The 57,223-nt window shown below is 63.6% G+C and carries 49 protein-coding genes, 1 pseudogene and 1 riboswitch (1 of these 51 cut by a window edge); of the genes and pseudogenes, 28 read left to right on the top strand and 22 right to left on the bottom strand.

Going from position 1 to position 57,223, the window contains the following annotated elements; all coding sequences use genetic code 11:
* Positions 1 to 259, bottom strand: the 5' end (the start) of a protein-coding gene (locus ACMV18_RS14390) for a cadherin domain-containing protein (RefSeq protein WP_420818405.1). The gene continues 6,512 nt to the left of window position 1, outside the view; only the first 259 of its 6,771 coding nucleotides appear in the window; the start codon lies at positions 257 to 259; its stop codon lies off the left edge, out of view.
* Positions 260 to 578: 319 nt separating this feature from the next.
* On the opposite strand from ACMV18_RS14390, the gene ACMV18_RS14385 reads away from it, so the two are divergent.
* The 5 genes and pseudogenes from ACMV18_RS14385 to ACMV18_RS14365 all read left to right on the top strand — a co-directional run.
* Positions 579 to 1,241 carry a response regulator gene (locus ACMV18_RS14385; protein WP_420818404.1) on the top strand — a complete coding sequence of 221 codons (663 nt, stop codon included), beginning with the start codon at positions 579 to 581 and terminating at the stop codon, positions 1,239 to 1,241.
* Positions 1,242 to 1,246: 5 nt separating this feature from the next.
* Entirely contained in the window at positions 1,247 to 3,037 is a 1,791-nt protein-coding gene (locus ACMV18_RS14380) for a hybrid sensor histidine kinase/response regulator (RefSeq protein WP_420818403.1), read from the top strand.
* 91 nt (positions 3,038 to 3,128) lie between these two features.
* On the top strand, positions 3,129 to 5,423 hold the full coding sequence (locus ACMV18_RS14375; protein WP_420818402.1) for an NADP-dependent malic enzyme: 2,295 nt from the start codon (positions 3,129 to 3,131) through the stop codon (positions 5,421 to 5,423).
* A gap of 246 nt (positions 5,424 to 5,669) precedes the next feature.
* A complete protein-coding gene (locus ACMV18_RS14370) occupies positions 5,670 to 6,047 on the top strand; it encodes a ribonuclease domain-containing protein (RefSeq protein ID WP_374257991.1) in 378 nt (125 codons plus the stop codon).
* Positions 6,048 to 6,145: 98 nt separating this feature from the next.
* A pseudogene (locus ACMV18_RS14365) lies at positions 6,146 to 6,532 on the top strand (barstar family protein); the annotation flags it as partial.
* A 254-nt stretch (positions 6,533 to 6,786) separates the two neighbouring features.
* Here ACMV18_RS14365 and ACMV18_RS14360 read toward each other — a convergent pair.
* Positions 6,787 to 9,030, bottom strand: coding sequence for a transglycosylase SLT domain-containing protein (locus ACMV18_RS14360; RefSeq protein ID WP_420818401.1), 2,244 nt, complete (start codon positions 9,028 to 9,030; stop codon positions 6,787 to 6,789).
* Between the two features lie 16 nt (positions 9,031 to 9,046).
* Between ACMV18_RS14360 and ACMV18_RS14355 the strand changes: the two genes are divergently transcribed.
* From ACMV18_RS14355 to ACMV18_RS14340, 4 genes are read left to right on the top strand one after another with little or no spacing between them, the layout of a single operon-like run.
* A complete protein-coding gene (locus tag ACMV18_RS14355; protein ID WP_420818400.1) occupies positions 9,047 to 9,622 on the top strand; it encodes a 5-formyltetrahydrofolate cyclo-ligase in 576 nt (191 codons plus the stop codon).
* A gap of 52 nt (positions 9,623 to 9,674) precedes the next feature.
* Entirely contained in the window at positions 9,675 to 10,814 is a 1,140-nt protein-coding gene (locus ACMV18_RS14350) for an aminotransferase class I/II-fold pyridoxal phosphate-dependent enzyme (RefSeq protein WP_420818399.1), read from the top strand.
* Positions 10,811 to 11,500 carry an alpha/beta fold hydrolase gene (locus ACMV18_RS14345; RefSeq protein WP_420818398.1) on the top strand — a complete coding sequence of 230 codons (690 nt, stop codon included), beginning with the start codon at positions 10,811 to 10,813 and terminating at the stop codon, positions 11,498 to 11,500. Before ACMV18_RS14350 ends, ACMV18_RS14345 begins: the two co-directional genes overlap by 4 nt.
* Before the next feature lie 3 nt (positions 11,501 to 11,503).
* Complete coding sequence (locus ACMV18_RS14340) at positions 11,504 to 12,247, top strand: methyltransferase (protein WP_420818397.1); 744 nt, start codon at positions 11,504 to 11,506, stop codon at positions 12,245 to 12,247.
* A gap of 80 nt (positions 12,248 to 12,327) precedes the next feature.
* Here ACMV18_RS14340 and ACMV18_RS14335 read toward each other — a convergent pair whose 3' ends face one another.
* From ACMV18_RS14335 to ACMV18_RS14315, 5 genes are all read right to left on the bottom strand, one after another.
* Positions 12,328 to 12,939 carry an OmpW/AlkL family protein gene (locus ACMV18_RS14335; protein ID WP_420818396.1) on the bottom strand — a complete coding sequence of 204 codons (612 nt, stop codon included), beginning with the start codon at positions 12,937 to 12,939 and terminating at the stop codon, positions 12,328 to 12,330.
* Between the two features lie 208 nt (positions 12,940 to 13,147).
* Positions 13,148 to 13,999, bottom strand: coding sequence for a methylenetetrahydrofolate reductase [NAD(P)H] (metF, locus tag ACMV18_RS14330; protein ID WP_420818395.1), 852 nt, complete (start codon positions 13,997 to 13,999; stop codon positions 13,148 to 13,150).
* A 23-nt stretch (positions 14,000 to 14,022) separates the two neighbouring features.
* Positions 14,023 to 14,829: a TlyA family RNA methyltransferase gene (locus ACMV18_RS14325; RefSeq protein ID WP_420818394.1), complete on the bottom strand. Its 807-nt coding sequence runs from the start codon at positions 14,827 to 14,829 to the stop codon at positions 14,023 to 14,025.
* 14 nt (positions 14,830 to 14,843) lie between these two features.
* Complete coding sequence (gene ahcY, locus ACMV18_RS14320) at positions 14,844 to 16,286, bottom strand: adenosylhomocysteinase (RefSeq protein WP_420818393.1); 1,443 nt, start codon at positions 16,284 to 16,286, stop codon at positions 14,844 to 14,846.
* A gap of 81 nt (positions 16,287 to 16,367) precedes the next feature.
* A riboswitch (S-adenosyl-L-homocysteine riboswitch) is annotated at positions 16,368 to 16,446 on the bottom strand.
* A 23-nt stretch (positions 16,447 to 16,469) separates the two neighbouring features.
* The gene (locus tag ACMV18_RS14315; RefSeq protein ID WP_420818392.1) at positions 16,470 to 17,471 is read right to left on the bottom strand and encodes a GGDEF domain-containing protein; all 1,002 of its coding nucleotides are present in this window, start codon (positions 17,469 to 17,471) and stop codon (positions 16,470 to 16,472) included.
* A 266-nt stretch (positions 17,472 to 17,737) separates the two neighbouring features.
* On the opposite strand from ACMV18_RS14315, the gene ACMV18_RS14310 reads away from it, so the two are divergent.
* Together ACMV18_RS14310 and ACMV18_RS14305 are read left to right on the top strand one after the other, a co-directional pair.
* Positions 17,738 to 21,094: a PAS domain S-box protein gene (locus ACMV18_RS14310; protein WP_420818391.1), complete on the top strand. Its 3,357-nt coding sequence runs from the start codon at positions 17,738 to 17,740 to the stop codon at positions 21,092 to 21,094.
* A 52-nt stretch (positions 21,095 to 21,146) separates the two neighbouring features.
* The gene (locus ACMV18_RS14305) at positions 21,147 to 22,772 is read left to right on the top strand and encodes a peptide chain release factor 3 (RefSeq protein WP_420818390.1); all 1,626 of its coding nucleotides are present in this window, start codon (positions 21,147 to 21,149) and stop codon (positions 22,770 to 22,772) included.
* Between the two features lie 79 nt (positions 22,773 to 22,851).
* On the opposite strand, the gene ACMV18_RS14300 is transcribed toward ACMV18_RS14305, so the two are convergent.
* The gene (locus ACMV18_RS14300) at positions 22,852 to 24,078 is read right to left on the bottom strand and encodes an HD-GYP domain-containing protein (RefSeq protein ID WP_420818410.1); all 1,227 of its coding nucleotides are present in this window, start codon (positions 24,076 to 24,078) and stop codon (positions 22,852 to 22,854) included.
* 194 nt (positions 24,079 to 24,272) lie between these two features.
* Between ACMV18_RS14300 and ACMV18_RS14295 the strand changes: the two genes are divergently transcribed.
* Together ACMV18_RS14295 and ACMV18_RS14290 are read left to right on the top strand one after the other, a co-directional pair.
* Positions 24,273 to 25,778, top strand: coding sequence for a methyl-accepting chemotaxis protein (locus tag ACMV18_RS14295; protein ID WP_420818389.1), 1,506 nt, complete (start codon positions 24,273 to 24,275; stop codon positions 25,776 to 25,778).
* Between the two features lie 48 nt (positions 25,779 to 25,826).
* On the top strand, positions 25,827 to 27,419 hold the full coding sequence (locus tag ACMV18_RS14290; RefSeq protein WP_420818409.1) for a methyl-accepting chemotaxis protein: 1,593 nt from the start codon (positions 25,827 to 25,829) through the stop codon (positions 27,417 to 27,419).
* Here ACMV18_RS14290 and ACMV18_RS14285 read toward each other — a convergent pair.
* A complete protein-coding gene (locus ACMV18_RS14285) occupies positions 27,363 to 27,995 on the bottom strand; it encodes a DUF2238 domain-containing protein (protein WP_420818388.1) in 633 nt (210 codons plus the stop codon). The genes ACMV18_RS14290 and ACMV18_RS14285 overlap by 57 nt on opposite strands.
* A gap of 63 nt (positions 27,996 to 28,058) precedes the next feature.
* Entirely contained in the window at positions 28,059 to 29,249 is a 1,191-nt protein-coding gene (gene metK / locus ACMV18_RS14280) for a methionine adenosyltransferase (RefSeq protein ID WP_374257101.1), read from the bottom strand.
* Between the two features lie 303 nt (positions 29,250 to 29,552).
* Between metK and ACMV18_RS14275 the strand changes: the two genes are divergently transcribed.
* From ACMV18_RS14275 to ACMV18_RS14235, 9 genes are all read left to right on the top strand, one after another.
* The gene (locus ACMV18_RS14275) at positions 29,553 to 30,458 is read left to right on the top strand and encodes a lysophospholipid acyltransferase family protein (RefSeq protein WP_420818387.1); all 906 of its coding nucleotides are present in this window, start codon (positions 29,553 to 29,555) and stop codon (positions 30,456 to 30,458) included.
* Positions 30,455 to 31,351, top strand: coding sequence for a lipid A biosynthesis acyltransferase (locus tag ACMV18_RS14270; RefSeq protein ID WP_374257098.1), 897 nt, complete (start codon positions 30,455 to 30,457; stop codon positions 31,349 to 31,351). The genes ACMV18_RS14275 and ACMV18_RS14270 overlap by 4 nt, the downstream gene beginning before the upstream one ends.
* Positions 31,352 to 31,396: 45 nt before the next feature.
* Positions 31,397 to 32,260 carry a diaminopimelate epimerase gene (dapF, locus tag ACMV18_RS14265; protein WP_374257096.1) on the top strand — a complete coding sequence of 288 codons (864 nt, stop codon included), beginning with the start codon at positions 31,397 to 31,399 and terminating at the stop codon, positions 32,258 to 32,260.
* An 11-nt stretch (positions 32,261 to 32,271) separates the two neighbouring features.
* The gene (locus ACMV18_RS14260; protein WP_420818408.1) at positions 32,272 to 32,952 is read left to right on the top strand and encodes a DUF484 family protein; all 681 of its coding nucleotides are present in this window, start codon (positions 32,272 to 32,274) and stop codon (positions 32,950 to 32,952) included.
* A gap of 29 nt (positions 32,953 to 32,981) precedes the next feature.
* Positions 32,982 to 33,956: a tyrosine recombinase XerC gene (locus ACMV18_RS14255; protein WP_420818386.1), complete on the top strand. Its 975-nt coding sequence runs from the start codon at positions 32,982 to 32,984 to the stop codon at positions 33,954 to 33,956.
* 56 nt (positions 33,957 to 34,012) lie between these two features.
* A complete protein-coding gene (locus tag ACMV18_RS14250; protein WP_420818385.1) occupies positions 34,013 to 35,245 on the top strand; it encodes a class I SAM-dependent rRNA methyltransferase in 1,233 nt (410 codons plus the stop codon).
* Positions 35,246 to 35,344: 99 nt separating this feature from the next.
* Positions 35,345 to 36,436, top strand: a complete 1,092-nt coding sequence (locus tag ACMV18_RS14245) for an AraC family transcriptional regulator (protein ID WP_420818384.1) — start codon at positions 35,345 to 35,347, stop codon at positions 36,434 to 36,436.
* Positions 36,437 to 36,577: 141 nt separating this feature from the next.
* Positions 36,578 to 37,408: an HDOD domain-containing protein gene (locus ACMV18_RS14240; RefSeq protein ID WP_374257090.1), complete on the top strand. Its 831-nt coding sequence runs from the start codon at positions 36,578 to 36,580 to the stop codon at positions 37,406 to 37,408.
* Positions 37,409 to 37,531: 123 nt separating this feature from the next.
* Entirely contained in the window at positions 37,532 to 39,394 is a 1,863-nt protein-coding gene (locus tag ACMV18_RS14235; RefSeq protein ID WP_420818383.1) for an ATP-binding protein, read from the top strand.
* On the opposite strand, the gene ACMV18_RS14230 is transcribed toward ACMV18_RS14235, so the two are convergent.
* Genes ACMV18_RS14230 through ACMV18_RS14220 form a run of 3 tightly spaced genes read right to left on the bottom strand, consistent with a single transcriptional unit; the run spans position 39,384 to position 41,188 of the window.
* Complete coding sequence (locus ACMV18_RS14230) at positions 39,384 to 39,965, bottom strand: YceI family protein (protein ID WP_374257087.1); 582 nt, start codon at positions 39,963 to 39,965, stop codon at positions 39,384 to 39,386. The two genes, ACMV18_RS14235 and ACMV18_RS14230, sit on opposite strands and share 11 nt — an antisense overlap.
* 54 nt (positions 39,966 to 40,019) lie before the next feature.
* Positions 40,020 to 40,598, bottom strand: a complete 579-nt coding sequence (locus ACMV18_RS14225; RefSeq protein ID WP_420818381.1) for a YceI family protein — start codon at positions 40,596 to 40,598, stop codon at positions 40,020 to 40,022.
* Positions 40,599 to 40,627: 29 nt separating this feature from the next.
* Positions 40,628 to 41,188: a cytochrome b gene (locus ACMV18_RS14220; RefSeq protein ID WP_374257085.1), complete on the bottom strand. Its 561-nt coding sequence runs from the start codon at positions 41,186 to 41,188 to the stop codon at positions 40,628 to 40,630.
* A gap of 204 nt (positions 41,189 to 41,392) precedes the next feature.
* On the opposite strand from ACMV18_RS14220, the gene ACMV18_RS14215 reads away from it, so the two are divergent.
* Together ACMV18_RS14215 and ACMV18_RS14210 are read left to right on the top strand one after the other, a co-directional pair.
* Positions 41,393 to 42,583 (top strand): GGDEF domain-containing protein, encoded by a 1,191-nt coding sequence (locus tag ACMV18_RS14215; RefSeq protein WP_420818380.1) that lies wholly within the window; start codon positions 41,393 to 41,395, stop codon positions 42,581 to 42,583.
* A gap of 49 nt (positions 42,584 to 42,632) precedes the next feature.
* Entirely contained in the window at positions 42,633 to 44,225 is a 1,593-nt protein-coding gene (locus ACMV18_RS14210; protein ID WP_420818378.1) for an ATP-binding protein, read from the top strand.
* Between the two features lie 15 nt (positions 44,226 to 44,240).
* Here the strand turns inward: ACMV18_RS14210 and ACMV18_RS14205 are convergent, their stop codons facing one another.
* Genes ACMV18_RS14205 through ACMV18_RS14195 form a run of 3 tightly spaced genes read right to left on the bottom strand, consistent with a single transcriptional unit; the run spans position 44,241 to position 46,483 of the window.
* The gene (locus ACMV18_RS14205) at positions 44,241 to 44,750 is read right to left on the bottom strand and encodes a flavin reductase family protein (RefSeq protein ID WP_420818377.1); all 510 of its coding nucleotides are present in this window, start codon (positions 44,748 to 44,750) and stop codon (positions 44,241 to 44,243) included.
* 36 nt (positions 44,751 to 44,786) lie between these two features.
* The gene (locus tag ACMV18_RS14200) at positions 44,787 to 45,569 is read right to left on the bottom strand and encodes a class I SAM-dependent methyltransferase (RefSeq protein ID WP_420818376.1); all 783 of its coding nucleotides are present in this window, start codon (positions 45,567 to 45,569) and stop codon (positions 44,787 to 44,789) included.
* Between the two features lie 5 nt (positions 45,570 to 45,574).
* A complete protein-coding gene (locus ACMV18_RS14195; RefSeq protein ID WP_374257078.1) occupies positions 45,575 to 46,483 on the bottom strand; it encodes a ParB/RepB/Spo0J family partition protein in 909 nt (302 codons plus the stop codon).
* Between the two features lie 77 nt (positions 46,484 to 46,560).
* On the opposite strand from ACMV18_RS14195, the gene ACMV18_RS14190 reads away from it, so the two are divergent.
* Entirely contained in the window at positions 46,561 to 48,600 is a 2,040-nt protein-coding gene (locus tag ACMV18_RS14190; RefSeq protein ID WP_420818375.1) for an ATP-binding protein, read from the top strand.
* A 6-nt stretch (positions 48,601 to 48,606) separates the two neighbouring features.
* On the opposite strand, the gene ACMV18_RS14185 is transcribed toward ACMV18_RS14190, so the two are convergent.
* Positions 48,607 to 49,392 carry a ParA family protein gene (locus tag ACMV18_RS14185; protein ID WP_374257075.1) on the bottom strand — a complete coding sequence of 262 codons (786 nt, stop codon included), beginning with the start codon at positions 49,390 to 49,392 and terminating at the stop codon, positions 48,607 to 48,609.
* 208 nt (positions 49,393 to 49,600) lie between these two features.
* On the opposite strand from ACMV18_RS14185, the gene ACMV18_RS14180 reads away from it, so the two are divergent.
* The gene (locus ACMV18_RS14180) at positions 49,601 to 50,332 is read left to right on the top strand and encodes a type IV pili methyl-accepting chemotaxis transducer N-terminal domain-containing protein (protein ID WP_374257073.1); all 732 of its coding nucleotides are present in this window, start codon (positions 49,601 to 49,603) and stop codon (positions 50,330 to 50,332) included.
* 16 nt (positions 50,333 to 50,348) lie between these two features.
* On the opposite strand, the gene ACMV18_RS14175 is transcribed toward ACMV18_RS14180, so the two are convergent.
* Genes ACMV18_RS14175 through mnmG form a run of 3 tightly spaced genes read right to left on the bottom strand, consistent with a single transcriptional unit; the run spans position 50,349 to position 54,256 of the window.
* The gene (locus tag ACMV18_RS14175; protein WP_420818374.1) at positions 50,349 to 51,350 is read right to left on the bottom strand and encodes a hypothetical protein; all 1,002 of its coding nucleotides are present in this window, start codon (positions 51,348 to 51,350) and stop codon (positions 50,349 to 50,351) included.
* A 39-nt stretch (positions 51,351 to 51,389) separates the two neighbouring features.
* Positions 51,390 to 52,163 carry a 16S rRNA (guanine(527)-N(7))-methyltransferase RsmG gene (gene rsmG, locus ACMV18_RS14170; protein WP_420818373.1) on the bottom strand — a complete coding sequence of 258 codons (774 nt, stop codon included), beginning with the start codon at positions 52,161 to 52,163 and terminating at the stop codon, positions 51,390 to 51,392.
* 26 nt (positions 52,164 to 52,189) lie between these two features.
* Positions 52,190 to 54,256 carry a tRNA uridine-5-carboxymethylaminomethyl(34) synthesis enzyme MnmG gene (mnmG, locus tag ACMV18_RS14165; protein ID WP_420818372.1) on the bottom strand — a complete coding sequence of 689 codons (2,067 nt, stop codon included), beginning with the start codon at positions 54,254 to 54,256 and terminating at the stop codon, positions 52,190 to 52,192.
* Between the two features lie 129 nt (positions 54,257 to 54,385).
* Between mnmG and ACMV18_RS14160 the strand changes: the two genes are divergently transcribed.
* Positions 54,386 to 54,637, top strand: a complete 252-nt coding sequence (locus ACMV18_RS14160; protein WP_374257068.1) for a YkgJ family cysteine cluster protein — start codon at positions 54,386 to 54,388, stop codon at positions 54,635 to 54,637.
* Positions 54,638 to 54,655: 18 nt separating this feature from the next.
* On the opposite strand, the gene ACMV18_RS14155 is transcribed toward ACMV18_RS14160, so the two are convergent.
* On the bottom strand, positions 54,656 to 55,057 hold the full coding sequence (locus ACMV18_RS14155; RefSeq protein ID WP_420818371.1) for a YchJ family protein: 402 nt from the start codon (positions 55,055 to 55,057) through the stop codon (positions 54,656 to 54,658).
* Positions 55,058 to 55,097: 40 nt separating this feature from the next.
* On the bottom strand, positions 55,098 to 56,075 hold the full coding sequence (locus tag ACMV18_RS14150; protein ID WP_420818370.1) for a hypothetical protein: 978 nt from the start codon (positions 56,073 to 56,075) through the stop codon (positions 55,098 to 55,100).
* A 282-nt stretch (positions 56,076 to 56,357) separates the two neighbouring features.
* Here ACMV18_RS14150 and ACMV18_RS14145 point away from each other — a divergent pair, with 282 nt between their 5' ends.
* Positions 56,358 to 56,852, top strand: a complete 495-nt coding sequence (locus ACMV18_RS14145; protein ID WP_374257062.1) for an RNA recognition motif domain-containing protein — start codon at positions 56,358 to 56,360, stop codon at positions 56,850 to 56,852.
* Positions 56,853 to 57,223 lie beyond the last annotated feature (371 nt).

Here is a 57,223-nt window from a genome sequence, read left to right as displayed (position 1 = left end):
CAGCACCAGCACCAGCACCAGCACCACTCACGATTTCTGCCGACACATCAGGAGCGCTTCCCGCTGTGGCTTGCGCCATCTGCCAAGTCTCGCCCAAATTCTCCTGCGGCTGACTTGCTGTGGCCGATGCGAGATCCAACGATTCCTCTACACCTTCGGTCGCAGCATCAAGCAACTTGTCTTGCCGACCGCGAACGTGCGGCTGCTTGAACTGATTGTTACCAGAGTCGCCTTTGTTGTTACCGCTCTTGATAGCCACGAGAACTCTCCTGTGTGCAATGGGTGTAGGTGCCTCCAAGTTATCAGAACGTTACAAAATGACACCCCCCCCCAAAAGAAGGGATTAGCGTTGTTTCAGGAGCTGACTTGACCCAACTCAAGCCGTCATCCCACGTGGCGCCGTAAAGAAAATCGCCCGTGCGTCACACGACGCACGGGCGACAGAGACCCTGAGCAGCTGCCTTTGATGATAGGAAGGCTGATTTTTGTGCGAAATGGCCGTGAATGCAATCAACCAAGGCCCCAATTCCCTTAAACGATGGTTTACCTCGTCACCGAACGGTCGCTAACATGTCGGCATGAATCCCAGCCTGCGCGTCCTGATCGTTGATGATCACCCGTTGTTTCGTGAGGGTCTGTGCAGCCTGCTGAAGCGGCTGGCACCTCAGGCATGCCTGACGCAGACGTCATCCATCGACGACGCCTTGACACATGCCCCGGATCGTTTTGATCTGGTGCTGATGGACTTGCATCTGCCAGGCACCGAGGGGCTGGATGGCTTGCTGCGCATGAAGGCGCATTACGAGTCCGCTGCCGTGGTCATCATTTCCGGCGACGAGTCACCCGTCACGATCCGTTCTGCCATCCAGCAAGGCGCCTCGGGCTATATCCCCAAGCGCACCGATGTCAATGTGACCATCCAGGCCTTGCAATTGGTGTTGGCGCACGGGGTCTACCTGCCGCCCGAAGCCATGCTGGTCAGGCCCGCCGATACCCCGCCGCCGCCTAGCTCGCCCATTGAGCCGCTCAGTGAGCGGCAACGGGCCGTGTTGCGCGGCTTGCTCCAAGGCAAGCCCAACAAGGTCATCGCCGCCGACCTCGGCTTGGCGGAGGGCACGATCAAGGCCCATTTGTGGGCGGTTTACCAGGTGCTGGGCGTACAGAATCGAGCGCAGGCCATGTACCGTGCGCACGAATTGAATCTGTTTGGCGCTTTAGGGCCTGAACGCACCACGCTGTGAAGCCCATGACCGCAGCCACACCGCCCGAACCCACGCGATTTCAGGCGCCGACACGTCCGGTGCCGCTGAATGCGGAAGTCGAGGTCCTGGCGTTGATCGCGCGTCAGGCGCACAAGGTGCCTTGGCCTGTGGGGTTGGCGGCCATTTTCGTGCTGGCCATCACCTGGCATCAGGTGCCGCATGCGGCCTTGCTGATCTGGACCGCCGCCGTCATTGGCATGCAGATCGTGAGGCGGTCCGTGCTGCCCGGCCTGCCATCCCGCGCCATGAGCCATGCCGCACGCATGCGCACTGCCATCTGGCTCAGCGGCATCAACGGTGTGGCGCAGGGCTCTGCCGTGCTGTTTTTTTACACGATGACCGACTTGCAGCGCGCCATCGTGTCCATTCTGCTGTCCGGGATCACCGCGGGCGCCATCGGCACCACCAACGGGCATCCACGCATCTACAACGCCTTTGCCTACCCTGTGATGCTGGGCTTGACGCTCAGTTGGGCGCTGTCGCCTCATGCCGGCGCGGTTTGGTGGATTGACGCGACCATGTCCTTCCTGTGCCTGGCGTTCCTGATCGTGCAAAGCGGGTTGGCACGCGACCAATACCGCTCCCTGTCCGAGTCGGTGGCCATGCGCAACGCCCAGATGCAGCTCAATGAGCAACTGCGTGGTGCCTTGCAAACGGCTGAGGAAGCCAATGCGGCCAAGACACGTTTCCTGGCATCGGCCAGTCACGACCTCCGGCAACCCCTGCACACGCTGACCCTGTTCAGCGCGGCCCTGCAGCAAAGCCCCGAGCTACCAACCTCGGCCCGCGAGATCGCTCAACACATGGATCGCACCATCCGCAATCTGGGTGAGCAACTCTCCGGCTTGCTGGATCTGTCCAAACTCGATGCGGGGATTGTGGAGGCACGCCGGCAAGTGTTGCGGCTGAGCGAGGTCCTGCGCCCCATGACGCAGGAATACGCGGCCGAGGCAGACAGCCGTGGGCTGACGTTCACGGTTCAATGCGACGACAGCCTGTGCATCGACAGTGACAAGTTGCTGCTAGGTCGTGTGATTCGCAACCTGCTGGACAACGCCTTCAAATACAGCCAGCACGGCACCATCACCGTAACCACGCAGCGACAGGGCGACCGGGTGGTCATGGCCATCAAGGACGAAGGCTGCGGCATCCCGCATGCCATGCAACAGCATGTCTTCGAGGAGTTCTTTCAGGTCAGCAACCCCGAGCGGGATCAACGCAAAGGGCTGGGGTTGGGCCTGTCGATCGTCAAACGCCTGTGCTCGCTGCTGCACATCGACATGGAATTGTGGTCAGAGCCCGGCCTGGGCACCCGGGTCGTGCTCTCGCTGCCCGCGGGCGACGAGGCGCGCTTGCCACGCATGCACCACGAACCCGCGCTGCCCTCGGCCTTACCTGAGTTGAACGTGCTGGTCGTGGATGACGAAGCCGACATTCGGCTGGCCATGCAAACGCTGCTGCGCACCATGGGCTGCACACCCCTGCTCGCCGATGGCACGGAAGCTGCGTTGCAGATGGCCAGCGCCACCCCACCAGACATCGTGCTGGCCGATTTCCGGCTTCGCGGTGACGACAGTGGCCTGCAAGCCATCCAACAACTCCGCATCCAACACCCCGGATTACCCGCCTTGCTCATCAGTGGCGACGTGGCCCAGGATCGATTGCAACAAGCCCACGCAGCCGGCCTGCGGATGCTGCACAAACCTGTGACAGCACCCGTCTTGCTGCAGGCGATCATTGAAACCTTGACCGAGTCGGAACCCTCCCAGTCGTAACGGATTGCGTCACGCACCGAGCAGGTGCCGCGCGAAGTTCCTAAAATCGAGGTCCGTCGGTATCCAAAAGCCTCACAAAGGCCCAACAAAGATGACAACACCCGAACAAAAACGCGCTGAACTCAAAAAGGCGGCGCTGGAATACCATGAGCGCCCTACCCCCGGCAAGCTCGCCATCACCGCCACCAAACAGCTGACCAACCAGCGCGATCTGGCGCTGGCCTACTCGCCCGGCGTGGCCGCCCCCTGCGAAGAAATCGTCGAAAACCCGACTGCCGCCTTCAAATACACCAGCCGCGGCAACCTGGTCGCCGTGATCACCAACGGCACCGCCGTGCTGGGCCTGGGCAACATTGGCCCCCTGGCGGCCAAGCCCGTGATGGAGGGCAAGGCCGTCCTGTTCAAGAAGTTCTCTGACATCGATGTGTTCGACATCGAGATCGACGAGAAAGATCCGGACAAGCTGGTCGAGATCATCGCCTCGCTGGAGCCCACCTTCGGTGGCATCAACCTCGAAGACATCAAGGCCCCCGACTGCTTCTACGTCGAGCGCAAGCTGCGCGAGCGCATGAAGATTCCTGTCTTCCACGATGACCAGCACGGGACCGCCATCGTGGTGGGCGCCGCCCTGCTCAACGCCTTGAAGGTGGTGGGCAAGGACATCAAGACCGCCAAGCTGGTGACCTCCGGCGCCGGTGCGGCCGCCCTCGCCTGCCTGGGCCTGCTGGTCAAGCTGGGTGTGCCCCGTGAAAACATCTGGGTGACCGACCTCGCCGGCGTGGTCTACGAAGGCCGCACCGAACTGATGGACCCCGACAAGGCCTTCTTCGCGCAAAAGACTGACCAACGCAAACTCAGCGAGGTCATCGAAGGCGCCGACATTTTCCTGGGCCTGAGCGCCGGCGGCGTGCTGAAAGCCGACATGGTCGCCAAGATGGCGGCCAACCCGATCATCTTTGCGCTGGCCAACCCCACGCCCGAGATCCTGCCAGACGAGGTCAAGGCCGTGCGCGACGACGCCATCATGGCCACCGGTCGCTCGGACTTCCCCAACCAGGTCAACAACGTCCTGTGCTTCCCCTACATCTTCCGCGGGGCACTGGACTCGGGCGCGACCACCATCACCGATGAGATGGAGATTGCCGCCGTTTACGCGATTGCCGAGCTGGCGCAGGCTGAGCAAAGTGACGTCGTGGCGGCCGCCTACGTGGGCGCCAACCTGAGCTTTGGCCCCGAATACCTGATTCCCAAGCCCTTTGACCCCCGCCTGATGATCAAGATCGCGCCGGCGGTGGCCAAGGCGGCCGCCGACTCCGGCGTGGCCCTGCGCCCGATCACCGACTACGTGGCCTATGGCGAGAAGCTGCAAAGCTTCGTCTACGCCTCGGGCCACACGATGAAGCCCATCTTCAGCGTGGCCAAGCGCGCCAAAAACAAGCGCATTGCCTACGCCGAGGGTGAAAACGAAGGCGTGCTGCGTGCCGCCCAGATCGTGGTCGATGAAAACATCGCCCGCCCCACGCTGGTCGGCCGTGCCGAGGTCATCACCCAGCGCATCGAAAAGTTCGGCCTGCGTCTGCGCGCCGGCATCGACTACGACATCGTCAGCACCGAAAACGATCCCCGCTACCGCGAGTACTGGCAGACCTACCACCAGCTCACCGAGCGCAAGGGCGTGACCGAGCAGATGGCCAAGATCGAAATGCGCCGTCGCCTGACGCTGATCAGCTCCATGCTGCTGCACAAGTGCGAGGTAGACGGTCTGATTTGCGGGACCTGGGGCCAGACCAACATGCACCTGCAGTACATCGACCAGGTGATTGGCAAGCGCGAGGGTGTCAAGACCTACGCGGCCATGACCGGTCTGATCCTGCCAGGTCGCACGGTCAACATCCTCGACACGCACATCAACTACGACCCCACGGCCGAGCAGCTCGCCGAGATCACGATCATGGCGGCCGAGGAAATGCTGCGCTTTGGTCAGCGTCCCAAGGCGGCCCTGCTGTCGCACTCGAACTTCGGATCGAGCAACCAGCCATCGGCCATCAAGATGCGCGAGGCACTGGCCCTGATCCAGCAGCAAGCACCCTGGCTGGAAATTGATGGTGAGATGCACGGTGACACGGCGCTGGACGAACCCTATCGCCAGCAACTGATGCCCCGCAGCACCCTCACCGGCGAAGCCAACCTGCTGGTCTGCCCGAATGTGGACGCTGCCAACATCGCCTACAACCTGCTCAAGGTCGCGGCGGGCAACAACATTGCCCTGGGCCCGGTCTTGCTGGGTGCGGCCAAGCCGGTGTGCATCCTCACGCCGTCGGCCACCGTGCGCCGCATCGTCAACATGACGGCCATGACCGTGGCCGATGCCAACGCCGGCCGTTAAGCGCTCACTTGAAAAGTGCGTGGGCTTATAGCACACGCCGTCAAGCCCTCAGAAAAAGGCCCCGGTTTACCGCATTTCAGCGGGCCGGGGCCTTGAGCTTTTTAGGTAATTTCTATAGCATCACGGCTTTCACGAAGAGCTGCTGTGCTGTATCAGATCTCCAACAGGGATTCCACCTCAATCGGGTCAGGCCGGACCAAATCAGGCTCACCCAGGCGGTCGGCGGCTTTCCTGGCGGGATTGTTTCTGGGCGTGGCGGTCACCTGTCTGCCTTTCGAGGCACAGGCACGTCGCAACAACCCGGTTGACTACACCACGGTTGCCTCGACCGATGTCGTCCCTTTGTCTGGTCTGCCCGCGCAGGCACGCGAAACGCACCGCCGCATTCTGGCGGGTGGCCCGTTCCGTTATGACAAGGATGGCAGCGTGTTTGGCAATCGGGAGCGTCAACTGCCCAGACAGCCCCGTGGCTTCTACCGTGAATACACCGTTCCAACCCCAGGTGAACGTGACCGCGGTGCGCGGCGCATCGTCTGTGGTGGAAAAGTTTTGAGCGAACCTGAAACTTGTTACTACACCCAGGATCACTACAGCAGTTTTCAGCAAATTGATCCCCGGCGTTAACGCCTTCAGTTGTCCTTTCGTTCTTTGTTCTTTGACCTCCTTTTGAGCCCGACCGGGCAGCAAGCACCCGCTTGATGTACCGAGGGTCCCTAGCGATCATGTTGTTGCAATCCGTTCGACCCAACATCGTTCAATCCATCCGAGCATTCCGCCCGGAAGACTTGCAACAGGCGGCCAATGCATCTGGCCAGCATTTCCTGTACACCAACTTGGGTGAAGCCAAGGACAAACAGGACGTGCTGGACATCATCGCCCGTGACTTCCTGTTCCCCGATCATTTCGGCAAGAACCTCGACGCCCTCTACGACTGCATGACCGACCTGGTTCACAAGTCGGGTCCTCAGCCGGGCTTCGTCGTTGTGCTGGAACTGATTCCGGGCGACCCGGCCTGCGACCGTGAAACCCGCGAGCAACTGCTCGACGCCTTCCGCGACGCCGCCGATTTCTGGGGCGAGCGCAAGGTGCCCTTCCGCGTGTTCTATTCCATGTCGCTGTCGGGCAAGGAATCGGCCGGCAACTGGGACAAGGCCGATGTGGCCCAAAACGACCCGAACGCCAAGCCGGTCAAGGTCTCGAAGAATGCGCCCCAGCCCATGGTCATGAACCTGCCCCCCATGAGCAGCGTGTTCGACACCGCCGCCCTGCTGACCGCCGCCTGATGGCAGGCGCCAGTCTGGCGCGCAAACAAAAAAAGGCCACGGTCTGACGACGGTGGCCTTTTGCTTTGGGTCGCTGCTGATCAGGGCAGGTCCATCTCGGGGGGCGGAGCACTGTCGGCCCGAGGCCCGATGGTCGCGCCCAAGCGGTTGCGCACCGACAGCGGTGTGCCGTGCAAGACTGCGGCGTACACCGTGGCATTGGCCAGCACCTTTTTCACGTAGTCCCGGGTTTCCGAAAACGGAATGTTTTCCACCCACACGGCGGCATCCATGCGCATACCCTCGCGCCAGCGACGGGGGCGGCTGGGGCCTGCGTTGTAGGCCGCCGCCGCCATGGCCTGACTGCCCTGCAGATCGTCCAGGACCAGCTTGAGGTAGCCCGCGCCAATGCGCAGATTGGTCAAACGATCCGTGATCAGCCCCGGGTGATAGTCAATGCCCAGCTTGCGTGCGGTCCAGGCCGCCGTGGCCGGCATCACCTGCATCAGCCCGGAAGCCCCGACATTCGAGCGGGCCGAGACGATGAAGCGGGACTCCTGACGGATCAGGCCATACATGTAGGCGGGATCCAGCCCCACGTCTTGCGCCGCACGCAGCACGTCCTCACGGAACGGTGTGGGGTAGCGCTGCGACAGGTCGACTTCCTGCCGGGTTTTGTCGCTGGAGTTGATGCAACGGTCCCAAATTTCACGGCGGCACGCCTCTTCGGCAATGGCTCGCAGTTCACGGTCGCTCAGCCCACCGGGCTTGCCGTAGCTCAGCGTGTAGTTCCACTCCTTGACCGCCTCGGTCCGCCAGCCCAGGTCGAGCAGGCGCAAAGCACGGTCAACGCCCGGCAGCGCACGGGCTTGTGCCAGGTCCGACTCGGTCAGCGCCGGGGGGCGAGCCGGCGTCTTGGCCGGAGCGCCCTGCAACTCTTCGGCTGCCAACTGCCCATAGAAGGTCAAGGGGTGGGCGGCCTTGGCCAGCCACTCGCGGGCGTGCTGGCGGTTGGCTTCGCCGCCGCGGGCTTGCAGCATCTTGGCGCGCCAGTATTGCCAGGTGGCGTCCTGCTGCATGTCGGCCGGCATGGCCTCCAGCGCTTGTTCGACCAACGCCCATCGAGCAGGCGTGCCCGTCACCGCACCGCGCAGACCCACACGGGCCATCCAGGCCAGCGTGTCATTGGACCAGCCCAGATCCCCGCGTGCTGCGCCCAGGCGCAATTCGCCGGCGGCTGCGGCCAAGGCCCGGTCGGTCAGGGCACGCTCGTAATAACTCGCGGCATCGGGTTGCAGGCGCCAGGCCGCCGAGCGGCCCAGTTGCGCCCACGCCCAGGCCGCTTCTTCCGAACGCCAGCCCCAACGGGTGCGAATGCTCGGGTCGCCGATGGCTTGCGCAGCCCCCTGCGGGTCTGAGCCAGCCCAACGGATGAAGGCCAGCACGTTCAACGGCCCCTTCGCCTCGGGCGGCGTTTCGATGGGCAAGAGCATCAGGCTGGGCTTGGCTTTGCCTGCCTTGTTGGCCGCCTGCCGCTTGGCTTTGCTGTCCTTGACTGGGCCCATGGACGCGCCGGGTGAACGGCTGGCCACGCTGGTGCCACCGCCTTGCGCCGCATCGCCGCCGGTCAGAAAAGCTTGTGGCTGGCTCATCAGGCGTGCCACCGCCTGGGCCACCGGGTCACCCAGCAAGCGCGCAGCCTGCTGCACGGCCTTGGGCTTGTCTGACTCAACCGCGAGACGCAGCTTACGCCACACGTCATCGGTCTTCAGGATGCCGGCACTGAGCAAGGTTTTGGCCATGGCGTCACAGCCGTTGTCGCCATCTTTTTGGGCAAACCAGGCTGCACGCGCCTGCTCACGCTGGTCGCCAGCCGACCCGGCCCACGCTCCCATTTGCTGGCGAGCCAACAAGCCGTAGCACGCGACCTCGCGGTCATCGTTCATGCGAAAGCCAGGCTGCACGCGCAGGAAGGCGCTCCAGTTCTGACGCCGGCCCAGTTCCAGCAACCAGTCGTTGCGGGCCCGGTCGGCCACATAGCTGTCGGGCCAACGGGCGAGGAACTCGTCCACCTCGGCCGGGCTCAACTCGACCTGACGGATCTGGAAGTACCAGTAATCGGCCCACGGGGCCAGGGGATGCTGCGCAGCGATCAGGGCATCCCGGGCGGCAAGCAGGCGCGCACGGTCACGGGTGCGTGCGGCGTCTTTGGCAGCCACCACCGTGGCATCGCCATCGGCCCATTGCGCCTGTCCGGGCTGAGCGAAGCAAAGCAGCGCCCCCGCCAATGTGGCCGCCCACACGCGACGGGCGCGGCGGACGGCATACTTGTCTTTGAAAATCAATTGTCTTGCCTCTGTGATGACCACTACGCCCCCCACCTCACCGCGCGCCGAACTGCGACAACGCCTGCTGAGTGCCCGACAGACCTGGGCCCAGGGCCCCGCAGCCCCGGCCGCACAAGCCGCTTTGGACAAGCGCCTGGCCGAGGTCCTGGCACAACTGGAACCGGACTGTCTGGGGCTGTACTGGCCCATGAAGGGGGAATTTAACCCAAGGGACGCTGCACGGACAGCCCAGTCTGCGTGGGGATCGCGCCTGGCGCTGCCCTATGCCGAGAAAACGCCGGTGGCCATGCACTTTCGACCCTGGTCCGGCGAGGACCCCACGGTCGTCGATGCCTGCGGCATCCCCAGCACAGAAGGCAAGCCTGTCGTCCCGGATGTGGTCCTGGTGCCCTGCGTCGGCTTCACGGGCGAGGGCTACCGGCTGGGCTACGGCGGTGGCTATTTCGATCGCTTTCTGGCGGACCATCCTGGCGTCACGGCCATTGGTCTGGCTTGGGATGAAGGCTTGCTGACGCGCGACGCCCTGGCCCCGCAAGCCCATGACATCCGACTGATGGCGGTGGTGACCCCCTCACAGATCTGGGGATGACGGGGCGCGTAGAATGCCTCGACCTCGGTTTTGACGGTGGCGCCCTTCTGGCATGACGGCTTTTCTTTCCTCCTACGCAGACCATGTGGCCGACCTGGCGGCACGAGGCCTTCAGCGCCGGCTCCCGCCCCCCTCTGGTCAGTGGCTGGCCGACTTTTCCAGCAACGACTACCTCGGGCTGTCGCGCCACCCGGAGGTGCTGGCGGCCGCACGCGACGCGGTCGCGCAATATGGCACGGGTGCCACGGGCTCACGCCTGCTGTCGGGCAATCTGGACCTGTATGAGGCCTTCGAGGCCCGCATCGCCCAAGACAAGCACGCGGAAAGCGCACTGATTCTGGGCTCTGGCTACCAGACCAATGCCACGGTACTGGCCGCTCTGATCAACGCCAAGGTGCTGGGGGCCGAGCCGCTGGTGTTCACCGACCGGCTCAATCACGCCAGCCTGCACCATGCGTTCAAAGTCGCCGAGGTGCGGCAGATCCGCTTTCGACATGCCGACCTGACCCATCTGGCGGAGCTGCTGGACAAGCATGCCCACAGCGATCAGCCCAAGTTCATCGTCGCCGAATCGGTGTTTGGCATGGATGGCGACTGCATCGACGTGGCCGGCCTGGTGTCTCTGGCCCAAGGCCATCAAGCCATGCTCTACCTCGATGAGGCCCATGCCACCGGCGTGCTGGGTGAGCGAGGGTACGGCCTGACCGCCGACCAGGGCGGCCGGGTGGATGTGGCCATGGGCACCTTCAGTAAGGCCTTGGGGGGATCGGGTGCCTACATCGCCTGCAAGCAGGTGGTGAAAGACTACCTCATCAACACCTGCACGGGCTTCATCTACTCCACAGCCTTGTCCCCCATGGTGGTGGCCGCCATGCACAAGGCCTGGACCTTGTTGCCCGCGCTGGATGCCGAACGTCAGCGCCTGCAAACCATGGCCGCCGAAGTGCGCACGCGCCTGCACGCCATGGGGCTGGACACCGGCCTGTCGACCACACACATCGTGCCCGTGATCCTGGGCGACGAACGCCGCACCTTGCAGGCCCGCGACAAGCTGCAAGCGCGAGGCATCAATGTGTCGGCGGTGCGCCCCCCCACCGTGCCGCCCAACACGGCGCGCCTGCGCATGGCCTTCGGGTCGCACCACACACCCGAGCAGATCGACGCCTTGATCGAGGCGCTGCGTGACGTATGAGCGTGGGGCTGGTGTTCTGTCATGGCTGGGGTCTGAGCCACCGCTTCTGGCAGCCTTTGCGAGCCGCCTTGTCGGACCTGCCACAGGCGGTGACCGAGGCGGGGTACTTTGGTGACACCGCCCCCCCCATCGACTGGTCTCAGGCCGAGCACTGGGTGCTGATCGGGCACTCGCGCGGATGGGCTCATGGCTGGCAGGGTTTGTGCCCTGCGCCCGACTCGGCGCCCGCGCCCACCTGGGCTGGCACCGTCAGCCTGTGCGGTTGCACGCATTTTTGTGCCCGCCAAGCGGGCGAGGCGGGGCAAGCGCCCCGCATGGTCGAGCGCATGCTCAAAGTGCTGGACACGGCACCGCATGCCGTGTTGAGTGACTTTTTGCAGCGCTGCGGTCTGGGGCATCTGGCCCCCGTGCCCGATCAGGCCCTGAACCTCACATCCCTGCGCGCCGACCTTGCCAGCCTGTTGAGCCTGGACGTCACGGAAGCGTTCTCGGCACGGCCTTGCCCCACCCTGGCCCTGGCGGCCCGCGACGATGTCATCGTGTCCCCAGCGCTGTCCGAGCAATGCTTTGCGCACCAACCTCACGCTCAGTTGATCTGGCACGAGCACGGTGGGCACGCCTTGGGGCATGTGCATGCGGACGCATGTGCCCAGCACATTCGCACCTTCGTGCAAGCGTGGTGCTGACCCATGGACAAGCACCGGATTCAGCACAGTTTTGCCCAAGCGGCCCCGGCCTACGACCAGCATGCGCGCATGCAGCGCGAGGCAGCAGCGGCATTGACCCTGCGCATACAGCGCCACTGGCCCGAGGCACATCGCATCCTGGAAATTGGCTGCGGCACTGGGAACCTGACCCGACACCTGTTGGCGACCTACCCACAGGCTCAATTGCTCGCCACCGATCTGGCGCCCAGCATGGTGGCCACCTGCCAGAACCTTCTGTCCCTAGCAGACCGCCTCCGCGTGCAGTTCGAAGCGGCTGACGGCGAGCAGCTGGACGCCACCGGCTTCGATCTGGTGGCCTCCAGTCTCGTGTTCCAGTGGTTCGAGGACACGCCCGCCACCCTGCGACGCTTGCACGCACAAGGGGCGCGGGTCGCTGTGGCCACGCTGGTGGACGGCACCTTCCAGGAATGGAAGGACGCACATGCCCAGCTGGGACTCGCCGACGGGGTACGCCCCTTCGTGAGCGAGGGCGCCTTGCGCGAACTCGCCACCGCGTTACAGGCCCACGTCGAATTCGACACCCTGTACGAACGCTATGACGACGCCAAGGACTTCGTGCGGGCCATCAAGGGCATTGGCGCCGGCACGCCGCGCCCCGGGCACCAGCCCGCCCCCTTGGGCCGGGTGTTGCGCCAGTTTCCCCAAGGCATCACGGTGAGCTATCGCGTGGCGTACTGGTGCGCAGAACCGGCGTCTCGCGCATAAAAAAAGCCTCCCTGCGAAGGGAGGCTTCAAAACGAGAAGTCTCATGCTGCCGGGGCCGACACCCCGGCTGATCCCAAGGATCAGAAGCGGTAGCCGATACCGATACCGAACAGGGTGGGGTCAACCTTGACCTTGCCCAGCTTGGCGCCAGAGGCAGCAACCTTCACATCGGTCGAGATGTCGATCTTCTTGAAGTCGACGTTCAGAGAGATGTTCTTGGTGATGGGGAAGTCAGCACCGATTTGATAAGCCAGACCCCAGCTATGCTTGTCAACGGTCAGTGCACCGCCATCCAAGTTCACAGCGGAGAAATGGGTGTAGTTCAGACCCAGACCCACATAAGGACGCACCGATGCGTTGTCAGGCGCAAAGTGGTACTGAGCCGTCACGGTAGGAGGCAGGTGACGCAGGGTACCCAGATTGCCCAGCGCGTCAGAATTCACGGTGTGCTTTTGAGGCGTCGTGGCGATCACTTCCACAGCGAAGTTGGGCGTGAAGAAGTACGAAGCGTCGATTTCCCAGATGATCTTGGAGCTGACGGTCGTGCCGATGGCTTCCACAGTGCCGGTGGCTTCGTTAGCGGGATCCAGTTGCAGGGCGCGAGCACGCACCATGAAGTCGCCAGCGAAGGCGGGAGCAACAGCGGCGCAGGCAGCAACAGCAACCAGGGAACGAGCGAAGATGGATTTCATGGTGAGTCCTTCTTAATAGATAGGTTGTCGGGACTGGCACCCTTGTGGCGCATCCCATGAAGCCATTGCACCAAGATTGCCCCACCAGAAACTTGTGCTGCATCAAACCGGGGACTCGATTTGTCGCAAAGAGCGCCCTAAGCCCCGGCCATTTGAGCCAGATCATGAAAACCCGATGCCTGGCGGCAACGCAGGCCGCCAGGGGGCTTTACAAGCCCAGGCGTTCGCAGATAGCCAGCACCGGAGCGGCCTGGTTCATCGTGTAGAAATGCAGCGCGGGCACGCCGCCGGCACGCAACTGCTCACACAGATCGCTCACCACGTCCAGCCCAAAAGCCTGGATCGAGGCCTTGTCATCGCCAAAACCTTCGAGGCGCGTACGGATCCAGCGCGGCACCTCGGCTCCACACGCATCCGAGAAACGCAAGAGTTGGCTGCTGTTGGTGATGGGCATGATGCCGGGCACCACCGGAATGAAGGCGCCCAGGGCCTCCGCATCCTCCACAAAACGGAAATAGGCATCCGCATTGAAGAAGTACTGCGTCAAGGCCACGTTGGCACCCGCCTGCACCTTGGCTGCATAGGCCTTCAGGTCGGCCTGGGGGGTGCGCGCCTGGGGGTGCATCTCGGGGTACGCCGCCACCTCGATGTGGAAGTGATCGCCCGTTTCCTCGCGGATGAAGGCCACCAGGTCACTCGCGTAGCGGAACTCGCCAAAACCGCCGTAGCCACTGGGCAGGTCGCCGCGCAGGGCCACAATCCGGCGAATGCCTTCGGCCTGGAACTGCGCGAGTTGCGCACGCACCGATGCCTTGCTGGCGCCAATGCACGAGAAGTGCGGCGCGGCATCAAAGCCTTCGGCCTGGATGGCCTTGACCGTTTGCAAGGTGCCTTCCTGGGTGGTGCCGCCGGCCCCGTATGTCACCGAGCAATACTCGGGCTTCAGGGCGTAGAGCTGCTGGCGCACCGCGGCCAGTTTCTCGGCACCCTCGGGGGTCTTGGGCGGAAAGAACTCCAGGCTGATCGGCAGACCGGCCTGCGTAGAAGAAGAGGTCGTCATGGACAGACTCTGTAAGTAAGCGCTCACTCGCCGACTGGAGCACGACGCGCGCGGACAAAGAACTCGCGATTGCCGTCGCCACCGACGATGGGGCTGTCGAAATATTCGGCCACCTGCAGGCCCTGTTCGGCGCAGGCGGTCTGAATGCGGGCCTCCACCTCGGCATAGCTGGCCGGGTCTTTCACCAGGCCACCCTTGCCAATCTGGTTGGGCTGCAGCTCAAATTGCGGCTTGACCAGCATGAGCAACTCGCCCTTGGTGGCCAGCAAAGGCACCAGGGCGGGCAGCACCAGGGTCAGGGAGATGAAGGACAGATCGCCCACGATCAGTGCAAAGCCACCCTTGGGCATGCTGTCTTGCAGATCGTCAGCCGTCATGTGACGGGCATTGACGCCCTCGATGACGGTGACCTGCGCATGCTCGCGGATGCGGCTGTGCACCTGCCCGTGGCCCACATCCACCCCAACGACGCGCTTGGCGCCCTGAGCCAACAGCACTTCGGTGAAGCCACCGGTGCTTTGTCCCACGTCGAGACAGACCTTGCCCTTGAGGGGCAAGGTGGGCTTGCGGCCAGCGCAATGCTGGAGGGCCCCTTCGAGCTTCAGGCCGGCGCGCGACACCCAACGGGTCTCGGCGTCGTCCACCACCTTGAACGTCACGCCGACGGGCAGAGATTCGCCCGCCTTGCGGACCGTGGTCCAGCCCTTCGGGCCATTCCACTGGACGGCGCCCTGCTCCACCAGGCGCTGTGCCGCCGAACGGGTCGGCGCCAGCCCTTGGGAGACGATCTGCTGATCGGCACGCTGCGTGAGTTCAGGCAAGAAGCTCATGGGGGCACCGCCGATCAGTAACGGTAGGTGTCAGGCTTGTAAGGGCCTTGCACCGGCACGCCGATGTAGGCAGCCTGCTCCTCCGTCAGCGTGGTCAGCTGGGCGTTGAGCGTGGTCAGCTGCAGGCGCGCCACCTTCTCGTCGAGGTGCTTGGGCAGCACGTAGACCTTGCCGATGTCGTAGGCGTCCTTGTGTGCAAACAGCTCGATCTGCGCCAGGGTCTGGTTGGCAAACGACGAGGACATCACGTAGCTGGGGTGGCCGGTGGCGCAACCCAGGTTCACCAGGCGGCCCTTGGCCAGCAGGATGATGCGCTTGCCATCTTCAAAGATGACGTGGTCCACCTGGGGCTTGATCTCCTCCCACTTGCAGTGCGCTTCCAGCTTGGCGACCTGGATTTCGTTGTCGAAGTGGCCAATGTTGCACACGATGGCGTTGTTCTTCATCGCAGCCATGTGCTCATAGGTGATCACGTCGCGGTTGCCGGTGGTGGTCACGAAGATGTCGGCTTGCGAAGCCGCCCATTCCATGGTCACCACGCGGAAGCCTTCCATCGCGGCCTGCAGGGCGTTGATGGGGTCAATTTCGGTGACCCACACCTGGGCGCTCAGGGAGCGCAGCGCTTGGGCCGAGCCCTTGCCCACGTCACCGTAGCCGCAGACCACGGCCACCTTGCCGGCGATCATGACGTCGGTGGCGCGCTTGATGCCATCGACCAGCGATTCACGGCAGCCATACAGGTTGTCGAACTTGGACTTGGTGACCGAGTCGTTGACGTTGATGGCGCGGAACAGCAGCGAGCCCTTGGCGCTCATTTCGTTCAGGCGGTGCACCCCGGTGGTGGTCTCTTCGGTCACGCCGATGATCTCGGCGGCCTTGCGCGAGTACCAGGTGCTGTCTTCGGCCAGCTTGGCCTTGATGGCCGCAAACAGGATGCGCTCTTCCTCGCTACCGGGGTTGGCCAGCACCGACAGGTCCTTCTCGGCCTTCTTGCCCAGGTGCATCAGCAGCGTGGCATCGCCGCCGTCGTCCAGGATCATGTTGGGGCCTTCGCCGGCCGAACCCTTGGGCCCGAAGTCGAAGATGCGGTGGGTGTAGTCCCAGTAATCTTCCAGCGACTCGCCCTTGTAGGCGAACACCGGCGTACCGGCTTCCACGAGTGCCGCGGCCGCGTGGTCTTGCGTCGAATAGATGTTGCACGAAGCCCAGCGCACTTCCGCGCCCAGGGCTTGCAGGGTCTCGACCAGCACCGCCGTTTGAATGGTCATGTGCAGCGAACCGGTGATGCGGGCGCCCTTCAGGGGTTGCGTGGTGGCGTTTTCCTTGCGGATGGCCATCAGCGCGGGCATTTCGCTCTCGGCGATCTTGATCTCTTTGCGACCCCAGTCGGCCAGAGACATGTCGGCGACGACGCAGGGCACGCCCTTGTGTTCAGTGATCAGGTTGGTAGCGGACATGGACAAAGCTCCTTGATGAAGAAGCCGCCGTGCGCTGCCGGGAATCCATGGCTAAAGATACAGCTCACCCAGCGGGACACATGCGGGTGAGCGCCGTTGCAAATCAGACAGGACTTTCGAGCCTGGGGTTCGGGCGAACCTTGCAACGCTCCTCGAAAGCGGCCGCCAGTATAAAACGGATGATCAAGCTGCGGAAGCAAGAATCACACGATTTCGGCCCGCTTGTTTGCCTTGGTAGAGCGCCTTGTCAGCACGGGCCAAGGCCTGCGCAATCGTTTCGCCGGGCTGCAGCACACTCATGCCCAAGGTCATGCTCAAGCAGGCATGGGCACGATCCGTCGAGGGCCGGATCTGCTCGACGGCCCGACGCAAACGATCGGCCACGCCGTGCGCCTCACGCTCGGATGTGCCCGGCAGCAAGATCAAGAACTCTTCGCCACCCCAGCGGGCCACATGGTCGACCTCGCGCACCTCGGCACGCAACACCGCCGCGATGGCGGTCAGCACGGCGTCCCCGACCTCGTGCCCGTGCTCGTCATTGATGCGTTTGAAATGATCGACATCGGCCACGATCAGGGTCAGGGGCTGCCCGGATCTGGCAAAAATGGCAGCTTCCCGATGGGCCACATCCAGCACAAAGCGCCGGTTGTGCAGTTGGGTCAGGGGATCCGTGCACGCCAGATGCTGCAGGCGCGCTTCCGCCTCCCCCACCAATCGCTGATAGATGAACGCCAGAAACCCCAAGATGACCAAGGTCACCGCCAGATTGAAATAGTAAAGACCTTGGGCTGTCTGGGCCGCCAAAGGGTGGGGTGGCTGATGCCCTTTGAGCCAGTAATCCAGCGCCATGAACACGACCCCTGACGCCAGCGCCGTCAAGGCACGCAGTCTCAGCCGCATGAAATCGGTGAGCATCCCGACCGGGATGATCAGCAAGATATAAAACTGGAACCCCGCATCCAGCCCCAAGGACCAAGAGGCCACCACGCCATGCAGGAAGATTTCGCCGGCAATCAGGTTCAGGGCCCACACCAGCACACGCCGCTGGACCAGCACATAGGCCACGCCATACAGGAACACACTGCCGACATTGACCCACGCCAGTGACGTGGCCCCCGCCGAGACCAGCAGCGATAGAAAGGCAATGTGCGCCAGACTGGCCACCACGCAGATGACAGACATCATGCGCACAAAAGCCGATGGCTCCGTGTACGGACGAACTTCTGTCACAAGCCTCCCCATCGCATCCAAGAAATCGCTGCCCCCATGGTGGCACACCCACAGCGGGCGGCAATAGAGGTTTTCCAAAAACGTGCAGGTTTTTGGCTCATGAAATTCGACCGAACGCAGAAAACCGCACATCTCACCCCTTCAGGGGGGCTTTTTCTTCCGGGACATCTTTGACTCAGAACGGCACAATGGACGACTGCACTGCGGTCTGCCCTGAGTCGATGTCTTTACCCGTTTCGCCCATCACACAGCATGCGTCAGGCACCAGCCCGGCGCAGGGCGCGTCGTGGCTGGCGCACGCCACGCTGAAGGCCTTGAACCAGAGCGCGGCGCAGTTGTGTCAGGCGCCCATTGCCTTGATCAGCATGGTGGACCCGAATCGGCAGGAAATCCTGGCGCATGAGGGCTTGCCCATCTATCGCGGGGCCCTGCCGCACCTGAACTGGACCCTCCGCACCCTGCAACACGACGGTGTCTTGCAAGTCGCCGACACCCATGCCGACCCCGTTTTCCAGGCGGATTGGTTGGCGCACGGCGAGCAGCCCATCCGCTATTACGCAGGCATCGCACTGCGGGATCAGGATGGTTCGGCCATCGGCACCCTGTGCATCATGGATCACCAACCTCGCCTGGATGCCGATCAGGACGTTCAGGTGCTCAATGCACTGGCGTCATCTGCCGCGCTGGCACTGACCCAGGTGCGCACCGCACTGCCCGACATCGTGTTGGGTGGGGAGGCATGCTACCGCGCCATCGTCGAAGGACAGATCGAACTGATCAGCCTGTGCGCCCCCGATGGCACGCTGCTGTTTGTCAATGCAGCCTATGCGGCGCATTTTGAAAGCACCCCGGAGGCGCTGATCGGTGGCAGTGTCTTTGACATCGTCCCCGCTGCAGACCGGGACGCGGTCGCCTCGCACTTCGAGACGGTGTGTACCCACGGCTTGATCCTGGGGCTGGAGACCCGGTATGTCGACGAGCACGGCCGCGTCAGCTGGATTGCCTGGACCAACAGCCCGACCTACGACCCCCAGGGCAAGGTCATTGCCGTGCAGTCGGTCGGACGCGACATCACCGAGCGCAAACTGACTGAGCGATCGCTCAAGGAAAGTCAGGCGCGCCTGCGCTCGCTGTACGAGTCCACGCCGGCGATGCTGCACTCGCTGGACGCACACGGCCGTTTGCTGAGCGTGAGCGATGTCTGGCTCAACAAGCTCGGCTACACGCGCCGGGAAGTCATTGGGCGCAACTCGGCCGAGTTCCTCACACAAGCGTCTTACGACTATGCGCGCAACGTGGTGCTGCACCAGTACCTGCGCGACAGCCACGTCGAAAACATCGAGTACCAGATGGTGCGCAAGGATGGCTCACTGATTGATGTGCTGCTGTCGGCCACCATGGAGCGCGATGAAGAGGGCCACCCCGTGCGTTCGCTGGCCGTGCTGGAAGACGTCACCGAAAAGCATGCCGTCGAGGCCGCCCTGCGACACAACCAGGAGCGGCTGGGTCTGGCCACCCAGGCCAACGGCATCGGCATTTGGGAATACGACTTGCGCACCCAGCGACTGAGCTGGAGCGACATCATGTTCCAGATCTTCGGCGTCGAACGCGAGCGGTTTGCGGGCACGCTCGACGACTGGCGCCGTTGCGTCCACCCGGAAGACCTGCCGCGCGCCGAAGCCCTGATGGGCGAATCCGTGGCCACAGGCCTGCCACTGAGCCTCGACTTCCGCGTGGTACACCCCGACGGCACGGTCCGCGATGTCAACGCACGCGCCAGCGTGTTCCGGGACCCGCAGGGCCAGCCCGCTCGCCTGCTCGGCACCAACTACGACATCACCGAACACAAGCGCATGGCGCGCGAGCTCGCAGAAAAGCACGAATTGCTGCGTGTGACCCTGCACTCCATCGGTGACGCCGTGATCACGACCGATGCACACGGCCGGGTGCAGTGGCTCAACCCCGCCGCCGAACGCATGACCGGCTGGCACACCGGGGATGCGCAGGAACGCCCCTTGGTCGATGTGTTCCACATCGTGGACGAGGCCACTCGCGAACCCGAGCCCTGCCCGATCACCCGCTGTCTGTCAGGCGAAGCCGAGGTGGAGTCACCCAGCCAGACCTTGCTGATCTCGCGCAACGGGCAAGAGTACGGGATCGAAGACACCACCGCCCCGATTCGCGACGCCGCAGGCCAGGTGCTGGGCATGGTGCTGATCTTCCACGACGTGACCGAGCAGCGCCGCATGGGCCACGAAATGAGCTACCGTGCCACGCACGACCCGCTCACAGGGCTGGTCAACCGCAGTGAATTTGAAAACCGCCTGCACCGCGCGCTGGAAGATGCGCAGCAACGCGACAGCGCCCATGCGCTGATGTACATCGATCTGGATCAGTTCAAGCTGGTCAACGATGCCTGCGGCCATGCCGTCGGCGACCTGCTGCTCAAACAGGTGACCGACCTGTTGCAGCACTGCGTGCGCTCGCGCGACACCCTGGCCCGCCTGGGTGGCGACGAGTTTGGCGTGATCCTGGAGCATTGCACCGCCGAGCAAGCGCAACGCGTGGCCCAGAAGATTTGCGACCAGATGGAAGAGTTCCGCTTCGTGCACGACGGGCGGCGCTTCCGCATTGGCACCAGCATTGGCCTGGTGCCGCTGGACAAGCGCTGGGCCACCACAGCCGCCATGATGCAGGCTGCGGACACCTCCTGCTACGCCGCCAAGGAAGCCGGACGCAACCGTGTCCATGCCTGGTTTGACACCGACCAGGCGATGCAGGCCCGCAAGGGCGAAATGCAGTGGGCCACCCGGATCGAACAGGCCCTGGATGAAAACCGCTTCGTCCTGTACGGCCAGCGCATCGACCCCATCCTGCCCAATCAGGACGGCTTGCGCTGCGAAGTGCTGATTCGTTTGCGGGATGACGATGGCAGCATCATCCCGCCAGGGGCTTTCCTGCCTGCGGCGGAGCGTTTCCATCTCGCCACCCGCATCGACCGCTGGGTGGTGAAACACGTGCTGGATTTGCTGCAGACGCGCGCCCGTGACCTGAGCCACGTGCACTCCCTGTCGGTCAACCTGTCCGGCCAGTCACTCGGGGACCCCAGTTTTCAGCAATACCTGATCAACCACCTGACCACCCCCGGACTGGCGGTCAACAAGCTGTGCTTTGAAATCACCGAAACAGCTGCGATCACCAAACTGGGTGAAGCCAGCCATTTCGTCGAGCAGATCCGGCGTCTGGGCGTACGCCTGGCTCTGGATGACTTCGGCTCCGGCTCGTCATCCTTTGGGTATCTGAAGGCCCTGGCGGTGGATTACCTGAAGATCGACGGGCAGTTCATCAAAGACGTGGTGCATGACCCGCTCGACCGGGCCGCCGTGCGCTGCTTCTGTGACGTGGCCCACGTGATGGGCCTGAAAACCGTGGGCGAGTTCGTGGACAGCATGGCCGTGCTGCAAGAGTTGCAAACACTGGGCGTGGATTACGCCCAAGGCTATCTGTGCCACAAGCCCGAGCCACTGGAGGCCTTGCTCGGCCTGACGCCCGCACCGCAACGCGCGGTGAATGCGTGACCTCTGAGGGCGAATCGGCTAGCATGTCGGGCTTCGCCCGGAGCCCCTTGTCGTGTCCACCTCTCCTTACGCCCCCGAAACCGGCCGCCGCCGCACCTTCGCCATCATTTCCCACCCTGACGCGGGTAAGACCACGCTGACGGAAAAGCTGCTGCTGTTTTCTGGCGCGATCCACATCGCCGGCTCGGTCAAGGCCCGCAAGGCCTCGCGGCATGCCACCTCGGACTGGATGGAAATCGAAAAGCAGCGCGGCATCTCGGTGGCCTCGTCCGTCATGCAGATGCTGTACCGCGACCACGTGGTCAACCTGCTCGACACCCCGGGCCACAAGGACTTCTCGGAAGACACCTACCGCGTGCTGACCGCTGTGGACTCAGCCCTGATGGTGATTGACGCGGCCAACGGTGTGGAAGCCCAGACCAAGCGCCTGATCGAGGTTTGCCGCCAGCGCGACACGCCCATCATCACCTTCGTCAACAAGATGGACCGCGAAGGCCGCGACCCGCTGGAGTTGCTCGACGAAGTCGAACAAGAACTGGGCATGCCCTGTGTGCCCATGACCTGGCCCGTGGGTCAGGGCAAGCAATTCGGCGGCATCGTGAACCTGCGCACCCAGTCCATGCGCCTGTTTGATGCCGGTGCCGACAAGCGCGGCGAAGACGACGAGGTGGTGTCACTGACCGAGCGTGACAAGCTGGCCGCCCGCTTCGGCCACGACTGGGAGCTGGCCGAGCAGAACATGGAGCTGATGGCCGAAGCCGCCCCCGCCTTCGACATCGAACAGTTCCTCGCCGCCAAGCAAACGCCCGTGTTCTTCGGCTCGGCCGTGAACAACTTCGGGGTGCAAGAAGTGCTGGACGCCCTGGTGGACCTGGCGCCCTCGCCTCGCCCCCGTTTCAGCACCGAAAAGGATGGCTCGCACAAGGAAATCGCCCCAGAGATGGAGAACTTCTCGGGCGTGGTGTTCAAAGTGCAAGCCAATATGGACCCGTCTCACCGTGACCGCATCGCCTTCGTTCGCGTGTGCTCCGGCAAGTACGAGCCCGGCATGAAGCTCAAGGTGCAGCGTTCGGGCAAAGAACTGCGCCCCACCTCGGTGGTGACCTTCCTGTCGCAACGTCGTGAAGCGGTGGACGAGGCCTTTGCAGGCGACATCATCGGCTTCACCACGCACGGTGGCGTGCAACTGGGCGACACCATCACCGACGGCATCAACCTGCAGTACACCGGCCTGCCCTTCTTCGCGCCCGAACTGTTCCAGACCGTGGAACTGGCCAACCCGATGAAATCGAAGCAATTGCAAGCTGGTTTGCTGCAATTGGGCGAAGAAGGCGCCATTCAGGTCTTCCGCCCCGAGGCTGGCGGCGCCATGCTGCTGGGCGCCGTGGGTCAGTTGCAGTTTGAAGTGGTGCAACACCGCCTGAAGGCTGAATATGGTGTCGACATCCGCCTGATGCCTTGCCGCTTCACCGGCGCACGCTGGATCACCGCTGACACCCCTGAGGCCATGAAGAAGTTCACCGACGAGAACGCCAGCAAGCTGGCGCTGGACGCGGCCGACACGCTGGCCTACATGATGACCTCAGCCTACGACCTGCGTCTGACGGCCGAACGTCACCCGCAGGTGCACTTCCATCCGCTGCGGGAGCACGCGGGCCTGAGCCTGTCGACGCAATAAGCTGCGGCAGCTTGGCCCCGTCCAAAATCAAAAGGCACCCCACGGGGTGCCTTTTTGTTGGGCGCAAACCGGATCGCGGTCAGGCCTGCATCCAGAGCTGGTCGAGGTTACGGAAGCCCCAAGCGGAGGGCGACTCGCGCGACACGATCTGGTCCACGCTCTTGCTGAGATCCAGCAGTTCGGGCGTGATGGGATGATTGGCTTTGGTCGAGAAAAACACCTTCACAACCGGGTTGAGCAAGGACGACGTGCCCTGCTCCACCACCACCGCCAGGCGGCCCGACTGCAGCTTCACCAGCGAGCCGGTGGGATAGATGCCAATGCTCTTGACGAAGGCCTGGAAGATGCGCTCGTCGAAATGGCCTTTCTTGGACCACGCGGCCATCTTGGTGATGGAGTCCGCCGGATCCCAGCCCGCCTTGTAAGGCCGGTTGGAAGTGATGGCGTCGTACACATCGCAGACTGCGCCCATCTTGGCAAACAGGCTGATCTCGTCGCCTTTGAGGCCATGCGGATAGCCCTTGCCGTTGACCTTTTCGTGGTGGTGCAGGCAAACGTCCAGGGCCGTTGGCCCCACACCCTTGCCTTCGACCAGCAGCTTGTGCCCTTCTTCCGGATGCGACTTCATGATGGCGAATTCTTCCGCCGTCAGGGCACCGGGCTTGTTGAGCACCTCCAGCGGCATCATGGCTTTGCCAATGTCATGCACCAAGCCCGCCAAGCCGGCTTCGCGGCACTCGTCGGGGCTGAGGTGCAACTGACGCGCCAGGGACACCATCAGCGCGCACACGGCCACCGAGTGCATGAAGGTGTAGTCGTCGCTGGTTTTCAGGCGGGCCAGACTGATGATGGCACCCGGGTTGCGCTCCACCGAATCAGAGATCTCCTGCACCAGCGGCAGGCAATGCTCGGTATCCACCGCCTTGCCCATGCGAACGTCCTGGAACATGGAGCGCATGGCGGCACGCGATTGCGCAATCACTCGTCCGGCACGCTGCACCTCCTGCTGGAGGCTGCATTGCTGCACGGGGGGGGCATCGTCCGGATCGGCTTCGGGACTGGGTTCTGCGCGGTCCTGTTCCGAACCAACCTCGACATCGTCCACAACCTCGACGCGAGCATCCTCCACATCCAGCCCTTTGCTGATGTCGATGATCACCTCGGACACACCAGAGAGCTGCGCAATCTGGCGCGCATCGGAGACTTTGAACGAACCACGCCAGAAAGGATGATCCATCCACGAGCCACAAACCTCGTGGATGAACATGCCGACGCGCAGTTGCTGAGTAGAGATCTTCTTGAGCATGAACGTGAGAAGCCAGCCTGCATAAGCTGACAAGGCCTCTCATCGTAGGGCTTTCGGCGCGGGTTCTCGTCCTCAAAAGCCCGTGTCCCGCGATTTTTTTCTCAGGGTTGTTGCCTGTTCAAGATCTCACTGTTGCAGCCGATATGCACTAAACCCGTGCATTTCTCGGAATGAAACCTGGAGCCTCAGAAGTCATGAGCCTGAAGAATCTCAGCACCGCTCAAAAATTGTGGGCAGGCGTGGCCTTCCTGATTTTCTGCAACGTGTTCATCGTCGGGTTTTCGGGTGTTCGCACGGCCGGGCTGAAGGCCCGCTCCGAGGCCCATTTCGAGGAACTGGACACCAAGCTCAGCGCCGGGCAAAAATGGGCCAACCTCAGCGAGGTGGCGGCCAACCGAGCCGTCAGCACCGGCTTGGCGGGTGACGGGGCCTTGAGCACGGCGCTCGCGACCGAGCAAGCCGCGCTGGACAAGGAAATTGCCGGCTTGCGCCAGCAATTGGACGCCTTGGCACTCAACAGCGATGACCGCGAGGCCCTGTCTCGGGCCGATCAGGCCAAGCAAGCGCTGGATCAGGCCATCAAGTCGGGTGATGGCAGCAAAGTGATGGCGGCCTTGCAGGCCCACGCTCAGACGCTGCGCACGTTTGCGGCCATGCAGCCACAAGAAGCCATCGACTATCGCCACCAGATCGCGGACGAGCGCAGCCGCACCGTCACGCTGGCCGCCATCATGGGCCTGACCGTGATCAGCATCATGGTGGCTGGCGCGTTTGTGCTGATCCGATCCATCCGCGCACGACTGAATCTGGCCATGCAGACCGCCTCTTGCCTGGCGGCAGGCGACCTGACGGTGAAGATTGACCCGGGGCACTACGACGAAATCGGTCAATTGCTGGGCTCCCTGCAAGACTTGGCTGACTCGCTCAACCGCCTGGTGGGCGATGTGCGTCAGACCTCGGAAGGCATTTACACCGCCTCCAGCGAGATTGCAGCGGGCAACATGGATTTGTCCAACCGCACCGAGCAAACGTCGGCTAATTTGCAGCAAACAGCATCATCGATGGTGCAACTGACCGACAACGTGCACGAATCCGCTCAAGCCGCCCAGCAGGCGCATGCGCTGGTGGGCTCGGCCTCTGAAACCGCCAGCCGTGGCGGTGAAGTCATGAATGCGGTGGTGGCCAACATGGACAGCATCGCGCAAGCCTCCCGCAAGATTGGCGACATCATCGGGGTGATCGACGGCATCGCCTTCCAGACCAACATCCTCGCCCTGAACGCCGCGGTGGAAGCGGCTCGCGCAGGTGAAAAGGGTCGCGGCTTTACGGTCGTGGCCGGCGAAGTTCGCTCGCTGGCGCAGCGCTCGGCAGAAGCGGCTCGCGAGATCAAGTCGCTGATTGGCGCCTCGGTTGAACAGGTGGAATCTGGCTCACGCTTGGTGGAGAACGCCGGGCAGACCATGCAGGACATCGTGGCCTCCGTGATGCGCGTGACCGATGTCATCGGGCAGATCACCTCGGCCGCAGCCGAGCAAAGCGCCGGGATTGGCCAGATCAACCAGTCGGTGGGCTTGCTCGATCAGATGACGCAACAGAACGCGGCACTGGTCGAGGAATCGGCTGCCACTGCGGCAAGTTTGCGCGGCCAGGCCGATCAGCTGCGGCAACACGTCAATGTGTTCCGTCTGCTGAACGACTGAGATCCGTACACAACACAGAGCGCTTAGGGAGCCTACGGAGACATCGTGATGCGTTTCAACCAACTCTCTATCGCTCGCCGCCTTTGGGTGGCTGTGGGCCTCTTGATCGTGGCCTTGGTCAGCATTGTGTTGTTTGCGGGCTGGCGGTCCGCATCCACACAAAAGGTCGCTGAAGTCCAGATGGCGCAAGCCGCTGAGCGGCTCAAGACTGTGCAGGAATGGGCCCGGCTGTCTGAGCTGACCATTGCACGCGCCACGGCGGCCGTGCTGAGCAAGGACCCCGCCGTGGGGGCGCACTTCAAGCCCATGAACGATCAGATCGTTGAGCACATCAACGGGCTCAAGAAGCAGATCGAAGCCATGGACCTGACCGAGGCCGATCGCACGCACATCCAACTGATTGGAGAGGCGCGCGCCAAAGTACTCGGGTCACACAAAAAGGTGTCCGAATTCAAGACCGCTGGCGACGAAGCCGGCGCACAGAAAGAATTCAACGAGGTGTTCGTGCCTGCTGTGGACGTGTACACCAAGGCCTTGTATGCCTTCGCCGCGATGCAGGAGGAACAAGGCGTCGCGCTGCGCGCCCACATCGCCGACGCACGCCGAACCACGGTGGCGATGGCAGCCGGCATGATCGTGGTGGTCTTGATCGGGGTGGTTCTTGGGGCCCATGTGCTGATCCGATCGATCAAGCTGCCCTTGGCTCATGCTGCCGAAGTGACGCAACGCATCGCCGAGGGCGACCTCACCGTACAGGTTCGTGTGGACCGCGAAGACGAGGTGGGGCAGATGTTGCTGGCCCTGCAAGGCATGGCGGCGTCGCTGGTGAACCTGGTGGGTGACATCCGGCACTCGACCGACAGCATTGCCACAGCCTCCTCCGAAATTGCCTCGGGCAACCAGGACCTCTCTTCTCGCACCGAGCAAACGGCGTCCAATCTGGAGCAAACCGCTTCGTCCATGGAGGAGTTGACCGGTACCGTCCGGCAAACGGCCGACTCCGCCCGGGTGGCCAATCAACTGGCCACTTCAGCATCGGATGCGGCCCAACGAGGTGGCGAGGTGGTGGCGCAGGTGGTCGCCAACATGGAAGGCATCGCCCACGCATCCCGCAAGATCGCCGACATCATTGGGGTGATCGATGGCATTGCCTTCCAGACCAACATCCTGGCGCTGAACGCCGCGGTGGAAGCCGCCCGCGCAGGCGAGCAAGGTCGCGGTTTTGCCGTGGTGGCCTCAGAGGTGCGCAGCTTGGCGCAACGCTCTGCAGAAGCCGCCAAGGAAATCAAATCCCTGATCGTGGACTCGACCGAGAAGGTGGATGCCGGGGCTCGCCTCGTGTCTGACGCCGGGGTGACCATGCAAGACATCGTCACGGCCATTCAGCGGGTCACCGACACGATGGCCGAAATCAGCACCTCGGCGGCCGAGCAAAGCGATGGCATCTCGCAAGTCAACCAGGCCGTGACCCAGCTGGACAACATGACCCAGCAGAACGCTGCCCTGGTAGAAGAGTCGGCCGCAGCGGCCGCCAGCCTGCGTCAACAGGCCGATCACCTGACCCAGGTGGTCAGCGTGTTCCGCCTAAACACCGACCGCACGGCACGCCAGGACCCCAAGCTGCCGCTCTTGCCAGCGTGACAGCAGCCACTGGGCGGTCATCGCCCCCACCCAGGCCATGAACATGTCGGCCTGGGTGTCGAAGGGGTCGCCCTGGGTGGCCAGGAATTCGTCGGCCCCCTGCCCCAGCGCCAGCGCCGCGCCCCACTCGATGAACTCGTAGCAGGCGCTGATGGCCAGACACACACAGGTCACCAGGAAGAACAGCCACTTGCCGGGCTTCAAGGGCGTACGGCGCAACAGGATTTCACGGGCCACCATGGCCGGCACAAAGCCTTGCGCGAAGTGCCCCAAACGGTCGTAATGGTTGCGCCCCAGGTCCAGCCAGTCCTGCACCCAAAAGCCCAGCGGCACGCGCGCGTAGGTGTAATGCCCACCCACCATGAGGATGAAGGCGTGCACCAGGATCAGCCCATACACCAGCGGTGTCAGCGGAAACCGGGTGCGCGTGAAAGCCAGCAACGGCACCACCACGAACACCGGGAACACCTCCATGGCCCAGATGCCCGGATCGAAGGCCCCGTGCCAGGACCAGCCCAGGCCCGCGAGCATCGCTGACAGCCAGGCCACTTCCCATCCCCGTGTTCGCGTCATCATGGTCGATCCCCTGCAATGAAAAAGGCCGCTGGAAGCGGCCTTTGATTGTGCACAGAAACGGGATCAGCCCTTGAGGCCGGCCGCGTCGCGCAGGGCTTGCGCCTTGTCGGTGCGTTCCCAGGTGAACTCGGGCTCTTCGCGACCGAAGTGACCGTAGGCCGCCGTCTTGGAGTAAATCGGGCGCAGCAGGTCCAGCATCTGGATGATGCCCTTGGGACGCAGGTCGAAGTGCGCATTCACCAGCTTGGCAATCTCGTCGTCGGCGATGACACCGGTGCCATAGGTGTTGATGGTCACGTTCATGGGACGCGCCACACCGATGGCGTAGGCCACTTGCACCTGGCACTGCTTGGCCAGGCCAGCCGCGACCACGTTCTTGGCCACATAGCGCGCAGCGTACGCCGCCGAGCGGTCCACCTTCGTGGGATCCTTGCCCGAGAAGGCGCCACCACCGTGGGGGCAGGCGCCACCGTAGGTGTCGACGATGATCTTGCGACCGGTCAGACCACAGTCACCTTGCGGGCCACCGATCACGAAACGACCGGTCGGGTTGATCAGGTACTTGGTGTCCGCCGTCAGCCACTCTTGTGGCAGCACGGGCTTGATGATCTCTTCGCGAACGGCTTCATAGAAGCTGTCCTTCATCTTGGTCGCGGTTTCCGACTGATCCGGGCTGTGCTGGGTCGACAGCACCACGGTGTCGATCGACGTGGGCTTGCCATCCACGTAGCGCAGGGTGATCTGGGCCTTGGCGTCGGGACGCAGGAACGGCAGACGGCCGTCCTTGCGCAGTTGCGCCTGACGCTCCACCAGACGGTGGGCGTAATAAATGGCGGCCGGCATCAGCTCGGGCGTTTCCTGGCAGGCGTAACCGAACATCAGGCCCTGGTCGCCGGCCCCGATGTTCAGGTAGTCGTCGCTGGCGCGGTCCACACCCTGGGCGATGTCGTTCGACTGCTTGTCGTACGCCACCAGCACGGCGCAACCCTTGTAGTCGATGCCGTACTCGGTGTTGTCGTAGCCAATGCGCTTGATGGTGTCACGCGCCACCTGGATGTAGTCGACGTTGGCTTGCGTGGTGATTTCACCTGCCAACACGACCAGACCGGTGTTGGTCAGGGTCTCGGCCGCGACACGAGAGAGGGGGTCCTGCGCCAGGATGGCGTCAAGGATGGCATCGGAAATCTGGTCGGCAACCTTGTCGGGGTGGCCTTCCGAGACCGACTCGGAGGTAAAGAGGTAATCGTTCGACACGCTGTGTGCTCCAGAAAAAAATCACTGACCTCGGCGTCGCCGGGGCTGTGAGTCATCACTCTGGGCAGCGGCGAACGCTTTAGCGGCATTTGTGAATCGCCCCGCAAGTTGTCCTGTTAACTCGGCGATGGGTGCAAGTGTAGTGGATCAGGGCCCGCCCAGTCAGCAAATCAGCCTGATGAATATGGTGGCTTTATGACAAGTTGGGCATAGATCAAGCCTGATCCACGCGGCCATGCCGCCTCAGCGGGTCTCGGGCAGAATGCGACCTACCCGCGCGCCTGCGCTTGGCAACCCCGTTTCATGGCCCGACTGTTTTACCTGCTGTCTGGCTGGCCCTTGTTTGTGCTGCACCTGATGGGCAGCGTGATGGGCTGGCTGGCTTACCTGCTGTCCCCGTCGTACCGGCGCCGTCTGGTCGCGCATGCACGCATGGCAGGGCTGACACGCTGGCAGCGCTGGCAGGCGGTGGCCCATGCCGGCAAGATGGTGGGCGAATTGCCCCGCCTGTGGGGCCGCCCGCGCGACCAGGCCCTGGGTCGCAGCGTGCGCTGGGAGCAGGTCGAGGTGGTTGAACACGCCCTGGCCGAAGGCCACGGCCTGATGGTGGTCACACCGCATCTGGGCTGCTTTGAAATCACGGCTCAGGCCTACGCCGAACGCTTTGGGGCGGCCAAGCCCATCACCGCGCTGTACCGCCCCGCCAAACAACCCTGGCTGGCCGAGATGCTCAAAAGCGCTCGCAACCGCCCAGGCATGCTGACCAGCCCCGCCACCCTGGCCGGCGTGCGCCAGATGCTGCGCGCCCTGAAAAAAGGCGACACCGTGGGCATCCTGCCCGATCAGGTGCCCCCCGAGGGCATGGGCGCCTGGGCGCCCTTCTTCGGGCGCGAGGCCTACACCATGACCATGGCCGCCAAACTGGTCGCCCAGACTGGCTGCGCCGTGGTTTTGCTGCGCGGTGAGCGACTGAACTGGCTGGACCGACTGCGCCAAGGCTGCGACTACGTGGTCCACGCCCGCCGCGTCCCGGCCGATGTGGAACACCTGCTGGCCCAGGGCGATGCGGCACAATCCGCCGCCGCCATCAACCGGCTCATGGAAGAGATGATCATGCAAGCACCCGAGCAGTACCTGTGGGGCTACAACCGCTACAAGGGCCCGCGCGCCGAGATCCTGACGTCCGCCAGTGGCGAGGTTCGGCCATGAGTGACCTCGGCATCCGACTGGCCCTGGCCTTTTTGTGGCTGCTGCACTGGCTGCCCTTGCCCGTGCTGGCCGCCCTCGCTCGAGGCCTGGGCAAAGTGCTCTACCGCCTGGCGGGCTCGCGCCGCAAAGTGGGTCTGCGCAACCTCGAACTGTGTTTCCCCGACATGCCCCTGGCCGATCGGGAACACCTGTTGCGCCAGCACTTTCAATGGTTGACGCAAAGCCTGCTGGACCGCGCGGTGCTGTGGTGGGCCTCGCCCGACCGCATCCGCCGCCTGATCCAGATCGAAGGCGACATCGAACTGGCCGAGCGGGTGTACCAGACCGAGGGGCGGGCCACCATGTGGCTGTGCCCGCACTTTGTGGGCTTGGACGTGGCGGGTGCCGCCATCCTCTTGTGCCAGAAGCGCCCTGGGGCCTCGATCTACCAATCGCAGAGCAACCCGCTGATGGACAAAATGATGAAGCGGGGGCGCCTGCGATTTGGCAATGCCGAGATCTTTCCTCGTCAGGACTCGATCAAGCCTCTGCTGCGCGCCATCAAGGACGGCCGCGGTTTCTTCAACCTGCCCGACATGGACTTCGGCATGCAGGACGCGGCCTTTGTCCCCTTCTTCGGCGTGCAGGCAGCCACCCTGCTGGCCCCGTCCCGCATGGCGCGTTTGCTGAACATGGTGGTGCAGCCCGTCATCACCGAGTTGCTGCCCAACGGCCAGGGCTGGCGCGTGCGCTTCATGCCCGCTTTGCCAGACTTCCCGACCAAGGACGTGGAAGCCGACACGGCTGCACTCAACCGTTTCATCGAAAACGAGATCCTCAAGCAACCGGCGCAATACCTGTGGGTGCACAAGCGTTTCAAGACGCGCCCCCCCGGCGAGCCTGGCCTGTATTGATCGGACCGCGCCACGCGCGCAGCGTTTGCGACGGATAATCCCGTCATGAAGCTGCGTTTCACCAAGATGCATGGTGCGGGCAACGACTTTGTCGTGCTCGACGCCACCCGCGGGCCCCTGCCCTTGAGCACGGCCCAGTACCGTTTCATCGCCGATCGGCGCTTTGGCATCGGGGCTGACCAGATCCTGGTCGTCGAACCCGGTGACGCGGCGCGCGGCACCGATTTCACCTACCGCATCTTCAATGCGGACGGTGGCGAAGTCGAACAGTGCGGCAACGGTGCCCGCTGCTTTGCACGCTTTGTGCACGACAAGGGTCTGACTCAGAAGGACCTGATCCGCGTGCAGACCATGAAGGCCATCATCGAGCCACGTTTGCAAGCCGATGGTCGGGTCACCGTCGACATGGGCGCGCCCTTTCTGGTGCCCGCCGAGGTGCCGTTTGACGCCACCGGCCTGACACCCAAGCTGGTCAACGGCTGCGAGCTGTGGCCCATCCAACTGGCCAACCATCCGGTCGAGGTGGCCGTGGTGTCCATGGGCAACCCACACGCGGTCATGCGCGTGGACAGCACCGAACACGCCCCGGTCGACGAACTCGGGCCGCAAGTGGAAGGTCACGCCCGCTTCCCCCGCCGCGTCAACGCCGGCTTCATGGAAGTGGTCAGCCGCAGCCACATTCGCCTGCGCGTGTACGAACGCGGCTCTGGCGAAACACTGGCCTGTGGCTCGGGCGCCTGCGCCGCCGTGGTGGCCGGCATCCGCCTGGGCTGGCTGGATGGCACGGTCGATGTCGACATGCCCGGCGGCCGCCTGACCATCAGCTGGGCCGGCCCCGGCACCCCTGTTTTGATGACCGGTCCTGCCGTCACGGTGTTTGAAGGCGAGATCGAGGTTCCTGAACTGTGAGCGATTCCCCCATGACCCTGCAAGGCATCACCGAAGACGAGATTGCCAATTACCTGGTGCACACCCCAGGCTTTTTCGAACGCAACGCCCAACTGCTGTCGTCCATCCAGCTGGTGAGCCCTCACGGACAGCGTGCCGTGTCCCTGCAAGAGCGCCAGATGGAGATGCTGCGCGACAAGATCCGCGGCCTGGAAAAGCGCATCATCGACATGATTCGCCACGGGCAGGACAACGAAACCATCGCCCATCGCCTGCACCTGTGGGTACGTGCGGTGCTGCTCGCCCACGACGACCGTGCGCTGCCCGACGTGCTGCAAACCGAGTTGAGCGACATTTTCCTGATCCCGCAAACCGCGGTGCGGCTGTGGGGCACGCCCACGCACCCCCTGCGTCACGACGTGGCCGACCTGACCAGCACCCTGCCCGTCAGTGACGATGTGCACAGCTTCGCCAGCAGCCTGAGCCAGCCATATTGCGGACTGAATTCGGGCTTTGAAGCCAGCAAATGGCTGCCCGACAGCGCCAGCATCACCTCCCTGGCACTGATCCCGCTGCACCACGAAGGCGCCTGTTTTGGCCTGTTGGTGCTGGGGTCACCTGACCCCACCCGCTACACCGCCGACATGGGCGTGGACTTCCTGCAGCAGGTCGGCGACATCGCCGGCGCAGCCCTGGCGCGTCTGCTGGCCTGAGGTCTGTTGCGCAGGCAACTTCTCCACGCATGCGCAACCCCGCCCCCCTGATCGCCCAGCACCTGGACTACCTCCGGGTGCAACGGCGTCTGGCCGATCGCACCCTGGCGATGTACGGCGACGCCTTCGTGCGCCTCCAAGCCTTCTGCGAGAAGGAGCAGCTCGAACTGGCGGCCCTCAAGCCCCACCACGTGCGCGGCTGGATTGCCCGACTGCATGCGCAAGGGCTGGGGCCCCGCAGTCTGGCCATCACCCTCGCGGCCTGGCGAGGCCTGTTCAAATGGCTGGGACGTGAAGGCCTGGCGCCGCTGAACCCGGCAGATGGCATCAAGCCCCCCAAGGCGCCCAAACCGCTGCCCAAGGCTTTGTCGGTCGATCAGGCCGTGACCCTGGCCGAGCATCGCCCCCAGGATCCGGTGGCCACCGCCGGCTCGGCCGCAGCGGCCACCCGCGCCGAGCGTGAAGCGCCCTGGCTGGCCGCGCGCGACCGCGCCATGATCGAACTGCTCTACAGCAGCGGCCTGCGCAGCGCCGAACTACTGGGCCTGGACGTGGTCAGCGGCCCTCAAGCCGCTGGCTGGATCGACCTGCCGGGGGGCGAGGCCCACGTGCTGGGCAAAGGCCACAACCGCCGCACCGTCCCCGTGGGCACAGCGGCCTTGCGGGCCCTGCGCAACTGGCGGGACGTGCGTGCCAGCCTCGTCGCTCCGGTGGCGCCCGCCTTGTTCATCAGCCGGCAGGGTCGCCGCCTCACCGCCGCCCAGTTGCGCAACCGACTCAAGCAACTCGCGCAAGAAGCCGGCTTGCCCACCCATGTGCACCCGCACATGCTGCGCCACAGCTTTGCCAGCCACCTGCTGCAATCCAGCGGTGACCTGCGGGCCGTACAAGAGCTGCTGGGCCATGCCCACATCAGCACCACACAGGTCTACACCAAGCTGGACTTCCAGCACCTGGCCAAGGTGTACGACGCGGCCCATCCCCGCGCTCGCCGCAAATCCTGACAAGGCCCACGGCATCGGGGACAATCGACCCTTTCCTTTTTCTCCCGAGTTCTGCCATGAAAGTCATCACCCTGCGCGAAGGCAAAGAGCGCTCCATGCTGCGTCGTCACCCCTGGATCTTCCAGGGCAGCGTCGCCAAGGGCAGTGCAGACCCGGGCGAAACCGTGCGCGTGCAGGACGCCGCTGGCCGATTCCTGGCCTGGGCCGCCTACAGCCCCAGCTCGCAGATCCGCGTGCGCGCCTGGAGTTTTGACGAAGCCGAGCGGATCGACGCCGAGTTTTTCCAGCGCAAGGTCGAGGCCGCCGTGCAACTGCGCCGCCGCCTGGGCATCGACTCCAACGGCATCCGCCTCATCCATGGCGAAGCCGACGGTCTGCCCGGCCTGATCGTGGACCAATACGATGACGTGCTGTCGGCCCAGTTCCTGAGTGCCGGCACCGAGCGCTGGAAAGACGTCATCGCCGACGCCCTGATCGCCACCACCGGTTGTCCCTACCTGTACGAGCGCTCGGACTCCGGCGTGCGCAACCTCGAAGGTTTGCCCGCCGTGACCGGCTGGCTGCGTCACCCCGACACGGCCGACGGCAGCCGCCGCGCCACCGAAGTCGTCATCCACGAAAACGGCTGGAAGCTGACCCTGGACGTGGCCGAAGGCCACAAGACCGGCTACTACCTGGACCAACGTGACAACCGCGGCCTGTTTGCCAAGCTGGTCCGTCAGCTCGGGTGCAAGACCGTCCTGAACTGCTACAGCTACACCGGCGGCTTCAGCGTGGCGGCCCTCGAAGGCGGCGCCACCGACGTGACCAGTGTGGACTCCTCCGGTCCCGCCCTGGCCCGCGCCAGCGCCCACGTCACGCTCAACGGCTACGAAGCGAGCGCTCACACCGCTCTCGACGCCGACGTCAACGGCACCCTGCGCCGCTTCATCAAAGAGGGCCGCACCTTTGACGCCATCGTGCTCGATCCGCCCAAGTTCGCGCCCAGCGCCGCGCACGCCGACCGCGCCAGCCGCGCCTACAAAGACATCAACCGACTGGCCTTCCGCCTGCTCAACCCGGGTGGCCTGCTGCTGACCTTCTCGTGCTCGGGCGGCATCGGCGGCGAGTTGTTCCACAAGATCGTGGCGGGGGCTGGCATGGATGCCGGCGTCGACGGTTACCTGCTGCGCCGACTGGAAGCCACCAGCGACCACCCGACGACGCTGACATTTCCGGAAGGCGAGTACCTCAAGGGTCTGGCCATCATCCGTAAAGATTCCTCAGAATGTCGCAAAATCCAGAATTAGTCCCATAATTTGTAGCGATTTCGGGGGTTAAGAACGCCCTGTAGATGTCGATGACGGACATAATCAATTGTCAGTTTCTAAGAACATCTCGGGAGCGTCATGCCATCGCTTGCATCAGCCAAAAACCAGTGGGATTTCCGCCGTGGCATCGCCACCGCCAGAGTCTTGGTGCAATTGGGATGTGATCACGGTGCCTCGCTAGACGCCCTGCTGGCCGGCACGCAGATCACGCCCGCGCAACTGGATCAGGGCGAAGGCGAAATCGAAGCCAGCCAGGAAATCCAGCTGATTCGCAATCTGCTGCAGGCCCTGCCCCACATTCCGACCCTCGGACTGCAGGCCGGCACGCGCTATCACATCACCACCTATGGTCTGTGGGGCTATGCCGTCCTGAGCAGCCCGACCTTGGGCGATGCCTTCAGCATGGGGTCGCGCATGCTGAACCAGACCTTCAGCCTGACCACACACAAGGTCGAACAAGTCGGCAGCCAGGTGCAAATCACCAGCTTCAGTGAACACCTGCCCGAAGACATCCGTCAGTTCGTTCTGGACCGTGATCGCTCTGCCGCCATCACGCTGCAGCGCGAACTCCTGGGCAAGCCCGTTCCCTACAACATCGTCATGATGCAAAGGGCTGAACCCTCGGCCGAATTGGCAGACGCCTACACCCAGGTCTTTGGCATCCGCCCCTTGTTCGGCCAGACGCACGACCGCAGTCTGCTGGATGCAGCCGTGATGCACGCCCCGCTGCCCCAGGCCAACGAGCACACCGCCCAAATGTGCGAAGCCATGTGCCGCAAGCTGGTCGAAGCACGCAGCATCCGCAGCGGCATGGCCGACACCGTGCGCAACCGCCTGCTGCGCACCCCCGGCCACATTCCCGACATGGAAGAAATCGCGGCCGAGATGCGCGTCACCTCTCGCACGCTGCGTCGCCATCTGATGGCCGAAGGTGTCACCTTCCGCAGCCTGCTGGAAGAAGTGCGCTCTACGCTGACCGAAGAATTGATGGCTACCGCAGACCTCACGCACGGCGAAATCGCCACGCGCCTGGGTTACGCCGATGTCACCACCTTCATCGAAGCCTTCCGTCGCTGGAAGGGCATGCCGCCCAGCGCCTTCCGCCGCGAGCAAGGCCTGGCACGCGGTGTCACGGGGCGCGGCATACGCCGCCGTTTCATTCCTCGCTAAAACCCTGTGTCGGCCAAGCCGCGTCTGATGCGCTGAGCGTCAGATTCGGCAGAATGCCGCGTCTTGCGAGGGTGTATTGGCTTTCAGGCTGGCAGGACTGGGCCTAGACTCTGGTCGAAACACATTCTTCAGGCGTCCGCCATGAGCATCGATCCGCAACTGCGCAACCTCAACATCGACCTGCCTGCTTGCCCGCAAACGCTTGTTCGCCTGTCTCTGCTGATGGCCGATGAGCACAGCTCCATCGACCAGCTGGCCGCCTTGATTGAGACGGACATGGCCTTGTCGTCGGCCGTGGTGCGAACCGTCAACTCGGCGCTGTTCGGACTGCTCAAACGCGTGGAAACCGTTCACGAAGGCATCCGGTATCTGGGCATGTCGCAGGTGGCCGGCCTGACCTACGAGATCGGCCTGCGAGGCGCCTTCCCTCCCAGCCCCCTGCTGCAACTCATCTGGGACCGCGCCGGCGTGCGGGGTCTGGCCATGGGCCGCATTGCCCGCCAACTGGATGTCGATCCCTGGGCCGCCCACACATCAGGTCTGTTTGCCGAAAGTGGCCGCGCAGTCCTGTTTGCCTACGACCGCGAGCGCTACGCCGCCCTGGACAACGACGACGGGGACGAAGCGCGCCTCTGCAGTGCCGAGGTCGAAGCCTTTGGGGTCAGCCACTCTGCCTTGGGCGCCGCCCTGTGCCAGGCCTGGGGGCTGTCGCGCGACGTGTCCGACACCGTGCGAGCCCGCTCGGCCAGCGATGACCACTGGACGCTGGAGCGTCCGAACGTTCAAAAGCTGTTGGCCATCGGCGCCGCCGTGGATCAATTGCTGCTCAATCCTGCCGGCATCCCTGACCCCGAAGACATCTGGGAAGGGCTGGCCCCCATCGCGCACCGGGTTGGCTTGCATTTCCAATCGTTCCAGATGGCCACCATGCGCGTCTGTGAACGCCTCAACCTGAACCCCACCGAGGGCTGATCGGCGTCCGCCGCCATGGCGCCTGATCCGGTGGTGCTTTTGCCTCAATCTCCCCCACTGACTTGAGGGGGGAGATCGCCAGACCCTCTTATGGGGGGGGCAGAAATCGGCGATAAAGGCCAGATGCTGTCCACCCATGCCGCAGCCTCTGATCACCGATCTGGCCAGGCGAAGCCCACAGGAGCGATCCTGCCCGCCTGGCGCGACAAGATCCGCGTCGAGCGGATGCGTTTGTTGCTGGCATCCGCCCTGCCCCTGAATCTGGCCGGATGTGCCGTGGCCATCGCCTTTGCGGCCCTGCTGCATCACTCCGAGCAATGGCCCTACGCCACGATCTGGGTCTTGCTGTGCGCGGCCGGTGCGCTCATCCGGGTCGGCCACACGTTGGCGTGGCGCCGGGCACAAGCGCCTGCACACAAGGGTTGGCTCATCAGCCTCACGGTGGTCTGCGGGCTGCAAGGCTTGGCCTGGGGCCTGGCGGGGTGGTGGCAACCCATGAACAGCATGGTGGCCTCCAGCCTCATCGTCACGGTGCTGGCCACCTCCTGCGCGCTCAACACCCTGACCTTGCAGGCACATGCCTGGCCCAGCTTGACCATGAACATCCCCTTGCTGGCCCCCGCCATCATCATGCTGCTGGCCCGCCAAGATGCCTATGGCGTGTTCGGCGGCGGTGGCGTGCTGATCCTGGGCCTGCTGATGACCATTGAAGCGCGCCGAACCGAGCGCCGCATCAGTGAACTGCTCTGGCTGCGCTACACCTATGACGATCTGGCCGAGGAGCGTGCCCAAGCATTGCAGGCCGCCCAACACCACAGCGCCATCAAAGACCAGTTTCTGGCCACCATGAGCCACGAAATGCGCACCCCGCTGCACGGCATTTTGGGCGTGACCCAACTGGTTCAAAAGCAGCTGGCACAGGCCCCTGAACCCCTGCGCGGCGAAGCCGAAGCGCAGTTGTCACTCATCGAGCACACCGGGGAACACCTGCTGGGCCTGATCAACGACCTGCTGGACTTCGCCCGGATCGAGGCTGGCAAGCTGCGTATCGACCACCGCAGCTTCGATGCACAGGCCACGCTGCGCGAGGTTCTGGCCCTGCAGGATGTCCGCGCCAAGGAAAAAGGCCTCACGCTGGGCGCGCACATTGATCTGCCCAGCCCTTGCCTGATCGAGGGCGACCCCACACGCCTGAGTCAGCTGCTGCACAACCTGCTGGGCAACGCCATCAAGTTCACCGAAGCCGGGCAAGTCCTGCTCACCGTGCAACGCGCCTCGCAGCAGCCCGACGCGATGATGCTACTGACGGTGGAAGACAGCGGAATCGGCATGGCGGCCGACCAGCTAGACAAGATCTTCGAACCGTTTCATCAGATCGAGGCCGAGTCCGGCAAGCGCCAGCAAGGCACCGGCCTGGGCTTGGCCATTTCCCGTGAACTGGCACGCGCCATGGGCGGGGACATCACCTGTACCAGCACACCTGGCGTGGGCTCCACCTTCACGCTGACCCTGCCCCTGCCGACCGCATTCATGGCGCAGGCACCCAGCAGCGCTGCCCCCCATCAACCTGTCGCCAGTGACCCCAGCACGCTGCGGGGACACGTGCTGCTGGCCGAAGACAACCCGGTCAACGCGCTGGTGGCCGAAGCCGCACTGGTGCAGATCGGCATGCAGGTCACGCGGGTTGACAACGGGCATGCCGCCTTGCGCGCCTTGCAGGCCGATCACGGGGCGTTCGACATGGTCCTCATGGACTGCCAGATGCCGGAGCTCGATGGTCTGGAGGCCACCCGACGTCTGCGCGCCTGGGAGCAGGCTCAGCAACATCTGCCCAAGCCTGTCATTGCCCTGACGGCCAATGCGCTGGAAGGGGATCTGGCACGCTGCCGCGATGCAGGCATGGATGGCCATCTCCCCAAACCGTTCAAACAACAAGACCTGCACGCCGTGCTGCAGGCCTTCTTGTCGCCCGGTCTTACTGCTTGACCGCTTCGACCTGGATGATGAGCTTCACGTCGTTGGGGATGCCGTAGGCGATGCCGTACTCCATGCCGAAGTTGGCGCGCTGGATGGTGGTTTCAAAGTCGCCACCGCACACTTCGCGCTTGAGCATGGGGTTCTGATAGCAACCAAAGTTGTTGGCAGACAGCACCACTGTCTGGGTCTTGCCCAACAGGGTCAAATCACCCACCACCTGGCTCACCTTGTCACCATTGAAGATGAACTTGGTGCTCTTGAAGGTGGCTTGAGGGAACGCTTCTGCATTGAAGAAGTCCTTGCTCTTCAAGTGCGCATCAAAAGGACCCGTGCCGGTGTTGATCGAACCCGTTTCGATGGTGATGTCCACCGACCCCGACTTGGCTTCCTTGTCCAGCGTCACCGTGCCGGCCTTCTTGTCAAAGCGGCCCCGGTTGGTCGATGTGCCAAAGTGCTTGACTTCGAAGGTCACAAAGGTGTGCGTGGGGTCGATCGAATAGGTGGCTGGAGCGGCTTGAGCCATGCCCACAGCGCCCAGGGTCGAAGCAGCCAGAACGGAAGCAATCAGATGACGGTTCATTGAAATCTCCTGAAGAGGGAAAAGAGGCGCGTGTGCGCCAGACAGAAAAACGAATCAGAGTGCCGGGATGCCTTGCAGCGCCAGCTTGAACTGCACTTGCACGTCATTGGCCACGATGGAGGTGTCGGCCCAATCGCCCTCCCCCACCTTGAAATCCAGGCGCTTGAGCGCAAAGCCACCCGTGGCCAGACTCACGCCCTGCGCTTGCGTCAGTTGCACGGGAATCACCACATCGCGGCTGACGCCCTTGATGACCAGCTTGCCGGCCACTTCAAACTTGCCCGCTCCCACGGCTTTGATGGCCGAGGACTGGAAAGTCGCCTTCGGAAACTTCACGGTGTTGAACCAGTCCGGCTTGCGCAACTCGGTGTCGGCATCGGCATTGAGCGCCACACTGCCCAGGTCCACCTGAAACGCAATCTGGCTCTGGGCCAGGGCTTTGGGGTCAAAACTGGTCTGCGCCGCAAACACTTTGAAGCGCCCCTGCAGGGGCACACCCAACTGCTTGGCCACAAACGTGACCTCACTGCGGGCCGGGATCAGGGCTTGCCCCGCAGCCCAGGCTGAAGGCCCAGCCAGCACCGCACCCATCAGGGCCGCGACCGACAACCATGCATTTCGACGAGACAGCATGCGATGCTCCTTTCAACAAAAAAATGCGTTCAACGGCCTGGACGCATCCGGTCCAGCAAACCATCACGGTCCACAAACTGATGCTTCAGTGCGGCTGCCACATGCAGACCCACCAGTCCCATCAGCCCCAAAGCCGACAGCTCGTGCAGTTCTTTGAGCACCTTGGCCAGATCCGGGTTGGGTGAGACCAGGTCAGGCAAGGGCCACACACCAAACCACACGATCGGGAAGCCCTTGGCGGAGCTGTAAGCCCAGCCCATCAGCGGCACGATGAAAAACAGGGCGTACATCAGGTGATGCGTGCCGTGATAAGCCGCGCGCTGCCAGCCCGGCATGGCCTGCTCGATGGACGCCGGCAAGGCTGGGGGCCGATGGGTCAGCCGCCACACCAGGCGCAGGGCAGACAAAAACAAAATCGTGACACCGGCCCATTTATGCCAATTGATGATCTTGAGCTTGGCCGGAGACAAGGGCAGATCCTCCACGTAAACCCCGACCACGAAGGCGCTCAGGATGGCCAAAGCCAGGACCCAGTGCAGCACGATGGCAACGAAGCTGTAACGAGCAGAAGAAGGAGCGGACGATTTCATGAGTCTTTGCTTCCAGTTGAGGGTGGCAACACACAGCCCCGTGACAAGCTGCAGGTTAACGAAGGGCATCACGCTTGAGATTGCACGGACTTCACGCCTTTATTCACTTTTTTTGAATGCAAGGGTATCCATGGTCCCCAATGACGGCAGCGCCGTGCACCAGATCACACCACAGCGACTCAAGCCGCATGGACCCAGGCCGAAATGTCCCTTGCGTGGCAGCCCTTTTTGCCAGACGTCACCATGTACCAACGCCTGAAAGAGTTCGTCCTGAGCAAGGACCGCAAGCAGCAAGTGCGCATCTCGCGCTCGCTGACGGCTGCTTACGTCTTTCTGGCCTGCATTGGCCTGCAGGTCTATGCCTGCGAGTCCGGATTCATGGATCCGGCGCAGGCGTGGCCCCTGTCTCTGGTCATCCTGGCCAACATCCTGTTCTGGTACGTGGTGCTGCGCTCAGGGCTGAACTTGCGCTTCAGCGACCCGGCCCTGACCCTGCCCCAGGTGGCGGCCGCCCTGACCATCATCGTGGGGGCGTACTCTGTCACGGGGCGCATCCACGGCTCGGTGATGATGCTGCTGGCCCTGGTGCAGGTCTTCGGCATTTTCAACATGAACCTGCGCGACTCCCGCATGGCCGGGGCTTACACCCTGGCCCTGATGGGGGCCGCCATGATCTACAAGACGGCGACCGACCCCGCCAATTACCCGTACCAGGTGGAGATTGCCCATTTCATCCTGATCGCGGCCATCCTGCCCACCATTTCCACGCTGGCCGCACAACTGAGCGACATGCGTGCCCGCCTGCAAGCGCAAAAAAACGAGCTGGCGCATGCCCTCACGCGCATCCAGATCCTGGCCACACGCGATGAGCTCACCGGCCTGTACAACCGCCGGCACATGCGCGAGGTCATGGCCCAGCACCAAAAGCGCCTGGCCCGCTCGGGCTACCACCGCTTCTGCCTGGCCCTGGTCGACCTGGATCACTTCAAACGCATCAACGACACCCACGGGCACGGCATCGGCGATGAAGTGCTCAAGCGCTTTGCGGCCATCTTGCAAAGCGCCCTCAGAGAGACCGATGTGCTGGCCCGTTGGGGCGGCGAAGAATTCCTGGTGCTCATGAACGACACCACCCCGGAGCAAGCCAACATGGGGCTGGAGCGGGCCCGCGCCGCCCTGGCGAATGCCCCCTTGATCCCCAGTCTGCCCGACCTCGAGGTGAGCTTTTCAGCCGGGTTGACGGCCTATCTGGACATCGAACCCCTGGATGTCTGCATCGAACGTGCAGATCGCGCGCTCTATGACGCCAAGCGTCAAGGCCGGCATCGCACCATCATCGACCTGAAGGGCCCTGGCACCGACGCCCCCCATAAAGAGGCCGCCACGGCACACTGAGGCAGAGTATGCTTGCCGCTCTGGTCAAGCTCTCTACGTGCGCGCCTTGATGTCTGAGCCTTTGTTCCCTGCCGCTCCACCGCCATCGCCCTCCGATCTGGATTACCGACACGTATTCCAATTCGCCGGCGTGGGTTTGGCGCGCGTGAACCTGGAGGGCTACATCATCGAGGTCAACCAGTGCTTTGCGGACATCACCGGCCGCAGCCGCCATGACCTGACGGGACTGCACGTCATCGACATCACCCATCCTGACGATGTCGCCATCAGTCAGGCCCAGATGGACGCCATGCTGGCGGGCTACCAAAGTCAGTACGCGCTTCAAAAGCGTTACGTGCGCCCCAATGGCCAGACGGTGTGGACCTCCTTGCACGTCTCGCTGCTGCGCGATGAGCAGGGTACGCCTCAGCAATATGTGGCCGCCGTCGAAGACATCAGCGACCGCCTGCGCGCCCAAGAGGCCATGAACTCGGCCAAGGCCGCAGAACGTGCCAGCAAGGCCAAGACCGAATTCCTCTCCCGCATGAGCCACGAGTTGCGCACACCGCTCAATGCCATGCTGGGCTTTGCCCAACTGCTGCGGGTCGACCCCGAACACCCGCTGGATGACGCGCAGCGAGAAAAGGTGCTGCACATCGAACAGGCCGGCTCCCATCTGCTGGCCATGCTCACCGATGTGCTGGACCTGTCTCGCATCGAGGCCGGCAGCCTGCCCATGAACATTGGCGCCCATCCCCTGGCTCCCGTGTTCGATGAAGCGCTCCATCTCATCCAGAACCAGGCGCGCAACGCGGGCCTGCAACTCATGGGTGCCCCGCCGGCCAGCGGTTTGTGCGTACGGGCCGACCCCGTTCGCCTGCGTCAGATCCTGGTCAACCTGCTGAGCAACGCCATCAAGTACAACCGGTGCGGCGGACGTGTCATGCTGGAAGCGCTGCCGCTGGACCGCCATGTCGTGATCACGGTGAGCGACACCGGACAAGGCATGAGCGCAGAGCAGATCAGCCATCTGTTCGAGCCCTTCAACCGCCTTGGCGCCGAGCGGACCACCGTCGAAGGGACCGGCATTGGACTGGTCATCGTCAAGCGCCTGCTGGAGCTGATGCAAGGTCGCATCGAAGTCAGCAGCACACCCGGCATCGGCACCAGTTTCAGAATCTGGCTGCCGCAAGGGCATGTCAGCCAGGTGGCCCCTGCGCCAGCCGTCCGCACGGGGCGCTCCGTCTTTGGCGCGCTCGATCACGACGACGCCAGCGATCAGGCACTGGTGGTGCTGTACGCCGAAGACAACGTGGTCAACATCGAACTGGTGCGCCAGGTCATGCGCATGCGCCCCCAGTGGCGACTCGAAGTGGCACACAGTGGCCAGGACGCCATCACCAACGCACTGAACAACCCGCCCGACCTGCTGTTGCTCGACATGCACCTGGGCGACATGAGCGGCCTGGATGTGTCCGATGCCCTGTCCAGTCAGCCAGAAACGGCCGACATCCCGCGTGTGGCCCTGTCGGCCGACGTGATGCCTGACCAGATCCGCGAAGCGCGAGAGCGTGGCTTCATCGACTACCTGACCAAACCGCTGGATGTCGGGCGCTTGCTCAAACTGCTGGACAAGCTCGCGCAGGACGCCGAAGCCCCGTGAGGCGGCAGGCCACGCTCACTTCAGCGTATCGCTGAAAAACCGGCCACCGTGGAACAACAAAGGCGCGACCCCGATGCGGCGGCTGCAATGCTCGACCTTGCCCACGAAAATGACGTGGTCCCCCTCGTCGTGCTGACTGCGATGACTGCACTCGAACACGGCGACCGCACCATCGATGACCGGCGCCCCCGACAAGCCTGCATGCCAGGCGGTGCCTTCAAACCGATCAATGCCTTTGCTGGCAAAGCGCTCCGCCAGCAGACGCTGGTCGGCCGCCAGCACGTTGATGGCGTAATGCGTGGCCGACAAGAACCCCGGCATCGAGGTCGACTGCTTGGACAGGCTCCACAACACCAAGGGGGGCGACAACGAGACCGAGTTGAACGAGTTGGCCGTGAGCCCCACCAGTCGGCCCTCTGCATCGCGCGCCGTCACGATGGTGATGCCCGTGGCGAACTGGCCCAAAGCGGCGCGAAACTCATCAGAGGTAAAGGGCGGCAACGCCGCGTCACTTGGCTGGCTCATGTCAACTTTCGAGAAGGAAGCGCAAGTGTAGACGCCTCACCCCTGGCGTGCTGACCCCATGCGATAGACCCACACGGGACGCCCGCCTTCTTGCGTGAAGTGCGCGTCGGCAGGCCAGATGCGCCCGGCTTCGTCCACGGCCGCAAACTCCAGACTCACCAGCCACGATCCGGGTCGCATTTCGGCGCGCGCCTTGGCCAGTGCGCGGGGCATGGTCTCCGGCCGCTGAAAGAGGTACACCAGATCAAAGGCCGACCAGTCGTCGGCCCACATGTCACCCCGCCGCACCCGCGCGCTTCGGCAACGCCATGCGGCCACCGCTCGCCACAGCCAGCTCCACTCCACCCCTTCGAGGTCGGCGTGCGGATAAGCCTGATGCAACTCGCGCAGGGCATCACCCATGCCGCACCCCGCGTCCAGAATCCTGGGCGCGGCGCCGTGCAAGGGGGCATGCACAGGCAAGGTCCGCAAGGCCCCTTCTGGCGTGGGAAACACCGGTGCATCGCGCCAGGCATGCATGGGGTACGCCACCAGCAACAAGAGCAAGGGCAACAGCCACAGCCAGGCCGGCACCCCACTGCCCTGCCCCATCAACAGCACACTCAACGGAAACCCGCCTGCCACGAAGACCCGTCGCCACGACGTGTCCGCCCCCCCCGGCAACCAGGTCACGCAGACACCCAGCACCATCGGCAGGCCCAGCGTGGCCCATAAAGGGGCCTCAGCGGCCCGCAAGGCGATGGCCAAGGCCCAGGCGCCAGACCACGCCCACAAGGCCGGCAAAGGCCATTGCAGCAATCGGCCCAGTACGCGGGGCATCGCGCTCAGGCGTCGGCCTCGCCGCGACCCGCGCGCAGCTTCTCGATCAGGCCATCCAGCTCATCCAGGCTGCCGAACTGAATCGTGACCTCGCCTTGGGTGCCACGCAGGCTCTTGCGCTTGATGCGGATCTGCACGGCGGCCGTCAGGAGGTCCGACAACTCTTCTTCCAGGCGCACCACGTCGCGCGACTTGTCGGCCGCCACGCGCAGCAGGGGCTTCTGACGTGCCACCCCCTGCACCTTGGCGACCAGCTTCTCGGCTTCACGCACATTGAGCTTTTTGGCGATGACCTCGTTGGCCGTCGTGATCTGCTGCGCCTTGTCCAGGGGCAGCAAGGCACGGGCATGGCCCATGTCGATGTCGCCGGCCATCAGCATGCTTTGCACCGGTTCCGCCAGATTCAGCAGACGCAAGAGGTTGGAGGCCGCACTGCGCGAACGCCCCACGGCCTGCGCGGCTTGCTCATGCGTCAGACCAAACTCGCTGGTCAGCCGCTGCAGACCTTGCGCTTCCTCCAGCGGATTGAGGTCTTCACGCTGGATGTTCTCGATCAGGGCCATGGCAGCGGCCGCTTCATCGGGCACTTCCTTGACCAACACCGGCACATCGGTCAGGCCGGCCAGCTTGGCGGCACGCGAACGACGTTCCCCGGCGATGATCTCGTAGCGACCACCACCGATCGGGCGCACCAGGATGGGCTGCATGATGCCCTGGGCCTTGATGCTCTCGGCCAGCTCGTACAGCGACCCCTCGTCCATGCGGGTGCGAGGCTGGTACTTGCCAGGCTGCATCAAATCGAGCCGCAAGGAGGTGGGCGCCCCTTCGGGAGCGGAAGGAGCGATGTCGCTGACTTTGGGGCCCAGCAGGGCCTCCAGGCCCATGCCGAGGCCCTTTGTTTTCTTGGTCGCCATAGGGCAGGGATTGTCCTCTGTTTCTGACCCCTGTGAACACACCCCAAAACATCCGCGGGATTTGATAATCAAACCCTATGCAAGCTCCCGCACCCATGTCGGCTCCTGACTTGCAAAGCCTGCAGTCAGCGCTCGAAGCCGCACAAGCCGAAGTTGCCGTTCTCCGGCAGCAAGCATCGATGCATGAAGAGGTCCTGGGCGGCCTGAGCCATCACGTGCCCGGAGGGCTGATGGTGCTCGATCGGCTGCCCGACGGGCGACGCTTCATCCCCTGGGCCAGCGAACGATTGTTTTCCCTGTTCGACATCGACCCGGCCCTGCGTCATGACCCGGAGGGGCTGTTCATGCAGGTGGTGGCCCGCATGCACCCCGACCATGTCCACAAAATTCGGCTGTGGGAGCTGGAAGCCGAAGGGGGTGCCAAGGAGCTGGCCGGAGACTGCCTGATCATTTTGCGCAATGGGCAGCGCCGCTGGATTGCCGTTCAGCTGGGAGTGCAACACAGCCATCGCGGACACCGCGTCTGGTACGGCATGCTGCAAGACGTCACCGTGCGTCATGAACTGGCCCTGCGGCTGGCCGAGCGAGATGCCTTGCTCAAGAGCTTGAGCCGCAACATCCCCGGGGTGCTCTACAAGATCAACATCCCGGCCCAGGGTGAGCCGCAGTTGCAGTACATCAGCAGCCTGGCACGCCATCTGTACGAACTGGGCGACGACATCGATCCCTACGACTGGACCCTGCACTACACACGCATCCATCCGGAGGACCTGGACTACGTGAAGGGGCTGACCCGCCCGGACAACATCCAGCTTGAACACCCCATCGTGTATGAGTACCGCGTGCAACTGCCCAGCAAGGGCACACGCTGGCTGGCCGGGCAGGCCATGGCCTTTCGCGAGCAAAACGGGATGCTGGCCTGGTACGGCTACACCGCAGACATCACAGACCGCAAACAGTATGAGCAAGCGGTCATCACCGCTTCTGCCGCGGAGCAAGCCAATCGCGCGAAGAGCGAATTTCTGTCGCGCATGAGCCATGAATTGCGAACGCCCTTGAACGCCGTCCTGGGTTTTGCACAGTTGCTGCGCATGGACACAGGCGGTGTCTTTGGCCCGACGCAGCAGCAGCATGTGGCGCAAATTGAAAAGGCCGGCAACCACCTGCTGTCCATGCTGGGCGATGTGCTGGACTTGTCTCGGATCGAGGCCGGCAACCTGCCCCTCTCGCTGGAGCCCCAGGAAGTCCGATGCGTTGTGGACGACGCTGTGGATCTGCTGCGCGAGCTGGCACGCCAGCGCAACGTCAGCATCGACATCGCGGACATGCCGGATGGGTGCCACGTGCAGGCTGATCGTGTTCGACTGCGACAAGTCCTGGTCAACCTGATTGGCAACGCCATCAAATACAACCGGGCGGACGGCACCGTGCGGATCGATGCGCACCTCGACCAAGGCCAGGTCGTCGTGAGCGTTCAGGACACGGGCATCGGCTTGACCCCGCAGCAACAGGCCCATTTGTTCGAGCCATTCAACCGCCTGGGCGCCGAACGCAGCCATGTGGATGGCACCGGCATCGGCCTGGTCATCGTGCAGCGACTCATCCGTCTGATGCAGGGCCACATCGACGTGCACAGCCTCAAGGGCGTAGGCAGCACGTTCCGCATCACCCTGCCTGCGGCCGTGCAGCCGACCTTCCCTGCACCCGAACCCGTCGCTGCGGCGCCTGCACCCGCCGCCCGAGCCGCCACCATCCTCTACGCAGAGGACAACGAGATCAATGTGATCTTGCTCCAGCAGGTCATGACCTTGCGTCCGCAGTGGACCCTGCTCGTCGGCCGCGACGGGCAGCGCGCACTGGCACTGGCTCGCCAGCACACGCCCGATCTGATGCTGATCGACATGCACCTCGGCGACATGAGTGGCTTTGATCTGGCCGACGCACTCGACGCCGAACCTTCGCTGCAAGACGTGCCACGGGTGGCCCTGTCGGCCGATGCCATGCCCGACCGCATTCACGCCGCCAAGGATCGCGGCTTCGTGGCCTACATCACCAAACCATTGGACGTCTCCGCCCTCCTCGGCTGCCTGGACGGCATCCTGGGGCAAGAGGACTAGCGCCGATCACCCAGCCTGGGTCAGGCCCTGGCTCACACGTTGAACCAGCTCTTGGGCAAACGCCACAAAGGCTTGTGCACCCTTGCTGGACGGATCGAACACCACACCGGGCACCCCATAGCTGGGGGCTTCGGCCAGACGCACATTGCGCGGGATCACGGTATCGAAAACCTTGTCGCCGAAGTGCGCCTTGAGTTGCTCGCTCACCTGCTGCTGCAGGGTGATGCGCGGGTCATACATGACGCGCAACAAGCCGATGAGTTGCAGCTCCCGGTTCAGATTGGCATGCACCTGCTTGACGGTGTTGACCAGGTCGGTCAAACCTTCCAGCGCGAAATACTCGCACTGCATGGGCACGATGACACCGTGCGCGCAGGTGAGCCCGTTGAGGGTCAGCAAACTCAGTGATGGGGGGCAGTCAATGAGCACGAAGTCGTACTCTTGCGCGGCCGCCTCGATGGCGGTCTTGAGACGCCGATCCCGGCGCTCCAGGGTCACCAATTCAATTTCCGCACCAGCCAACTCACGGTTGGCACCCAGGACGTCGTATCCGCCCTTGGGGCTGCGTGAACGAGCCTCCGCAATGGTGGCCTCTTCGAGCAGGACGTCGTAGACGCTGCGCTCCATGGTGCGCTTGTCCACGCCAGAGCCCATGGTGGCATTCCCCTGCGGGTCCAGGTCCACGATCAGCACACGCTGGCCGATCTGGGCGAGACCAGCGGCCAGATTCACAGTGGTGGTGGTCTTGCCCACCCCACCCTTTTGGTTGGCGATGCAGAAGATGTGCGGCATGGCTGCATTATCAATGCAGTGCGACCCCGCCAGGCGCGCCGGCGCAGGTTTCGCCCCACACTTCGATGGCGGCATCGCTGCCCCCCGCTGGATGCAGTTTGGTGCATCGCCCTGAATCGCGCCTGTTGAAGCGTGATCGGCATCACGCTCTGCCACATGGAACAGTTGTTGCGTGAATGCCGACATCATTCATGTTCGAGAGCTCCTCATGTCGCCAGCCGCCACCGCCCTCCGCCTCATGCCCTCGGCTGCCCCCACGCCACGCTCGGCCAACGATGAACGTGTGCGACAGGCCTCTGCCAGCCAGATGTCCGTCCTGATCAATCTGGCGGGGCGACAGCGCATGCTGTCACAGCGGCTGATCCTGCACATCGTGCTGCTGCAGCAAGGCGGCAGCCTGCCTCGTCAGCGCGCCATCCGCACCCATGCGGAAGAGGCCCTTCAACTGATGCGACGCAGCCACCAGCAGCTGACGCAGGGCGACCGGGAGCTGCCCGGCCTGTTCAGCCCGGCGCTGCAAGAAGTGTTCTTTGGCGCCGCCAACGGTGACGCCCGCATCCAGCGCTTCATGAAACAGGCCGAAGCCTTGCTGCAGCGCCGTCAGGGCCCCGCAGCAGCCGACGTCGACACCGCATTGGATGAGCTGATTGCAGAGGCCACGCCGATGCTGCAACTGCTCAATCAGATCACCCAAGTGTTCGAGCAGGAGGCCCTGCTCCTCGCCCGCCGCGAGCAATTGGCACACGAGACCCTGATTGGCAACATCCGCAACGTCGCCCGGGAAGCCAAGATGGTGGCGTTCAACGCCATGGTGGCGGCCCATCATGCCGGGCCCGCCGGTGCGGCCTTCAGTGTCGTGGCCACCCGCATGAGTGCAGTGACCGACAACATGGATCGTCTGGCTCAACAGGCCCTCACCGCCGGCGAGAGCACAGTCTGAGCCGGCACACGCGCCCTCAATGCCCCTTGTGGGCCGGATGGCGGACCGGCGCCTGCGTAAGTCGTGGCTTCGATGGCTTGGGGGTCGGACGAGTTTGGCGCGACGGGGAAATAGCCTTCTGAGGCTTGCTGACGGCTGGCATCGTCTTGCCCTTGGTGGCCAGAACCGGAGGCACGGTGGGTTTGGCTTTCACTCGCCCCGCCCCCCCACTCACGAGATGCTTGACGGGGACTTTGGCCTGGGTGGTCGGCTTACCGGCAATGGGCATCGGGCCTTGACGCCGGACGGCGGGCACCGACGACTTGGTCACACGCGCCACGGTGGCGGGCACCGCCGATTTGGGGGCCACCTTCCCGCCGGATACCGGACGTGCAGGCACACGAGAAGCGGTCGTGATCGGCCCCTTCTTTCCCTTCTGGACCTGTCCGGGCGCAGTGCCGCGAGCGACCGCCCCATGCACCGGACGCTTCCCCACAGCCTTGGGTGCGTCCTGCAAGCGGGCAATGGGCTTCACGCGAGCGGGCGGCGTGGTCACACGCGTCGGTGCTTGGCGCGGTGACACCGATGCCGCCATCCGCTTCGATGCAGCGGGGGCAGCCTGACGAACCACCACCGGGGGCACCGTCGATGCAACCCCTGCGGTGGACTTGGCACGGCTGGGCGGGACGGGCGCCGCCGACTTACTCACCGCCGGAGACGCCGGGACGGGCCGGGGCGCGGCTGGTGCAACGGGCGGTGTCACCACAGGCGCTTTGGTCGAGGTCAGCACTGGCGCAGCAGCGGGCACCTCCGACTTGGTCCAGTCATGAGCGATGTCACCGACATCACCCCGATCGGGCTGAACCGGTCGCGCCTGGCTGACAAGGGGGCGAGCTTCATCCTGAATGGCCCCTTTGACCGGGGCAGGACGACTGCGCACAACGCGTGGCGCAGATGCGGCCGTCGCCTCTGGCGCTGCCTGTGTCGATGCTGCCGCAACGGCGCACCCCATCCATACCACCCACGTTTGCCACTTCATGCTCACCTACCCCGTTGCACGTTCACACCCCGCCGCGTCTCACCTTCCGTGCATCCACACCAGACACCGCTCGGCATCCAGACCCGGCACCTGCAATTGTTCCACGTGAAACACGTTCACATCCGTCGGCAAAGCGTCTTTCTCTTCCAAAGGATCCTTACCCTTCATGGCCATCCAGACCGCACCCTCTGCCAGCAATGCGCGGGTCAAAGTCACGAAATCAACCAGGGAAGCAAACGCGCGCGAGGTGATCAGATCGAACTGCCCCTTGAGTTGCTCCACCCGGGCATGCTCGGCCCGTAGATTGGGCAGACGCAGTTCGGCCGCCACCTGACGGATGAAAGCCGCCTTCTTGCCCACGGTGTCAACACAGGTCACCTGGACACCCGGGTAGCAAATCGCCAGGATGACGCCCGGCAAGCCGCCACCGCTCCCCACATCCAGCAGGCGCGCAGGCGGCGTCCGATCCAGCAAGCCACGCTCGGCCAGGTGTCGCTTCAGGGGCGCCAGCACCGTCAGACAGTCGGTCAGATGGTGGGTCAACATGTCCTGCGCATCACGCAGAGCGGTCAGGTTGTAGGTGCTGTTCCAGTGCGCCAGCATGACCATGTAGTCGGCCAATTGCGCCTGCTGCACCTCAGACAAAGCCAAGTCCAGACTCGCCAGCACCGGCGGCAACGCAGCCAGCCACTGATCACGCGACCAACTCACAGGCGGACGACTGGGCACAGCGCGCGGCACGGAAGGCACAACCTTGGGCGCAGACTTGGCATGCTGGGGGCGCATCCCTGCCCCATTCTTTTTGAATGACATCGTGAAACCTTGAACGGGTGGTGGCATCAAGCCTCTGGGTTGACCTCGGTGGACTCTTGCACAAACCCCTTGAAGCGCCCCTTCTTGAGGTGAATGAGCAGCAAGGAAATGGCCGCGGGCGTGATACCCGAAATGCGCGAGGCCTGCCCCAATGTTTCCGGCTTGTGCTTGCTCAATTTCTGGCGTGCCTCGAAACTCAAGGCTGACACCTGCATGTAGTCCAGCTCGGCCGGCAACTTCAGGTTCTCATAATAGGCGGCACGACTGACCTCGTCATTCTGCTTGTCGATGTAGCCCGCATACTTGATGCTGATCTCCACCTGCTCGATGACCGCATCGGCCAGGGTCTCTCCCATCTCTTGCCGCAGCGTGCCGCGATTCACTGTTTCACGTGAAACAACACCTTCCGTGGTGGCTGTTTTGCCTGCATCCGCCCACAACTTGGCCTGCTGCGCAGCGGCAATCTCAGCCACCTCGTTGACCTTGTCATAGCTCACGCCGGGGCGGCGCAACAGGTCGCCCAAGTTGTATTCGCGCTCCAAGGCCTTGCCCAGCAAGCGCTCGGCCTCGGTGGCCGGCAAGGTCGCGGGACGCACCCACGTCGACTTCAGGCGCTCTGTTTCACGTGAAACAGCATCGCGCTTGCGGTTGAAGGCATCCCAACGCACGTCGTCAACCAGGCCCAGTTCGCGCCCGATTTCGGTCAGGCGCATGTCCGCGTTGTCCTCGCGCAGTTGCAAGCGGAACTCAGCCCGGCTGGTGAACATGCGGTAAGGCTCGGTCACACCCTTGGTGATGAGGTCGTCCACCAGCACACCCAGGTAAGCCTGGTCACGACGCGGCACCCAGCCCTCTCTCCCTTGCGCCTGCAACGCCGCATTCAGGCCTGCAAACAAACCTTGTGCGGCGGCCTCTTCGTACCCGGTCGTGCCATTGATCTGCCCGGCAAAGAACAGGCCCTGGATCGCCTTGGTCTCAAAGGTGGACTTCAGCTCGCGCGGGTCGAAGTAGTCGTACTCGATGGCATAGCCCGGACGCAGGATGTAGGCATTCTCCAAGCCGGGCATTGTGCGCAAGGCATTCAGCTGGATGTCGAACGGCAAAGACGTGCTGATGCCATTCGGGTAGAACTCGTTGGTGGTCAGGCCTTCGGGCTCCAGGAAGATCTGGTGCGAATCCTTGTCAGCGAAGCGGTTGATCTTGTCTTCGATGGACGGGCAATAGCGCGGCCCCACTCCTTCGATCACCCCGGTGAACATCGGGCTGCGGTCAAAGCCGGAGCGGATGATGTCGTGAGTTTGCTGATTGGTGTGGGTGATCCAGCAAGGCAGCTGACGGGGGTGCTGGGTGTAGGACCCCAGGAAACTGAACACCGGTACATCGGGCGTGGTCTCGGCCGACGCGCCCCACTGCCCCACCAAGCCAACCCCATCGCCCGGTTGCTCGCTCAATTTGCTGAAGTCGATGCTGCGCCCGTCAATGCGTGGCGGGGTGCCGGTCTTCAGGCGGCCCTGCGGCAGGCGCAACTCCTTGAGTCGGGCTGACAGCGACACGGCGGGTGGGTCCCCCGCACGACCGGCGCTGTAGTTGTTCAGGCCCACGTGGATGCGGCCATCCAGGAAGGTTCCGGCGGTCAGCACCACGGTGCGGGCCCGGAAACGGATGCCGACCTGCGTCACAGCGCCCACCACGCGATCGCCCTCGACCATCAGGTCGTCGACCGCCTGCTGGAAAAGCCACAGGTTGGGCTGGTTCTCCAGGCGCCGGCGGATCGCGGCCTTGTACAGGATGCGATCGGCCTGCGCACGGGTGGCGCGCACGGCCGGCCCCTTGCTGGAGTTGAGGATGCGGAACTGGATGCCGCCCTCGTCGGTGGCTTGGGCCATGGCCCCGCCCAAGGCATCCACTTCCTTGACCAGATGCCCCTTGCCAATGCCACCAATGGACGGGTTGCAGCTCATCTGCCCCAAGGTCTCGATGTTGTGACTCAGCAGCAGGGTTGCACAGCCCATGCGGGCAGCCGCCAGCGCGGCCTCGGTACCGGCGTGGCCACCGCCGACCACGATCACATCAAATTCTTGGGGATAAAGCATGGGCAAAGCCTCGGGAAAACTGCCTCATTTTTGGGCAACCTTCCATTGTACCGAGGCAGGGGCTTCCCGGGGCGCTTGAGGGGATCCACCCCACAGACAAAACCGCGCCGCCTGCACGACAATCACGCCATGGATTGCCGCCCTGGGTGCGCCGCCTGCTGCACCGCCCCTTCAATCAGTTCGCCCATGCCGGGCTTGCCTCACGGCAAGCCAGCGGGTGTGCCCTGCCCGCATCTGGACGAGACACTGCGCTGTCGCTTGTTTGGTCATCCCGAACGGCCGGCCGTATGCGGCTCCCTGCAACCGTCCGAAGAGATGTGCGGCAGCAGCCGGGAACAGGCCATGCGCTGGCTGGGCGCGCTGGAAGAGGCCACCCGCTGATCTGCGTCCGTTGCGCCCTCAGTCCTGGGCACGCACGTAATACCAGTGCCCATCTTCCCGCACGAACAGGCTGACTTCGTGCAGTCGCCAGGCGCGCCCACCCAGCTTGCTGCGTGCCACAAACTCGACCACGCCGGCATCCGCTGCGGTCATCTCGGCACGCTTGACCGACAGGCCCAGCCACTTCAAACCGGCTTCCGGGGGCTCGATCTCGGCCGGACGGGTGTCGGGGTGCCAAGTGGCGAGCAGATAGGGGCGCAGATCGCGCACAAAAGCGCTGTAGCGTGAGCGCATGAGCGTCTCGGGCGTGGGCGCTTGCAGCGCCTGGGGGCCCTCGTGATAACGCCCGCAACACGCGGTGTAGGTCAGCCCCGATTCGCAAGGGCACCAATCTGTCGAAGAAACCGGCGGTTTAGCCATCTGTCTGTGGCGCGGGCCACGCTCCTGTGTCATCCAGCCCTCATCGTAGCGAGTCTTCGCCCGACGCCGCACGTCGCAGGGTCAGATAGATCTCACACACACCGCGCAGGTACACCAAGGTGGGCAACACCAGCGCGATGGCAAAGACCACGCCCCCCCCCACGGTGGCGGCCGAAATGTACTGCAACGCTTCCGGGGGCACATGACTGGGGTCACGCACTTGCACGCCCTGCCCGATCAAGCCGCCCATCAGCGCCTCAGGGGGAATGTCGACCCCCAGCACCAGCACCGAGGCCTCGGCCATGACGCGCCCGCCGATCACGACCAGCAGGCTGCTCACGGCCCCCACCAAGCCGGTGACCAAACTCAGCCCCCCTGCCAGAACCGCCGCCTGCAGCAAGTGAGTACGGACCATTGTGGCCACGGTTTGAATGGCTTCGATGGCCGAGGCGCCCGCCCAAACCGTCGGGCCCGTCAACGGCGCCACCACCACGGCTACCGCCATGAGAAACAGACTGATGCACACCACTGTGAGGGGCACCACCAGTGTGAACAACCACGGCCCGATCCTGGGCAGGCTGCTCAGCCAATACAAGCCAAGCAGCACCCCCGCCAGCAACACGCCCACCAAGACCGCGCACAGCAAGGTCAGCAACACACGATGCCCGATGCCCAAGGCATCCTCCATCGCGTCGGCCACATCCCGCGCAGGTCGTGCCAGCGCCCGATCCATCAGCAGCAAGCCCGCCGCGTTCACCCCATAGAAGGCCACAAACAAGGCCGCCGCCCCCTGCCCGATGGCCCATGCCAGGTCATCCCGAGCCAGCGAAGCCTGTGCACAGGCCATGGCCAGACCGGCGCCGCAAAAGGTTGCGAGCAAGACATACAGCGCACGCCCATCACGCACCGCCTCGATGCTGGCCAACACACGGATCAAGGCCCGCCACCAGTCAAATGACACCATCGGACTGGACATCGCCGTCCCGGCGTCTCGCTCATGCTTTTCAGAACCAGCCATCACACCCCTGCCAAAACGGTTTTTTGTGCCGATTGACTGCCGAACCGGCAAATATCAATCGATCATAGGGGCTAGCCCCAATAAAAATCTGAGGGTTCGCGGCAACATTTCGCCCGGCGGGTTGACACAGTCTTAAAAATAAGGGTTGAAAACGCTGGATGAATATGCTGGCTTCACCCATAATGGTTTTGTCTGTGTCTGGTAGCGGCACCGTCGTTGGAATGGGTCCGGATGGGTTGAAGCTCCACATGGTTACTTTGTTACTTTGAAAGGGGCTCTCTCGTGGGCAACAAACTTTATGTGGGCAATCTGGCCTACAGCGTGCGTGATCAGGAACTCAACGACGCTTTCTCCCAATTCGGTACCGTGGCCTCTGCCAAGGTCATGATGGATCGTGAAACCGGCCGCTCCAAGGGCTTCGGTTTCGTGGAAATGAGCTCCGATGCAGAAGCACAAGCTGCGATCAACGGTCTGAACGGTCAACCCGTTGCCGGTCGTGCCATCGTTGTGAACGAAGCACGTCCTCGCGAAGAGCGTCCTGCTGGCTTCCGTAGCCCCTACGGCGGTGGCAACGGTGGTGGCGGCTTCGGCGGCGGCCGTCGTGAAGGTGGCTTCGGCGGTGGCCGCAGCGAAGGCGGCTACGGCGGCGACCGTGGTAACGGCGGTGGCTACGGCGGTGGCCGTGGTAACGGCGGCGGCTACGGCGGTGGCCGTGGTGGCAACGGCGGCGGTTACGGCGGTGGCCGTGGCGGCAACGACGGCGGCTACGGCTACTGATCGTTTGTGATGGGTTGAGCGCCGTATCCCCGCGTCGCGCCCCCATCATCAGCAAAAAAGGCGATACCTCTGGTGTCGCCTTTTTTCATGGCTGCTGCGTTAAAGACTCAGAGACATCCTGATACACAGCTTGTCTCAGCCGCCCTAAGATGGGGCGCGTGATCGTGCGCAGGGCATGGTCATCTTTTGCAGGACCACACAAGCATGTCTCATTCAGCCGCATCTTTCCTGACCCGCATGGGCTTGGCGCTGGCCGCCTCCACGGCCCTTTTGGCTGGGGCCGCCCGAGTTCGACACCAAAATGCCGATTTCGCGTTTTTGGTGAAGCCGCTTCCATGTGAATCAACGACTTATGCACATTTTTGCGGAAG

The sequence above is a fragment of the Aquabacterium sp. genome (assembly GCF_048860245.1).
Lineage (GTDB): Bacteria > Pseudomonadota > Gammaproteobacteria > Burkholderiales > Burkholderiaceae_C > Aquabacterium.
This window is presented reverse-complemented; position numbering and strand designations above follow the sequence as displayed.

Coding starts and splice junctions, on each gene's coding strand:
- ACMV18_RS14385 (WP_420818404.1), top strand. CDS start 579: ATGAATCCCAGCCTGCGCGTCCTGATCGTTGATGATCACCCGTTGTTT.
- ACMV18_RS14380 (WP_420818403.1), top strand. CDS start 1,247: ATGACCGCAGCCACACCGCCCGAACCCACGCGATTTCAGGCGCCGACA.
- ACMV18_RS14375 (WP_420818402.1), top strand. CDS start 3,129: ATGACAACACCCGAACAAAAACGCGCTGAACTCAAAAAGGCGGCGCTG.
- ACMV18_RS14355 (WP_420818400.1), top strand. CDS start 9,047: ATGACCACTACGCCCCCCACCTCACCGCGCGCCGAACTGCGACAACGC.
- ACMV18_RS14350 (WP_420818399.1), top strand. CDS start 9,675: ATGACGGCTTTTCTTTCCTCCTACGCAGACCATGTGGCCGACCTGGCG.
- ACMV18_RS14345 (WP_420818398.1), top strand. CDS start 10,811: ATGAGCGTGGGGCTGGTGTTCTGTCATGGCTGGGGTCTGAGCCACCGC.
- ACMV18_RS14340 (WP_420818397.1), top strand. CDS start 11,504: ATGGACAAGCACCGGATTCAGCACAGTTTTGCCCAAGCGGCCCCGGCC.
- ACMV18_RS14335 (WP_420818396.1), bottom strand. CDS start 12,939: ATGAAATCCATCTTCGCTCGTTCCCTGGTTGCTGTTGCTGCCTGCGCC.
- metF (WP_420818395.1), bottom strand. CDS start 13,999: ATGACGACCTCTTCTTCTACGCAGGCCGGTCTGCCGATCAGCCTGGAG.
- ACMV18_RS14325 (WP_420818394.1), bottom strand. CDS start 14,829: ATGAGCTTCTTGCCTGAACTCACGCAGCGTGCCGATCAGCAGATCGTC.
- ahcY (WP_420818393.1), bottom strand. CDS start 16,286: ATGTCCGCTACCAACCTGATCACTGAACACAAGGGCGTGCCCTGCGTC.
- ACMV18_RS14315 (WP_420818392.1), bottom strand. CDS start 17,471: ATGATGTCTGTCATCTGCGTGGTGGCCAGTCTGGCGCACATTGCCTTT.
- ACMV18_RS14310 (WP_420818391.1), top strand. CDS start 17,738: ATGTCTTTACCCGTTTCGCCCATCACACAGCATGCGTCAGGCACCAGC.
- ACMV18_RS14300 (WP_420818410.1), bottom strand. CDS start 24,078: ATGCTCAAGAAGATCTCTACTCAGCAACTGCGCGTCGGCATGTTCATC.
- ACMV18_RS14295 (WP_420818389.1), top strand. CDS start 24,273: ATGAGCCTGAAGAATCTCAGCACCGCTCAAAAATTGTGGGCAGGCGTG.
- ACMV18_RS14290 (WP_420818409.1), top strand. CDS start 25,827: ATGCGTTTCAACCAACTCTCTATCGCTCGCCGCCTTTGGGTGGCTGTG.
- ACMV18_RS14285 (WP_420818388.1), bottom strand. CDS start 27,995: ATGATGACGCGAACACGGGGATGGGAAGTGGCCTGGCTGTCAGCGATG.
- ACMV18_RS14275 (WP_420818387.1), top strand. CDS start 29,553: ATGGCCCGACTGTTTTACCTGCTGTCTGGCTGGCCCTTGTTTGTGCTG.
- ACMV18_RS14270 (WP_374257098.1), top strand. CDS start 30,455: ATGAGTGACCTCGGCATCCGACTGGCCCTGGCCTTTTTGTGGCTGCTG.
- dapF (WP_374257096.1), top strand. CDS start 31,397: ATGAAGCTGCGTTTCACCAAGATGCATGGTGCGGGCAACGACTTTGTC.
- ACMV18_RS14260 (WP_420818408.1), top strand. CDS start 32,272: ATGACCCTGCAAGGCATCACCGAAGACGAGATTGCCAATTACCTGGTG.
- ACMV18_RS14255 (WP_420818386.1), top strand. CDS start 32,982: ATGCGCAACCCCGCCCCCCTGATCGCCCAGCACCTGGACTACCTCCGG.
- ACMV18_RS14250 (WP_420818385.1), top strand. CDS start 34,013: ATGAAAGTCATCACCCTGCGCGAAGGCAAAGAGCGCTCCATGCTGCGT.
- ACMV18_RS14245 (WP_420818384.1), top strand. CDS start 35,345: ATGCCATCGCTTGCATCAGCCAAAAACCAGTGGGATTTCCGCCGTGGC.
- ACMV18_RS14240 (WP_374257090.1), top strand. CDS start 36,578: ATGAGCATCGATCCGCAACTGCGCAACCTCAACATCGACCTGCCTGCT.
- ACMV18_RS14235 (WP_420818383.1), top strand. CDS start 37,532: ATGCTGTCCACCCATGCCGCAGCCTCTGATCACCGATCTGGCCAGGCG.
- ACMV18_RS14230 (WP_374257087.1), bottom strand. CDS start 39,965: ATGAACCGTCATCTGATTGCTTCCGTTCTGGCTGCTTCGACCCTGGGC.
- ACMV18_RS14225 (WP_420818381.1), bottom strand. CDS start 40,598: ATGCTGTCTCGTCGAAATGCATGGTTGTCGGTCGCGGCCCTGATGGGT.
- ACMV18_RS14220 (WP_374257085.1), bottom strand. CDS start 41,188: ATGAAATCGTCCGCTCCTTCTTCTGCTCGTTACAGCTTCGTTGCCATC.
- ACMV18_RS14215 (WP_420818380.1), top strand. CDS start 41,393: ATGTCCCTTGCGTGGCAGCCCTTTTTGCCAGACGTCACCATGTACCAA.
- ACMV18_RS14210 (WP_420818378.1), top strand. CDS start 42,633: ATGTCTGAGCCTTTGTTCCCTGCCGCTCCACCGCCATCGCCCTCCGAT.
- ACMV18_RS14205 (WP_420818377.1), bottom strand. CDS start 44,750: ATGAGCCAGCCAAGTGACGCGGCGTTGCCGCCCTTTACCTCTGATGAG.
- ACMV18_RS14200 (WP_420818376.1), bottom strand. CDS start 45,569: ATGCCCCGCGTACTGGGCCGATTGCTGCAATGGCCTTTGCCGGCCTTG.
- ACMV18_RS14195 (WP_374257078.1), bottom strand. CDS start 46,483: ATGGCGACCAAGAAAACAAAGGGCCTCGGCATGGGCCTGGAGGCCCTG.
- ACMV18_RS14190 (WP_420818375.1), top strand. CDS start 46,561: ATGCAAGCTCCCGCACCCATGTCGGCTCCTGACTTGCAAAGCCTGCAG.
- ACMV18_RS14185 (WP_374257075.1), bottom strand. CDS start 49,392: ATGCCGCACATCTTCTGCATCGCCAACCAAAAGGGTGGGGTGGGCAAG.
- ACMV18_RS14180 (WP_374257073.1), top strand. CDS start 49,601: ATGTCGCCAGCCGCCACCGCCCTCCGCCTCATGCCCTCGGCTGCCCCC.
- ACMV18_RS14175 (WP_420818374.1), bottom strand. CDS start 51,350: ATGAAGTGGCAAACGTGGGTGGTATGGATGGGGTGCGCCGTTGCGGCA.
- rsmG (WP_420818373.1), bottom strand. CDS start 52,163: ATGTCATTCAAAAAGAATGGGGCAGGGATGCGCCCCCAGCATGCCAAG.
- mnmG (WP_420818372.1), bottom strand. CDS start 54,256: ATGCTTTATCCCCAAGAATTTGATGTGATCGTGGTCGGCGGTGGCCAC.
- ACMV18_RS14160 (WP_374257068.1), top strand. CDS start 54,386: ATGGATTGCCGCCCTGGGTGCGCCGCCTGCTGCACCGCCCCTTCAATC.
- ACMV18_RS14155 (WP_420818371.1), bottom strand. CDS start 55,057: ATGGCTAAACCGCCGGTTTCTTCGACAGATTGGTGCCCTTGCGAATCG.
- ACMV18_RS14150 (WP_420818370.1), bottom strand. CDS start 56,075: ATGGCTGGTTCTGAAAAGCATGAGCGAGACGCCGGGACGGCGATGTCC.